The organism is Anoxybacillus sp. MB8 (assembly GCF_011006755.1).
GTDB lineage: Bacteria > Bacillota > Bacilli > Bacillales > Anoxybacillaceae > Anoxybacillus > Anoxybacillus gonensis.
The window spans coordinates 1-57,671 of sequence record NZ_RXXX01000010.1; the positions used below are offsets into that span (position 1 = coordinate 1).

The window sequence follows — 57,671 nt, forward strand, 5'->3', positions numbered from 1 at the left end:
AACCATAGCTCCTCTCATTGACACTATGGTTCTATTGTAAGTGGGGAATTTTATTCCGGCTATATTGGGGATTTTATCATCGGCTTTAACACTTGATTAGGTGCTTCATCATCACATATGCGTAAATTAGCTTCTCTGTTGTCATTTCTACAATGGTTAATATGATCAACCTCTCTATCATCATCTAAAACATTCATGATTAATCTGTGCATGTAAATATGAACACGCTGACCGTTTGGATAAATTTCTGCAACTCCATATCCATTTTTATCGTAGTACCACGTATAAGGTCTGATTTTCTCAACATTGTGTGCATCAATGATAAAACATTTATCTGGTTTATTACTCGCATAAACATAGGCTACCTGTCCAACAATCTCGATTCGATTTCCTTTTCGTTTTCTGTTCTTCATATACTCAACCCCTTTGCTTAATTTATTTTTATCTCTCTAAACTCCACCGACACCGACACTAAACACCGCTTCACATTCTCCATCACCTCCTAAATTTTTTTAATTTATTGTTGACTTATCCAAAAATTCAAGTATAATAGTAATCAAGTAAAATAAATTTTAAAATTAGCCTCACTATGCGCTTCTTTTGGATAAGTCCGTACAGTTATTATATCGGACATTATTTGCACTTTTAAAGAAAAATCGTTCGTCATAATTCGTCATAAATAGACAATAAATCCACTATCCATATAGGAATAGTGGATTTTTATTTTCTTAATATTCATCATCAATTCCTGTGATTTCGATAGAAAAATCATCAACATTTGGCTCGACTACTTCACCGTTTTCATGCTTGAGATACAATTTATATCCATCCTCTAAACGTAACTCTTTTAATGCTACATCATCGAATTTATCAACCGCTATTCTTTGCGCTTCTTCTTCACTATTAGCTTTGATTGTTGTTGAAAATATTATTTTCACATCTGCAAAAACTACATATTCTTTCATGTTCTTATCTCCTCTCGCTTTTTTCACTTCGCAAAATTCAACGCTTCAAATGCTTGCTCGTATTGCTTAAGCAAATCATCCACATTTGCACCTGCGGCTTTTTCCTTTTTCACACGTTGAATTTCTGTGAAAAGCACCGCTTTGAGTGTCGCCAATTCGTTTTCAGTTAATTTTAGTGTTTTCATCACGCTACCGCCTTTCTAACACGACATTCAAACCCTGCAAACAAGTGCCATTCGGGAGCATCAGAACAAAATGTATTGGTTGCTTGCTCATATGTGATTGTGTGATATTGTGAGCCAGCAAGCACTTGAATTTCAAACGAATCATTGAGCACAATAAGTTCCCCGATCTCTGTTTCTAAAAATGCTTGCCCTTTCTCGATGATGAGTGTGCCAATAGTGTAATTGTCGATAAAAGCATCTATCTTTCGTATAGTTTGCTTCATATGATCAATAAGAATATTCATTTTTTCACCTCTCTTTATATTGCTTTTGTATATCATTATAGTCGTCTGTAAATAACAATAATGACAATGCCCCATACATCCCGTCGCCAGAGGAATCGCATATTCTGCCGATGGTTTAGACGTATCAAATTTTAATGTGCGCCGAACACCGACAACAAGCGTTGATTTTGCATTCCGATATTGCTGAAGCTCGTTATCTCCCGGAATGCCGCGCACTTGGTTATGCGATGTCGTTTCGCGAATGTCGATATGCATACGTTTAAATTTTTCATATAACTCTTTGCCGAGCGGATAATGAAGCGCTTCGGGCTCAAAATAAACAAGCTGAGGAATAAATGGCTTCATACAATCACCTCAATGTTAGTATGGTTTATTCGTATGAGGTGATGAAATACAATTTTTGTTATTGTTCATAATAAAATAAGGAACGGGTTTTCCCGTCCCTTTTTACGTTATAAACCACATTTTAACTGGGCACCGCAACTTGTGCACGTGTTGCAGCCACCGATTTCTTCGACCGTTCCTTCACGGCATACTGGACAAATGTTTCCAACTTCCGAACCGATCGTGACGTCCGTTGCGCGTAAATCTGGAATCGTTTCAACAAGCGCAACAGCCCGTTTTTTCGGTTCTTCTGGCAGAAGCTCTAGCTGCTCTTCGACCGCATGTTCTTCCGCTTTTAATGTTAATACTTGCGCATCGCGGCTACCGTCGACATAGACTGTTCCACCTTTTGCACCGCCTCGCCATAAACGCTCGTACACTTTTTGTACTTGCTCGACCGTATAGCCGCGCGGGGCATTCACCGTTTTCGAAAGGCTTGAATCGACCCAACGTTGAATAATGCATTGTACATCCGCATGCGCTTCTGGCGATAAATCCATCGCGGTTACAAACCAATGCGGCAAGTTGTTCGGATCTGCTTCTGGATGTTTATCTAAATATTCTTGAACGATATCCGCCTTCACTTCAATAAACTTACCTAGACGGCCGCTTCGATAATAAGAGAAAGAAAAATATGGTTCAAGTCCTGTGGACACGCCGATCATGGTTCCGGTACTCACTTATGTTACTTCTATCCATACCATATTGGACAGAAGGCAGGTACGATATTGCTACCTGCTCCATATGTCGCCATATGGGTCAGACTATATCTTCAACCAAATCTCCTGTGAATGTCTTTTGCGATGACAAGGATACTCACATAAGGTAATTAAATTAGATAATTCATTCGCCTTTTCCCAATCACCATTGAAAGCCCTGAATGGTATAATGTGATGAACTGATAATTCACGTCCATATTCAGCTTCTGTTATTCCGCAATCTTGACAAGTAAAATTATCACGTTCCCTAGCCTTCCTGCGCTGAGCTCTCCAGTTTGGTCCATAATATTCTATATCTCCTCCTGCCCAAGCACCATTGTTTTCTCCAGAGAACATCCTAGTTCTTTCATAATAATCACCCATGCAATGCACAGAACAGAAATTAAGGTTTCTAACAACAGAAGGTTTTTTCTCGATTTGCTTGCCACAATTATTACATGTGACAATAATTCGCTTTTTATATTGAGCTTTTCCTCTTTCCCCGTTCGCTTTGCCCAAACATGTCTTCGAACAATATTTCGCACTGAACTCTCGATTTTTTGGGACATCAAACGTTTTCCCGCAAATTTCACAAATTTTTTCGACACGTTTTCTCAAATGCTGATTAATTTGATGGGCATTTTTTATTAGATACATTCTTCTACATTGTTTGTTGCAAAAGTTATTTTTTTGAATAATAGAAGGCTTTCGCAACATTTCCTTTCCACAAAATGAGCAGAAAACTCTCACTTTTTTACTCATCTTTTTCTAAAATAATGGAGGATTCTTTTTTTGGTACTCTGTTTTGCAAGATCGGGAACAAAATTTTTTTCTTTCAAAGTGACTAGGTTTTACATAAATTTCTTCATCGCAATTAAGACATTTTTTCTTCACAGGAACACCTCTCCTTTTCTGTCCTAATATATATAATTATTATAAAACAGAACAGATGTTCCTGTTAAGAATTTTGGTTGCTCGGCGTATAGTCGTTGAGGGGTCAGCCACGACTTCCCTGCGGATTGTCTGGTAGGATTCATCCAACACTCTTGCATTTTTACCTCTTTATGTGCTGGCAAGGCACAGGTAGCAAGAGATACGCCAGATTTCCCCGCATATAGCCGAGTTTTCACTGTATTTTTACAAATACAGGGGGCAACTACTTACCCGTCGGAGCCACGGTCAGCAAATGCGAGTTGCGAATGCCGTATTTTAAAATATCTTGGCGAATATCGTCCGGCATTTTTTTCATATAACCGGTGTGAATAAACGCTTCACGCAATTTCATCGTTTCTTCTTCTGTTTCACCAACTAAAAACGGAAAGCTTCCTTTTTCTTTCGCAAGCTCAATCGACGCACGATACGCCGTTGTCGCAATTGTTTTAAACAGCTCGTCAACTAACTGATTTCCTTCTTTCGAACCGTACTCTTTTTCGCAATAAATAAGCAAATCCGCTAGTCCCATAACGCCAAGACCGACACGGCGCTCCCCAAGCGCTTGTTTTTTATTTTCCTCAAGGAAGTACGGAGTTGCGTCAATAACGTTATCTTGCATGCGGACACCGACTTCAACCGTCCGCTTTAATTTTTCATAATCCACAACTTTCTTTTCTTTATCGACCATATTCGCCAAATTAATTGCAGCTAAATTGCACACAGAATAAGGTGCGAGTGGTTGTTCACCACACGGATTTGTTGCGACTACTTTTTGTCCGTACGCTCTTGCGTTCGTCATATCGTTGGCGTTGTCGATAAAGAAAATGCCCGGTTCGGCGGAATACGTTGCGCAAATGTTAATGAGCTTCCATAGCTCGCGCGCGCGAATTTTCCGGTAGACGCGAACGCGATAGCCCATCTTCTCCCATTCACGCACATCACCGACTTCGTGCCATTTTTCGTTGTAGATGCGCATTTCTTCTTCCGAGTACGTTTCAACATCTGGGAAGCGCAATTCGTATTCTTCATCGTTTTCTACTGCCTGCATAAACTCTTTCGTTAAGCAAACGGAAATGTTCGCCCCTGTTAAAAAGTCCGGATTGTGCACGCTATACGTTCCGCCTGTCCGCAACTTTTCTTCCGCGTCTTTAATAATTTTTTCTGAAAAGCCGCCGTATCCTGGGATGTTTTTGTAGTTAACAATTCCTTGATACATCGCGCGCTCTTGTTCAGTAAGCGGTGTAAACTTTAGTTTTTCTTTCGCTGCTTTTTGAATGCCTTCATCTTCTGTATTTTCAAGCAAATAGCGCAAAATGCGTGGATTTTGCATTTTCGAAATAATGAATTCAATAATGTCCGGGTGCCAATCGGCTAACATAATCATTTGAGCGCCCCTGCGACTTCCACCTTGTTCGACAAGATGGGTCAGTTTTGCAATGTCGTCAAGCCATGACACTGAACCGGACGATTTTCCATTTACTCCGCGCGCGAGTGTATTGCGTGGGCGAAGGGTAGAACCGTTCGTTCCGACACCGCCACCGCGGCTCATAATTTCCATCACTTGTTTGCGATGTTCAGAAATACCTTCACGCGAGTCTTTGACAAATGGCATGACGTAGCAGTTAAAGTACGTCACTTCTGTTCCAGAACCTGCTCCATATAATACGCGCCCTGCTGGAACAAAATTTAGGCTGACGAGCTGTTCATAAAACTTTTCGAACCACTCTTGCCGTTTTTCTTCCGTTTGCTCAACAGCGGCTAGCCCGGTTGCGTTACGCTTTGCAATTTGCTCATAATAAATTTCTAATGGTTTTTCAATAACATCAAGAGAACGAACGACAATGCCTGTTTTCGCCTCGTCCCCTTCTAGCACATGGCGATATTCTTCTTCCACAAGCACGTGTGCTTTTTTACTCTCCCAATCCAACTCGACAATAAACCCAAGCCCACGCGCCGGAAACTTTGGATCTTCCTTCACTGTTAAAACGACAAAATCCCCGACGCTTAGCGTCAACTTTTCCGTATCTTTAAACGAATAGCGATCAAGCATCACTAAACGCGACACACCCTTATATGTAATGTGCATCTCAGGAGTAATCGGGTGCACTTGTGGAAATAGGCGAATGTCTTCATTCAACTTGTCCACATTCACCGTCATTTTTTCAGAAAACGCAACCGTCATGTTTACCTCTCCTCTTCCAACATAATCTTACTACATTAAACTACCATATATCGACAACAATAATCAATAAAAAAATCAATATATAGTATGTTTTTTTACAAAACCCATACTACATATTGATAATTAAGTCAAGTGTTTTTTATTTGTCAAGAGGAAAATTTATCGTTTAAAATTCCATTCATCTGTTTCGTATTTATTTCTCGCTAGTTGCTGAACGTACAATCGCTCATCATCGGTTAATTCATATCGTTCCAACTGAATGTTTAAACCTTTTTCAAACCCTTTGAAAAATGCTTCTTTCGCCTCATCGATCGTCACTTTTCGATCGGTTAGCTCATTGATCGCAACCGCTTTGTTTTTAAAATTTTGTCGCAATCGCTCTTTTACTCGTTCGTTTGGATACTTAAATAAGCTAAAAAGCATTTCTTCATCTAAGTCTAATAAAATCGAGCCATGTTGTAAAATGACCCCTTTTTGTCGCGTTTGGGCGCTTCCTGCCACTTTTCTTCCTTCGACAACGAGCTCATACCAAGACGGTGCGTCAAAACAAACAGCCGAGCGCGGATTTTTTAAATCCGCTTTTTCTTCTTCTGTTTTCGGAACAGCAAAATACGCATCAAGCCCAAGGAAACGAAATCCTTCCAAAATGCCTTGTGAAATGACGCGATACGCTTCCGTCACCGTTTGCGGCATAGCTGGATGCGCTTCTGATACGATAACGCTATACGTTAATTCTTTATCATGAAGCACACCGCGCCCGCCTGTTGGACGTCTCACAAAACCAAGTCCGTATTTTTTTACTGCATCCATATCGATCTCTTTTTCGACTTTTTGAAAATAGCCGATCGAAAGCGTCGGTGGGTTCCAACCGTAAAACCGAATGGTTGGTGGAAAGTTTCCTTCACTATGCCATTCTAACAACGCTTCATCAAGCGCCATATTAAACGCTGGGGAACAATCGCCTGAGTCAATAAATCGCCATACTTCTTTTTCCATCTACTCCACCCTTTCCTCTATCATTTTATAGTGTAGCAAACATAATAAGTCAATGGAAAATGCTTTGCTTCTTTGACGAAACATTTATATAATAGACGTGGCAACGATGAAAAAGGAGGGTCAGCATGACAACAGTTCTTATTATTCTCGGAGCAATCATTGTGTACGCGGTCATTACATACTTTTACCAAAAGCGAGTCGTTAAAACGCTTACGGAAGAAGAGTTCCGCGCAGGTTATCGAAAAGCGCAACTCATCGATGTTCGCGAACCAGATGAATACGCTGCCGGTCACATTTTAGGAGCACGTAACATCCCGCTTTCACAACTGCGTTTGCGCATGAAAGAATTGCGTAAAGACCAACCGATTTATTTATATTGCCAAAGCGGACTTCGCAGCGGCCGTGCGGCACAAATGCTTTACCGAAAAGGATATCGCGACCTTTACCACTTAAAAGGTGGATTTAAAATGTGGACAGGAAAGGTGAAGAAAAAATAAGGTGCCAAGCAAAAACGCCTGGCACCTTTTTTATTTCTGATAACGCAAAATCGGTTTGCGGGCCGCCGTCGTTTCATCTAATCGTTTCACGACTGTTGTATGCGGCGCTTCTTGGACGATTTCCGGCGTTTCTTCCGCTTCTTTCGCAATTTGAATCATCGCGTCAATGAACGCATCTAGTGTTTCTTTTGATTCCGTTTCCGTCGGCTCGATCATCATACACTCTTCGACAATCAATGGGAAGTAAATCGTCGGCGGATGATAGCCGAAATCAAGCAAACGCTTCGCAATATCAAGCGTGCGCACCCCTAATTTCTTTTGTCGCTTTCCTGATAGGACAAACTCGTGCTTGCAATGACGGTTGTATGGCAAGTCGTAATATTCCGTTAAGCGACGCATCATGTAGTTCGCGTTTAATACCGCATACTCTGTCACTGCTTTTAAGCCGTCTGGCCCCATCGAACGAATATACGTATAGGCGCGAACGTTAATGCCGAAGTTGCCATAAAACGGCTTCACGCGACCGATCGCTTGCGGTCTGTCATAGTCGAAATAGTAGCCGTTTTCTCCCTTTTCCACCGTCGGTTTCGGTAAAAATGGAATAAGATCCGCCTTCACACCAACTGGACCAGAGCCAGGGCCACCGCCGCCATGCGGACCAGTAAACGTTTTATGAAGGTTTAAATGCACGACATCAAAGCCCATATCGCCAGGGCGCGCTTTGCTTAACACCGCATTTAAGTTCGCCCCGTCGTAATACAGCTTTCCGCCTGCGGCATGCACGATTTCCGCCATTTCTAAAATGTTTTCTTCAAAAAGACCGAGCGTATTTGGGTTTGTAAGCATAAGTGCGGCCGTATCTGGGCCGACGACGCGGCGTAAATCGTCTAAATCGACAAGCCCTTCTTCTGTCGATTTTACCGTCACCGTTTCAAACCCGGCAACTGTTGCTGATGCAGGATTTGTTCCGTGCGCCGTATCAGGAACGATGACTTTCGTTCGGTTGTAGTCGCCGTTTGCTTCATGGTAGGCGCGAATCATCATCAGTCCTGTCCATTCCCCATGCGCGCCAGCGGCTGGCTGCAACGTCACCGCATCCATGCCGGTAATTTCTTTTAAATGTTCTTGTAAGTCATACATTAATTCAAGCGCCCCTTGTACCGTTTCTTCCGGCTGAAGCGGATGAATGTGGGCAAACCCAGCAAAGCGAGCAACGTTTTCATTGATTTTCGGATTGTATTTCATCGTACAAGATCCAAGCGGATAAAAGCCGGAATCAACCCCATGGTTGCGCTTGGATAGCGCTGTATAATGGCGCATAATATCAAGCTCTGATACTTCAGGAAGCTCTGGTGCTTCTTGACGAATGTAGTCGGTTGGAACGACTTGTGCAATATCGACTGCTGGTACGTCTAGCGCTGGTAAGCTATACCCGATTCGTCCTGGCTTGCTTAATTCAAAAATAAGCGGTTGATCTTTATGCATGACAATCCCCCAATTCTTTCACAAGCGTGTCGATTTCTTCTTTCGTACGCAATTCTGTGACTGCAATTAACATGCAGTTTTGTAGTTCTGGATAATCGCGTCCGAGATCGTAGCCGCCGATCATGCCTTTTTCCAATAGCTTTTTATTTACTTCCGCTACCGGCTTGTTCATACGAACGACAAACTCGTTGAAAAACGGTCCTGTAAATACGACATCAAATCCATGATTGACGAACGCTTCTTTTGCATAATGCGCTTTTTGAATATTCATTGTCGCCATTTCTTTTACGCCATTTTTGCCGAGTGCGGTCATCGCTACCGATGCAGCGAGTGCGTTTAACGCTTGGTTGGAGCAAATATTCGATGTCGCTTTATCGCGGCGAATATGTTGTTCACGCGCTTGCAACGTCAAAACAAAGCCGCGCCGCCCTTCTTCGTCTGTCGTTTGTCCGACAAGTCGCCCTGGAATTTTGCGCATGAGCGCGGATTTTACAGCAAAATAGCCACAATGTGGACCGCCAAATTGCGTTGGAATCCCAAACGGTTGCGCATCACCAACGACGATGTCGGCACCGAACTGTCCTGGCGGTGTCAATACGCCTAACGCAAGCGGATTGCTTGCGACAACAAACATCCCTTTATGCGCATGAGCGATCGGCTCGAGCTCTTTTAATGGTTCAATTTGTCCGAAAAAGTTTGGATATTGCACAATGACACACGCAACATCTTCATTCATTTCCGCTTGAAGCGCATCAAGATCCGTTACACCGTTTTTATACGGGATTTCTATCACTTCTAGCCCTGGGCCTTTTGCGTACGTTTTCACAACGTCGCGATATTCTGGATGCACCGCTTTGGATAATAGCACTTTTTTCTTTTTCGTATGCGCCGCGCTTAACAACGCTGCTTCTGCTAGTGCCGTCCCACCATCATACATCGACGAGTTAGCCACATCCATGCCCGTTAGCTCACAAATCATCGTTTGAAACTCGAAAATCGCTTGCAATTCCCCTTGGGAAATTTCTGGCTGATATGGCGTATACGCCGTATAAAACTCGGAACGCGAAATGACATGGTCAACGATCGTTGGAATATAATGGTCGTACACCCCTGCTCCTAAAAATGAGGGATACGTCTTGATATCCGCATTTTTTGCGGCTAATGCCATTAATTCTTTCATTAACTCCGGCTCTGATTTTGCTGGTTTAATGTTGTATTCGCCTTGAAAACGAACGCTTTCTGGAATATCGGAAAACAGTTCATCAATCGATTGCACACCGATCGTTTCTAACATTTGTTGCTTATCTTCTTCCGTCATTGGCAAATAACGATGAAGCATAACTCTCTCTCCTCACATTATTTTGTGCGTTTATAAAACGGCGTTGCCACTACTTTCGCTTTTAGTCGTTTCCCGCGAATGTCTACTTCTACTTCTGTATCAAGGGCAGAATACGCAGTAGAAATCAATGCTAGGCCGATATTTTTTTTAAGCGTTGGTGATTGAGTTCCTGTCGTAACGATACCAACTTGCTCACCGTTTACATATACCGCATATCCGTGACGCGGAATGCCTTTGTCGATCATTTCAATGCCGACAAGTTTCCGTGAAGCCCCTTCTTCTTTTTGTTTCTTTAATACTTCTTTTCCGAAAAAGTCAACGTCTTTATTCGTTTTGACCGCAAAGCTAAGCCCGGCTTCAATTGGTGTAATATCCTTCGCTAACTCTTGCCCATAAAGCGGCAAGCATGCTTCAAAACGCAGTGTATCGCGCGCACCGAGCCCGCACGGAAGCACCCCGTCTTCTTTTCCTGTCTCTAAAATCGCTCGCCAAAGTGCTTGGGCATCTTCTGCTCGGCAATATAGCTCAAACCCGTCTTCACCTGTATATCCTGTCCGCGACACAAGCGCTTGAACCCCTGCGACATCGATGTGATCAGCAAAAGCGAAAAATTTTATGGTCGATAAATCGACAGTCGTCAATCGTTGTAACACTTTTTCCGCAAGCGGCCCTTGTAGTGCTAATTGCGCCATATCGTTTGAAATATTGACAAGTTCAACATCGCCAAATACATGCGCTTCAAGCCACGCAAAATCTTTTTCAATATTTGCGGCATTTACGACAAGAAGGTAATGATCGTCTCCTTTTTTATAAACAAGTAAATCATCAACTGTTCCACCGTCTTCATCGCACATAAGCGTATATTGGGCGCGACCATTTGTTAATTTTGCGACATCGTTTGTCATCATTTTTTGTAAAAAGGCAAGGCTATCTTTTCCTTTCACTTCAAACTCGCCCATATGCGACACATCAAACAGTCCAGCTCTCGTCCGTACCGCTTCATGTTCTTCTTTAATGCTAGAAAATTGCACGGGTAACTCCCAACCGCCAAAGTCAATCGTTTTCGCGCCATACTCTGCATACAGAGGAAATAGCGGTGTTCTTTTTAACATATGCTCCCTCCTTGTTCATAAAAAAAGACAGACGACCCCCATATTGTCATATGGTAGTCTCTGTCCTTTCACCTGAAAGTTTCCCTGTAATAGGTGTCCTCGTGGGTGGTTCACGTTCGTGAACGCTCTCCAGAGCTGCGTCAAACAAGAGTTCTTTTGCCTGAGAGATTCGTGTTGCCACTTGCTCCTTCGGCGCTACATTGCGTAGTCTCTCCCCTTGTTCTCATCCGCCCGTATACAATTGTCGCTCTTGTGCCACACTACATGTAGGCACATAATGAAACAATTTTATAAACTTTCTTACGTTTTTTATTATCTTATAACTTCTCGTTTGTCGCAACATCTTTTTATAAATAAAATACGTAAATTCTTTTTGTTTTAAACAAAAATGTTCGGAAAATGAGGGATACTTATGAACGTCACAGTACATTGGGAGAAAAGTTGGAAGGACGAATTTATGACGCGCATCGAACGTGACGGTCCGTGGTCAAACTGGGAATTGTACGAATTGGCGCTCGAAGCAGCCAAAGCGTTAACTATTCCTCAGTTTGATGGACTACAAGCGCCAAAACATTTACCACATATAACGATTTTACCTCATCAATACGATGTTGCACGTCAAGTTGTTGAACAAATGAACGGAAAAGCTATTTTAGCGGATGAAGTCGGGCTGGGAAAAACGATTGAAGCAGGATTAATTTTAAAAGAATATATGATTCGTGGACTTGTGAAAAAGGCGCTTATTCTCGTTCCTGCTTCTCTCGTCTCGCAATGGGTGCAAGAATTAAATGAAAAATTTTTTATTCCTGCCGTTGCTCAAAGGAAAAGCTACGTATGGGAACAATGTGACGTTGTCGTTTCATCAATCGATACAGCGAAAAAACAACCGCATCGGGATATCATTTATGAACAAACATACGATATTGTCATTATTGACGAAGCACATAAATTGAAAAACAATAAAACGAAAAACTATGAATTTGTTCAAGGATTAAAAAAGAAGTTTTGCTTACTGTTGACGGCGACACCGATTCAAAACCGCGTGGAAGAAATTTTTCATCTCGTTTCCCTGCTGAAACCTGGGCATTTAGGGAATGCCGAACAATTTCAAAAAAGGTATGGAAAGCTACGCACATTACATGATGATGCCCATTTAAAAGAACTCATTCGAAAAGTAATGATTCGACATCGTCGCCACGATACAGGAATTGAATGGACGAAGCGGCACGTCGAAACGATGTTTATTGATTTTTCGGAAGCAGAACGAAACGTATATGAGACGATCCGACAATCAAAGCCCCATTTTTCCGATACATCGTTATCACACATTACGTTATTGCGTGAAATATGTAGTAGTAAAGAAGCTCTTTTTTGCACGTTAAAAAGCATGATGGAGCGACATCCGAACACCGAAACGACTATTGGTGCATTGTTACAAAAAATGAATGAGATCACCGAACATACGAAAGCAAAAAAAGCGCTGGAACTTATTCAAACAATAAACGATAAAGTGATTGTATTTACAGAATACCGAGCGACCCAATTGTATTTGCAATGGTTTTTTAAACAACACGGCATTTCTTCTGTACCGTTTCGTGGCGGATTTAAACGAAGTAAAAAAGATTGGATGAAAGAGTTGTTTCAACATCGCGCCCAAGTACTTATCGCAACAGAAGCAGGAGGAGAAGGAATTAACCTGCAGTTTTGTAACCATGTGATTAACTACGATTTACCTTGGAATCCGATGCGTCTAGAACAACGAATCGGACGTGTTCATCGCCTTGGACAAACAAAAGATGTACACATTTATAATTTTGTTGTGCGCGACACGGTAGAAGAACACGTATTTGCATTACTGTATGAAAAAATTCGTTTATTTGAACGGGTCGTCGGGGAATTAGATGATATTTTAATGAAGTTACAATCTCCGACGTTTTCAAACCATTTAGAACGCATGATTGCTCAATCAAAAAGCGAAGGAGAACTGAAAATTAAAATGCAAAATTTTGTAGAAATTTTAGCGAATACGGAGGAACGGACACATGCAGCAAGATGACATCCAATCGTTTCTTGAACGCTTTTTTACCGCCACCCATTGTCCCATTGTCGAACGTAACGATGGACATATACGTGTTCAACTCACCGTTGAGATGGATAAACAATTAATGAATCGCCCATTTTACTGGCATTATGTTGAGCGCATCGGTGCTGTAGGTGAACCGTTGCAACTCTCGCTCATCACAAAACGATCCGTTCACGAACAAGGAGAACATATTCATTTCGGTTCACCCCGCCTTCATCAAATTTTTTCGATCGCTAAAATGAATGGGCGGTTCGTTCGGCTCTATGAACAAGTATTGGAACGATCTGTCGCTCTTCATCCGTGGCTTCATACAAACATATTGCTTTCATATGAATGCGACCGAAAACAAGATCGTTTATTATCGCTAGGTATTCATCTCATTAGTGGAACAATCGTCGAGTCGTTTTACGACGTGTTAAAAGAAAAACAATGGGGAGTCACTGTGCCAGATTATTGCTTTACGATTTCTCCACTTATTAAGCCGATGAGTGGACTTACACGTCTTGAAGCTTTTGTTGAACGTCTCATCGCCTCCGAAACGCATGAATGGGCAGATGAGGCGCGCGCGCGTTGGGAAGAAGACTTAGCATTACTGCAACATTTTTATGAAGGTGTCGAAGAAAAACGAGAAGAATATGAAAATGAAAAAGAAGCGTTGCGACAAAGGTATGAACCGAGAATCCACATTTCCGTTATCAACGGTGGGATATTTTATTTGCAGGCGAAATAAGGCTAGTACTAGCCTTATTTCCGCTTAAATAAAAGCATAATGGCATACGGAATGACACCAAACCAACGATATAAAAACGGCTGCTTTTGCTGTTTTTTTAGCTGTTTCTTCTCTTGTCTTTGTCTTTTCCGTTCGTCTTTTGGTTGGTCTAAATATTTCACAACTTGCTCAGTCATAAATTTAACATAATCGTTTCCTGCCATCGTTCATCACCTCGATGCTAGTATCGTCAAAAATGAGGTGATTTAAGCAAAGATACAATGTTTTCTACGATGTCATCTATCGTGCGATTTGTTGTATCGATTGTCATATGTGCTTCACGATACCACGCCAGTCTTTGTTCAAATAGCTTTTTCATTTGCTTTTGTTTATTTTCCATTAGTAGCGGTCTGGTCTCATCATCAGCTAAACGCCGAAACAATTCATGTAGCTCACAATGTAAATAAATGACGATTCCATGCTCGCGCATAAATTGACGATTTTCTGCTTGAATAACAATCCCGCCACCTGTTGTAATAATCACATGTTCCTTTGGAAGCTTCTTCAACGCTTCCCGTTCATACGCCCGAAATGTCTCTTCCCCCTCTTCCGCAAAAATCTTTGTAATCGTTTTTCCAACTTGTTGCTCAATATATGCATCCGTGTCTATCACAGGTAACTGTAATACTTCTCCTAATCGTTTTCCAATCGTCGTCTTTCCTGCCCCCATAAACCCTGTCAAGTAAATCGCCCTCATATTCTCTCCCTCTCTAGTATCGTTCTTTCCACTGCGAAATGTCGTTTGTTAATACATGAAATTGAAACTGAACATCATAGCGAAATTGATCATTCGTTACACATGATACATTGACAGACCAAACATCCGCTCCGTTTTTTGCTGCGCTATACGTTGCCTGTCCGCGAGAAAATAAAATCGTTTGGCTTAATGATGGCACGTTTTCTGGTGCATTGGCAAGCGTTTGTTTCACATCATTGAGCGTTTGTTTCATCAAATAGTCTGCTTCATACCACTTTTTTTCTTCTTCAAAAAACTGTATGTCTGTATGATACAATGCGACAGAGTGAAGAAAAAGAGCGCTCATAAACAACGCACACATGACCGTAAACGGAAAAATAACACCTTGTTCATTTTTCATATGGCCGAAAAGACGGGATAAACGCTTCATATACATCCCCCTTATCTGTTAATACTCGTATGCGAATGCCCGTTTGTTCTTTTTTATACGATATATGTTGAATAAATTGAAGCATAATTTCATGCCCAGTAGCATTTACGCGCCTGCGAATGATCGTTCCATACTTTTCGTACGTCACGCGCTCGCCCGTCCATTTATCGAATTGAATCGTTGTGCCGTATATATGAACGTCTTTTGATTCTCTCAGTTCTATTTTTGCTTGTTGGATAAAAACAACCCATTCAAAATAGTGAAAGTTTCCGCGTTTTGTTGTATAGCTCCACGATAAATGAAAGGCCTTTGTCAATAAAGATAAAATGATGAAAAAAACTGTAAGCGACATTAATATTTCTATTAACGTAAAGCCTTTTTCTTTTTGAATCATTGCAACAATGTCTCACATCTTTCTTTCGTTTTTTTCAGCCTATCTTCCCAACGAACACATCGCTCATTCGATCGCATAAATAATGAAAATGTGTATTTTCCCCGAACAACGACCGTTTCGTTTTCACGATGTTCATTCATCATTGCTTCATATAAAATTTGATTCGCGATCATTTCCATTTTTTTATTTTCCCGTTCCACAACAATCGTTGTCCAATGAACAAGGAGCATAGCGATTAAACCGCTCCATAAACTAAGCGAAACGAGCAGTTCAATAAACGTAAAACCGTTACAATTTTTGCGCATACAATCGTCCTTTCCCTAATTGAAAAACGATTTTATATTTTTTACTTCCGTATGCAACAAGAAGCGTCCCGGCTTTATTCACATTACCATTCGGATAATAATAAAGCGGCGGCGATAACGTAGCCATTTGAAATTGAAATGGGGAGGGGAAGGAGCGAGCAAATAGCTCCTTTCCAAACGTCCCTCCTTCTTTCACCTGATAACGGCATGTGTCGAAAGAAAATATAATGGCTACCGTCTTTTTCCGACTTATTGCATATTGTTGGGCATATAACATATCGTTTTGGAACTGTTCTAAAAAATATTGTAACTGCCGTTCAGCTAATACGTGTTGAAGGGGTGGAACGGTAAACGACATGATGCTTGTTACAACAAAAAGAACGATTAACATTTCGATCAACGTAAATCCTCGTTCATTCACTTTCTAAAACGTCCCCTTCACTCGTAATCACGATTTCTTTTCCGTTTGGACAACGGTTACTTTCAATATATTTTCCATCTACTAACTGTTGCACCGTCGGAATCGTTCCGTGCTCCATTTCATATGCTTTTACCTGTGATTGAACCATCTTTAAAAACGCTGAACATCCTTTGTTGTTAATCATACTGTTATGTTTTGTCACATTTGGGATCGTAATTAAAATCAAAATAGTAATGACCATTAACACAATTAACATTTCAATTAGCGTAAATCCTTTTTCATTTCTCATATACATCCCCCTCTATATATGATTTAACAGTTGAAAAATAGGCCACAACATAGCGATATACATCAAAACGACAAAAATACCGATACAACTAAGCAACAGTGGTTGCGTAATATATACAATTTTTCTTAGACGGTTTTCTAATTTTTGCAATGAAAACTGGCTATAATGAAATAATTCTTGTACTAATTCTCCGTTCGACTGCCCGTGACGGATGACAAATGATAGTTCCTTTTCGTAATACTTCCGTTGCTGAATCATTTCATCTAGCTTCTCACCTGCACATAGTTGCTGTTTCATGATTTTTGCTTCTTCTTTTAGTAATGGAAGGTGGGATTGATGCTCAAAAATTTGTAGCGCCTCATAAATGGACAGCCCTCCTTTTAACAAGTGGCTTAATTGTAACGAAAACACTTGCGTATGGAATGACACAATCCATGAACGGATGAGAGGGAGCTTCATAAACAAATCTATTTGTTTATGAATAGGCCATGAACGAACGAAAAGCAAATAAAACAATCCTAAAAAAGCAAACATGATGAACGCAACGGAAAGTATACGTGGAAGCCATATAGTGACAGTAAAAAGGAATGTAGAAAAAGATGAGCGAGCATGAAACGAAGAAAGAAGATGAGAAAACTGTGGAGCTAATACTTGCTGAAACATGAAAAACATCATGATACAAAAACTAAAAAGAAATAATGGATAACGCAACATACGCTTCACTTGCTCGATGTATATTGCCCTCATTTGTCCAATTTCCCCTGCTTCAATAAATCCGTGAGCAAGTTGTCCATGTTGCTCGGCAAAAAAGACATAGGCTAAAAGATGAGAATGAAATTGCATGCGAGAAAAAGCTTCATGAATCGGTACGCCTGCTCGCAACGCATGTACACAATCGTCAAGATCGCGTTGCTTTGCAGGAGGTTGCTGAATTTGCAAAAACTCAATCGCTTGAGCAAGCGAATACCCTTTACTAAGCAATTTACCGAGTTGGAGAAAAAACGCGCTTTGCTCCTGCAACGACCAATTACAACGCCGCTTCATCTAACAACCAACTTTCAATGGTGCTTTCATGTAAAAAACCGAGCGCAATTCCTTTTTTAATCACATCTTTTAATCGAGTGTACATATATGTCGCCTGCTCTCCTTTCGCCGCTCTCATTGCTTGCGCCAGTTCATTTCCATATAGCAGCTCATAAACAGCTGCTCGCCGGACAGGTCGATACTGTCGACAAAAAGGGGAGCACTCTCCTTCACAAAACGGACATTTTAATTGTACAAGACGTTGCGCTGTTACAGCGACTAACGTTTGTGCCATTTCTTGAAATGGCACACCGAACTCAAGAAGGCGATAAATCGCTCCAACCGCATCTTTCGTATGCATAGTTGTTAACACGAGATGTCCTGTTAACGAGGCGCGAACGGCAATTCGCGCAGTCTCCGCATCACGAATTTCCCCAACCATAATGACATCTGGGTCATGGCGGAGAATCGCTTTTAACCCTGCCGCATACGTAATACCCGCTTTTTCGTTTACTTGCACTTGCAATACATCTTCCGCCCGCTTTTCAACCGGATCTTCTAGCGTAATGACATTTCGTTGAAAATGGTGACGACATACGTTTAACAAACTGTATAGCGTTGTCGTTTTCCCAGATCCAGTCGGTCCTGTGAAAATAATAAGCCCATGAGAATAGTTTAATAAGGCGAGCAACTTTTTTACGGTTGAAGGAAAGAGCGCGAGTTGTTTAAGCGGAAGAAATGAGTGTAACGGAAGCAAGCGGATAACTAAGCTTTCATCATAGATGGTAGGCAACGTTGATAACCGAAGATGTATCGTCGTGTGGGTGAGGTTCATTTCCATCGCTCCGCTTTGCGGACGACGACGTTCTCCAATATCCATATCAGCGAGAAATTTAAAGTGGGCAAGCAAACGTTCACATGTCTGTTTCGATAACACATTTTTTGTAACGAGCATTCCCCCTAAGCGAAATTGCACAAGCGCATCTTGTTTGCGTGGAACGATATGAATGTCGGAAGCTTGAAGCATATAAGCTTCTTCAATCAGGCGATCAGCTAACCGTTCAATAGCCTGCAACGCCATCCCCCTTTCTTCATTTTTTCGCCTTCATTATTCAACATGTTTCGCCAAATTCCTTCTTCATTCGTAAAAAATTCAAAAAAATATTCACCCATATGCGGGTGAACGTCATGAAACACATGCGCGCCGATATTTTTTCGCGATATTTTTTAACGCTGACGGGTTATAGCCAACAACGAGCCGCTTGCCATCTGTAACAATTGGACGGCGAAGGAGACGAGGTTCTTTCACAAGTAGCTCGACAACTTTCGATAACGGCCACTCTTCAACATTTTCAACAAGCTGCTTAAACGATTGACTGCGTGTTGCTAAAATCTCATCGATTCCTTCCGTCGTCAGTGACAATAAATGCAATAACTCTTCATAGGTTGGTGTTTCACGAAACAAATGACGCTCACGAAATTCAATATTGTTGGCGCATAACCATTTTTTTGTTTTTCGGCACGATGTACAACTCGGATGCATATATACAGTCAGCATAACAAACACTCCTCTCTCCACTTAGTTATACATATTGTATAACATTTGTTTAACATTTGTATATAAATTTGTTTTAAAACTTTGTGAACGTTACAAAAAGATAGGGAAAAAGACCTATATATGCATTTCCATTGTGGAAATACATGTATTATAATGTAAATGAATGAACATATAGGAGTGAGACATAATGGACCAAGTATTAAAAATCACAAGCGTCCTTGCCGATCCGACTCGTTACGAAATTTATCAGTATATTGCTAGAAAACATCAAGAAGTAACCGTTCAAGAAATTGCTGATGCGTTCCATATTCATCCGAATGTCGCTCGTCTTCATTTAACAAAACTTGAAGATGTCAATATGCTTGTATCCGAAACGAAAAAGACAGGAAAAGGTGGCAGACCGAGCAGATTATATCGCCTATCTGATGATGTGATTCAGCTTCATTTTCCGTTTCGCGACTACCAGCTGTTATCAAAAATTGCGATTCATGCGATGATGAAACTCGGAGAAGCAGGGAAACAAGCGTTGTATGAAACAGGAAAGTTATTCGGTCAAGAACTTGTACAACAACACGTTCAATCGATGCAAGCGCTTGAGCAGCTAAGTGTAGAAGAAAAAATGAACATTTTACAAAAAGCAGCCGAAGCAGCAGGATTTTATCCGACATTCCATTATAGTGAAAATCAAGGGAAAATTTATTTTGAAATTTTCAACTGTCCGTTTAAAGAACTTGCATTTGCACATCCGGATTCCGTCTGTTATATGCATAATGCCTTTTTAAAAGGGATGTTAGAAGTATTGTTTACAAACGCCGAACTTGTCACAGAAGAAATTATGCCATCAGGCTGTAATTCATGTACGTATCAAGCCATTCTAAAAAAATAGAACGTTTACACAACCATTTCAAGTACATTATAATAAGTAAGGGAAACGGTCAGAAAAGGAGGGATACATATGGATCGTATGTTCCGCGTCTTGTCATTTTGGACAGGGATTTTTGCTGTCATGTTTTATCTTGGCCATATGCATACAACGTCATTATTGTTCCTCGGCCAAACAGGATTCTTTCTTTTGTTAAGCTACTTAAAATTAACAGAAAGAATGTACATTTACATTTTCGGTGCGTACTTAACGGTCTTTTTTGCCGGATTTACGTACTGGACAACGTTTATGATGGTCCCTGGCATAGGCGAGTAAAAAGCGATGAGTGCACCTCATCGCTTTTTTATGTAAAAATAGGAACATTTATTTTCTTTTGTTGAACCATCACTTGAAACGCTTTTCCGATATCGCTCATAACGAGTGAGCGAATGGCGCGATTGTGTCGACTTTGCTCAGAAAACGGATTCGGATCATGATGTTCAATGAGTTGATTTAAAATACCTGCCTGCAATAAAAACTCATCTTGACGCCATAAATGGGTAAATGTCCAGCCCGCTTGCTCCCCATAAAAACGTAACGCATCCCATTGAATATGCGTCGTGAGATCCATTTCTCCCGGATAACGAAGCGGATCATCAATAAGCTGATGACGATAATAACCACGCAAACTGCCTTGTTTTCGTGCTGGATGTTTCCACTCTTCATCTGTATACCCATAATCAACTGTAAAAATGATCGCCTCATCAATCGCTTGATCAAGCTCAAAAATAAACTTTTTCATCGCTAACGGAATTTCAAATCGCTGCCCATCAACGAGCTGAATGTTCCGCTCAACGATATATTCAACAATTTCTTCGTTTTCAAGCGGGACGGATTGTTCAACAAGCCGATCTTCCTCTACTGCAACAAAACATTCATATAGTTGGCCGTTCCGTTTTTCAATGACATGAACAGGAAAAGCATCAAATAATTCATTGCTAAATACGATGCCACAAAAAGGAGTAGAAAGCTCAGCAAAACTCGAAACAATATGTACGTGGTCGATCAATGAAGCGAGTGTTTCCGCTTGTTTTTTCCGATGATACGGACTTGTTTCAACGATCGTATATTTGCCTTTTTCAAACGTGTCTGGCGATTGGCGCTTCCACTGTTCTAAAACGGCATAAGCAAATCGACCTGTCCCTCCACCGATTTCACATATAAATGGCGGAACATGATATGTTTCTATTAAACGAATAAATACACTCGCAAATACATGCCCAATGATATGTCCGACGTTGCTCGTTGTAATAAAATCTCCTGCACGTCCGATTTTTTCTTTTTGTTGCATATAATATCCGTACTGTTCATCGTATAATGCTAACTTCATGTAATCCGCGTATGACAAACGTTGATTTCTCATTTTTTCTAACATTTTTTTATCTGCACCCTTTTTTCACTATTGACATAGTGTTAAATTTGTTATATTGTTAAGTTAGTAGCTTAACTATATCCCCTCCCATTATAGGAATAAAAACATCCCCCAAACCCCCTTCTCTGTATAGAGAAGGGATTTTTTTTGCCTAAAAACCGTTCAAAAACGGATTCGTATCCATCTCTGCCCCGATCGTTGTTTCTGGACCATGACCACATAACACAACCGTTTCTTCAGGAAGAACAAGAAGCTGGCGATGTATGCTTTGCAACAGCTGTTCGTAATTTCCTCCTGGCAAATCGGTGCGACCAATGCTTCCCAAAAATAAGACGTCTCCTGATACGATCGCTTGAGCATCTTCTACGTAGTACGATACACTACCTGGGGAATGTCCCGGTGTTTCAATCACTTGAAGGGAGAAATCACCAATCTTCAATGTTTGCTCTTCTTCAAGCAACACGTCAGCTTCGTTTACAGTGATCGTTTCTCCCATAAATAATAAAGAGCCATTTTTCATCGGATCCGTAAGCCAGTATTGTTCTTTTTTATGTACATATACAGGAATGGACCATCGGTTTCTTACATCGTCCACAGCTCCAATATGGTCAAAATGAGCATGTGTAAGCAACACAGCTAACGGTGTCCAACCGTTTGCCACAATATGTTGAATCAACTTTTCTCCTTCGCTACCTGGATCAAAAATTAAACACGTCCCATTTTCATGAACAAGCACATACGCGTTTGTTTGCAATGGACCTAAAGGAATACGTTCCCACTTCATCTCATTTTCCTCACTTTCTGTATATTCTATTCACATTGTACATGAACAACATACGTTTTGCACCTCGACAAACGTAACAAAAACGATTACAATGAAAAAGGAATAATCGGTGTACATAAGGAGGGGAAGTTATGCCAACAGGAATTATTTTAGTCGTGATTTTTACGTTAGTCACATTGCTCGCTGCTTACGGTGTCATTCGTTCGTTGCGCGAGAAAAATTTCCTCGGCGTATTGCTAGGGATCGGCACTGTTGCCGTATTCGGTTGGTTTACAATTATGACTGTTATTTATCACGGATATCCAGTTGCCCATTAAAAAGACGCCAACGTATCGGCGTCTTTTTACGTACGAGCAAGGGCGGTCATAAAAATACCGATGCTTTCATTGTAAATAGAATGAAACTGGGAAAACGGGAGCGGATTAACCCCTTCACCAAGCTCAATTGTATACCCACATCGCTTCCAATTGAAAATAAACCAATCGCGGTATCCCGCATGGCTGTCAATATACCGAACAGGTACATAACCACTCCACTTCGCAAATTCATTCACTTCTTCTTCCGCTTCGGGCGGCTCACATTGTTCATATCCCCAATAAATTTCTTTTCCTTGCGTATGAAAAGCTAATACTTTAAAAAAATCACGCTCCATTGTCAATGTTGCCATCGCTTGCACTTCTGGTTCTGTTAACGGAGAAAAACCAGGGAAATCGCGGGGAGCGGGGGTTTTGGGAGCTTTTCTTTCTTTCTCTATCTCCCATTTTGCAGGAAATTGATTGTTTAAATCTACTCCCCGAATGTTTGCTTTCCATTGTGAAAAATCTTCGTTTCCTTCGTTGATGCGCAACACTTCTTCTTCATAATGTTGAGCCGCTTTCTTTCCATGTAACACAAGATCGACTCCATCTGGATTGACCATCGGCACAATCGATAACGTCGTTTTTTTATACAATGATTGTACATCATATCCACAAAGATGTTGTTTATTCTTTAATGCTTGCACATAGTCGCGCACGAACGCCATCACAACTGCTGATGTAATCCATTCATTCGCATGAAACGACGCGTTCATGTGCACATATGTTTCTCCTTCACCAATTTGCAATTCAATGATCGGTTTGTTTAGCACACTTCGTCCGATTTCATGTATGCGAACAACTGGATCATGTTGCAATTGATCAATCTCACTCATCAATGTCGAAAAATCGTACATCGCTCTCTCCCCCTTGTTGCATTGTATGAACGATACATTTGTCCGTATGTATAGCTAGCTAAAAGAAAAAAGCTAGCCCTATATTAAGAGCTAGCTTATTGTTTATTTTCTTGTTGTTTATTGTAGAAGCGCAACAAGTCGCCATATACAATTTTGTCAGAGTAATCAAGCTCTTGCCGCGCCTTCTCCATATACGGCTCGCAATAAGATGCATCGACTTCTGTTCCGGTTTTTTTATCGTAACATGCATTTTTCGTATATACATAATCTTTTGTCACAAAACTACCGTCACGAAGAACGACGAAATCAAGTTTATCTTTTGAGAATAAATCTTCACCAAAATGAATTTGATTGCGTGTATCAATACCTAGCAAATGAAGCAATGTCGGCTTCACGTCAATTTGTCCAGACACTTTTGAAATTACTTTCGGTTGTTTATCTGTCACACCTGGAATATGGATGATCAACGGAACACGTTGTAATTGAACGTGATCAAATGGCGTAATCTCATCCTTCCCTAAATATTGAGCCATCGCTTTATTATGGTTTTCCGAAATGCCGTAATGGTCTCCGTAAAGAATAATGATGGAATTTTCATACAATCCTTCTTTTTTCAACTTCTCAATAAATACTTTTAACGCCTCATCCATATATCGAACCGTTGGGAAATAACGGTTTAACGTTCGGCTATTTGATGTGTACTCCGGAACCATTTTATCTTCTTCCCCTAATTCAAACGGGAAGTGGTTCGTTAATGTAATAAACTTTGTGTAAAATGGTTGTGGCAACGTTTTTAAATGCTCCACAGATTGTTCAAAAAACGGAATATCTTTTAAACCCCAACCAACTGAATTTTCTTCCGTAATGTGATAGTCCGTCATCGAGAAGAAACGATCATACTTCATTGATTGATACATCACATCACGATTCCAGAAACTTTTATTATTCGCATGAAATACGGCTGAATAGTAACCGTAGTTTTTCAATATTTCTGGCGTTGCGTTATACTCATTTGTCGCATGTGTGAAAAAGACAGCGCCACGACCAAGTGGGTATAACGAGTTCTCGATGAGAAACTCAGCATCAGATGTTTTTCCTTGTCCTGTTTGATGATAGAAATTATCAAAGTAATAACTTTGTTTAATAAAGTCATTTAAAAACGGCGTAATTTCTTGTCCATTTACAGTATTGTTAATCACGAAACTTTGTAACGACTCCATCGAAACGATGATGACGTTGCGACCTTTTGCAATGCCAAACAATTGTTTATTCGGCGCTTTTTCGTTCGCATTAATATAGTTTTGAATATCTGCTAATTCACTACTATCCGCTAATGCACGTTGCGCTTTTGAACGCGACTGCAAAATAATATCATACACATGGTAGTTGTATATACCTAAGTTTTTAATTAACATTTCGCGGTCAAACGTACGCGTTAATAACTCTGGACGCTCTGTTTCCGCTAACCCTAAATTAAATAAAGCAAGGGCTGCTGTTGCAATAAAATATGTGCGACGGAATCGTTTTGTCGCTGGCACATACTGTGCAATCGATACTTTTTTATACGCCATCCAAGCAAGCAACACAACGTCGAGGAAAAAGAACATGTCAGAAACGTTCATCAATTCAAATACACTATTTCCTAAGTCGCCCATGTTGTTCGTTTGGAACAGCACAGGAATGGTAATAAAGTCACTAAAGAAGCGATAAAACATGACGTTCGCATACAAAACGAATGAAACAATGAAACTTGTTATTACAATATAGCGATTTCGTCGTTTTTCGCTCATAAATAAAGCAAGCCCAAAAATAAATAACAGGAAGCTTAATGGACTAATAAATAAAATGAACTCCTGCTTCCATGACTCAATTTTTATATCAAAACTATTTTTATAGACTAAATACGTCTTCAACCATAAAAGCAATACCGTTAAAAGAACGAAACGGTAATTTTTCATATGCTCTCCCTCCTTTAATCCACTCACATCTGATGCTTATTCTATGCTGTATGAGGTATATCCGTTTTTTTACATTTTTTTATCTCAACCAAAGACAATATTAATACTTTCTTAACAAAAAAGCAACTGTTATCTTAAACGATAAACGATATAATAGACAAGTCGCGCATCCACATATGACTGTTTTACACTTTTTCTTATGAAAATGCAAGACGTTTTTTACCGACAAATTTTCGACAAAAAAAACAGACGATTTTCTCGTCTGTTTTTATACTATATTTGTTTTTACTAGCCATGCCCCACCAATCACGCCCGCATCGTTTCCAAGCGTAGCAATGACGATGTCGGCAGCCTCAGCGACACGCGGAAACGCAAAACGTTTAAAATGGCGAGCAACCGTTTGCGCCAATAAATCTCCCGCTTTGGAAACACCGCCTCCAATGACAATTTTCTCTGGATTTAAACCGTTTGCTAAGTTAGCAAGTGCTAAGCCGAGATGAAATGTCACTTCATCAACGATTTGTAGCGCGAATGCATCGTTTTCTTTCGCTGCATCAAACACATCTTTTGCTGTAATGGCTCCTGCTTCCTGCCATATGTCGCGTAAACGGCTTTGTCCGTCCGTTTGTTTCAATCGTTCTGTCGCGATGCGGACGATGCCTGTGGCTGAAGCGATCGTCTCTAAACATCCTGTTTTTCCGCAATTACAAGGTGCTCCCCCTTCAGGAATGGAAGTGATATGACCGATTTCCCCACCAGCACCGTTTGTGCCGTGAACAATTTGACCGTTTACGATCACACCGCCTCCAACACCTGTGCCAAGCGTAACGAGAATTAAATTTTTCGCACCCTCGCCCGCTCCTTTCCACATTTCTCCGATTGCTGCAATGTTGGCATCGTTATCAACGACGACAGGAAGTCCTGTTTCCATTTCTAATCGATCTTTGAGAGGGAAGTTTTTCCAACCTAAATTTACTGCTTCATAAATGTCTCCTGTCGCCATGTTGACTGGCCCCGGTGCACCGATGCCAATACCGACAAGACGTTCTTTTGATTCATCTAATTCGCGCAACTTTTCATCAATCGCTTTTGCAATATGTGTTGTAATATGTTTTCCTTGTTCCGATTTATCTGTAGGAATTTCCCACTTACAAATGATTTCCCCATACATATTGACGAACGCTAATTTTACCGTCGTTCCACCTAAATCTACACCGACTAACCATTGTTCCATTGTTCCTTCATCCCTTTTTCTCTTTTTTCTCGTTCAATTTGCGCTTCATGGCGCAAAATAAGGAGCGCCATTTGATAATCTTTCACGTCGATGAGCTGCGCTTGAAATAATTCTTTCACTTCTTCTTCCATCAACTCTAAATCAGCAAGGCGATCACCGACGTAAATGATCGTTCCATATTTTTTTAACAACTGTTGCACATCATATACAGATTTCATTTTCTTCACCTATACGTATAAGCGTTTTCAATCCACATATTCTAAATGTATAAGGAAAACAAAAGGTCGTCAAGAACTGAACAATGACTTTGCGATATTTTTCACATTTTTACCGGTCTGGATCTTTCGGATGTAAGACAGTTGGACGACGATTTTTTAACGGAATTGGTGAGCGAATAAGTACATCGCGCATTCCGCGATACGAAAATGGAATAAACGGCCATAAATACGGAACACCGAACGATTGCATGCGCGCAAGCATCATTAACCATACAGTAATTCCAACGACATAGCCAATGACGCCAAACAGTGCTGTTACAATGAGCAACGCAAGGCGAACGAGCCGGTTCGCTAGTCCAAGCTCATAACTCGGTGTTGCAAACGTCCCGATCGTGGCCATCGCAAAATATAAAATGACTTCGTTAGAAAACAGGCCAACTTCCACTGCAATTCCACCAATCATTAACGCAGCAACGAGTCCAAGCGCCGTGGCTAAGGCAGATGGAGTGTGAATAGCTGCCATCCGCAACATATCTAGTCCAAATTCGATGAGCAATATTTGTCCAAACAACGGAATGTTTCCTTCACTTGATTTTGCAACGAACGATAAAGCGTTTGGAACGAGTTGTGGCGTTTTCATCCACATATACCAAAGCGGTAATAAAAAAATGGAGAGCCATACCGCAAGAAAACGGACGAAGCGCAAATACGCGCCAACAATCGGCTTATTTCTGTATTCTTCTGCATGTTGTAAATGATGCCAAAACGTTGCTGGTGTAATTAATACACTCGGAGATCCATCCACAAAAATAAGCACGTGCCCTTCATATAAATGAGCAGCAGCCGTATCTGGCCTTTCTGTATATCGAACGACAGGATACGGATTGAAGTGCCTTCCCGAAATAAATTCCTCCACCGTTTTTTCTCCCATCGGCAAACCGTCTGTATCAATTTTCGCTAATGATTGTTTTACTTCTTCAACAATCGTCGAATTTGCAATATCTTCAATATAACAAACACATACATCTGTTTTTGAACGGCGGCCAATTTGCATATATTCCATCCGTAATGAACGGTCGCGTACTCGTCGTCTCGTTAATGCTGTGTTAAATACAATAGTTTCCACGTACCCATCACGTGCCCCCCGAACGACACGTTCCATATCTGGTTCTTGCGGTCCGCGTACTGGATATGTGCGTGCATCAATTAAAATTGCCTTTGCCATCCCATCTACGAACAAAGCTGTCGGTCCTGCAAGCACGCCATCGATGACTCGCTCGAAATTATCTGTTTCATCCAATTCAACATATGGAAGATGCGTTCTTAATAACTTATTTAACGGTTGCTCATCTAACGCCCCATCCGGTAATTCAGATAACAATTTCATTAAGTAATGGAGAATATCATCTTTGACAAATCCGTCAATCATAAATAATGCCATATCTTTTCCAGCATAATGCACATCTAAATAAATGACGTCAAAACTTTTCCCTATCCCAAGCTTTTCTTTCATATATGAAACGTTTTCTGAAAGACGTGAAGATACTTGATTCACTTCCATCACCTACCTTACATTTACTACCATCCATCTTTGACATATCGCCATTCATTCATACATATTTCCTTTTATGCACACATACATTTTTTATAAATGTAAGCTTGACCGGAGGAATGAGATGAAACGTCTATTATCACTTTTTATATTGCTGTTCGTGTTTGTCGTTATTATCCAAACGCTTGAGCGACCAGCTCGTGAGACGATTATGTTTTTTCCGATCGATCCAACTGTTCGCTTTACACAGGCTCAAACGAAATTATCGTTGCACCCAAAAAAGAAAGAAACACGCTACATCATCGATTGGATCGTCACTTCATCGCTCGATCGAACCGCTTACTTACGACAAGATATTTCTTTGTTATTTGCTAATGGGCGGCTTATTGCTCTCCAATCGAAATGGAAAGAAAACGGAAAAAAACTTATTCAACAAAAACAGCTCGAACAAAAAGGAAGTCGATTATTTCAAGCTATTTCATACCATCAAGGAGAGTTGCATAACGGCAATGATATTCGAAGTAGTCAAAAAATGAGCGGAGATGCATTATATGTGATAGACTCATCCTTTGCCCCGCTTCAATCGTTTCGCAAGCCAGCGACAAACGAACAAAAAAAATGGGCTAGCACATTAAATAAACAAACACAAGCCATTGTCAACAAAGCTGCTAACCAAATGGCAACCATCTTATCAAAGAACGATTATTACCATTTGTACTTAACTGAGCTTGTTCAATATAATGAACAGCCGTTTATGGATTTAACGACAAATGAAACAGAGACGATGATCGGAAACTTATGGGAAGGACTATACAAAAATTATTTTTTAGGCATAAAAAAACAGAACGGTTCGATGGAATCCCCAATCGGTAGCACCGTTCCGCTTATTTTAATTAAAAAAGATTACAGCCAGCTGTTTGTCGTGACAGAAACAGCAGATGGAGAACTGATCATATTAAAGCAATTGCTCGATTTCAAACAATAATTGTTTATATTGTTCATCGTCTGGATGAATGTGCAATGCACGTTCTACTGCTTGTTTTGCTTTTTCGTAATTTTTTTCTTCTGCATACAATAACGCTAAATAATAAAATGCTTCATGAAAACGGTCGTTTTTTTCAATGGCAGCATATAAATACTGTTTCGCAGCATCGTAATCTTTTTGTTGAATACGAATATACGCACGTAAAAAATCTGCTTTGTATGCTTGCTCATCTCGTTCATTGATGATTGTCAACATTTGTTCGGCTTGACCGTATTCCCGTTCATCAATATACTGTTTGGACAATGCAAGAATGAGTTGCGCTTGATCTGCTGGCGGTCGTTGAAAGCCAATATATAAACAAATTGCCGTAACGACCGCTGTGAACAAAGTAGCCAACCATTGTCCAAGACGGGCACGCTCTTTCGGGAGATGGACAATGCTTGCAGCTAAAAATCCACCGATTAAGCCGCCAATATGGCCAGCATTATCAATATTTGGAACAACGAGACCAAACGCTAAATTAATCCCAATGACCGTCAACACATTCATGCCGATTGTTCGAAAAAACAAATGTGGATGCGCCTTTCCGAAATATAGCAAAGCTCCAAAACAGCCGAAAATCGCCCCAGACGCTCCCGCAGATACGGACGGTGAAAATAAAAAGCTAGCGAGTGAACCTGAAAAACCAGCAAAAAGATAAATGAATAAAAAACGGAGCGAACCGTACAGTTTTTCAACGAGCGGACCTAAATAGTACAATGCAAACGTATTCATAAACAAGTGTACAAAACCGATATGCAAAACGATCGGCGTAAAAAAGCGCCACCATTCCCCTTGCAAAATGAGCGGGTTAAATTTTGCACCGTATTCAATAAGTGTCAACGTATTTGTACTTCCACCGTTCCATTCTAAAATAAAAAACATGACGATTTGTAAAGCAATAAATACGTATGTCCATCTCGCTTTTCCGCGCTCAAATATGCTCCGTTCCTTTTCATACATTCGCTCAGCAAACGATAATACGTGTTGTTTAAACGTTTGTAATTCATGTTGTAACATCGGAGAATCATCAGGTACATATACTTTCAATGATTGATGAAACAACATGTTTAGTTCATGTAGCACGGCATACATATTGTTTATATGCATCACAAATGTTTTCATATGTACTCGTTCAGTCGTTAACGGCCGATGAACGTATAGTTCCCAATCGTCAACAGGAGGGTACATCATAGCATATATGTTAACGACTTGAAGCTGCCGACGAAATTGTCGCCTCCGCCATTCATCAACGGCAGTCATGGCGCGTTGCATATCATTTTTTAACGATACGCTCCAATCCATGTCCGTACGAACGAGACGAACGAGTGGTGCCTTTCGCTCACGTGTAGATTGCAACCAAACTTCGCGTTCATCAGGCGATAAATACACGATTTCATAGTTCGCTTGCAAAAATTGAAACATCATTTGCCAATATACAAAGTCAAAGCGAATGCTCAACCTTTCCTCTCCCTTCGCTATCATACCCTTCTTTTACCACACTCTGTTACAAAGCGCAACTATTTGTACTTTTGCAAAAACAATGTTGGCACAAGACGATGGCGAATAAACGGAATGGACATTCCCCATTGGATGACCCGCTTTTGAACCGCTTCTCGCTTCAATATTTCATTCAATACTCGATAGCGAAATCGATAAAGAACAAGCCCAGCGACTAAAGTGACAATCAATGTTTTTCCATTCAATATGATCACCCTCCTCACGTTTACCGTTCCCTTTTCCCATCAAAATTATAAAAAGGTTGCCTCATCATGAGACAACCTATTGTAACCCAACGCGTTTCATTACATCTTTTAACACATTGGCAGAGTGAGTAAATTTTTCTTTTTCTTCTTCGTTCAATTGCAATTCGACGACTTCACGAATCCCGTTACGATTTACGATCGCTGGTACGCCAATGTACATATCGTTTTGGCCATATTGTCCTTCTAAGTAAGCCGAAACAGTAAGGACGCTATTTTCGTTTTGTAAAATCGCTTTCGTTAAACGAACAAGTCCCATCGCAATGCCGTAGTACGTCGCACCTTTTCGTTCAATAATTTGATACGCAGCATCGCGTACGTTCACAAAAATGTTATCTAAATCTTCTTGTTTATATTGTGGTTTTTCTTTCATCATATCAGCAATTGGGCGGCAGCCGATAAATGCATGGCTCCAAACAGGCAATTCTGTATCGCCATGTTCCCCAATAATATAAGCATGTACGTTACGTGTATCGACATCGAAATATTCCCCTAGCAAATAACGGAAACGAGCTGTATCTAAAATTGTTCCTGAACCGATGACGCGCTCTTTCGGTAAGCCAGAAAACTTCCATGTTGCATATGTTAAAATGTCAACTGGATTGGTTGCGACAAGAAAAATGCCATTAAATCCGCTCGCCATAACTTGATCAATAATGTTTTTGAAAATTTTCGTATTTTTCTCCACTAAATCTAATCGTGTTTCCCCTGGCTTTTGATTTGCCCCTGCTGTTAGCACAACAATGTCTGCATCTTTGCAGTCTTCATAATTACCAAACCAAATTTTTGTTGGCGATGGAGCGAACGGCATACCATGATTTAAGTCCATCGCATCCCCTTCAGATTTCTCTTTATTAATATCAATAAGAACAAGCTCTTCTGTCACCCCTTGGTTTAAAAGGGCAAACGCATAACTTGAACCGACAAAACCGGTCCCAACTAAAACAACACGATTTACTTTATTTGACATATTCCTTCCACCTTTCATTATATATCATTTTACAATATGTGCATTGTTTATCTGTTTCACAATTACATTGTACACTGTTTCACAAAGTTTATGAGGCATGAATTATTAACATTTTGTTAATTTTTTCTCCTGTATAATATGAAAGCGCTTATGCTGTTTTATAATTCGCTTTCACAAACGATTATTCCTTTATTCGTAATCATCTTTTGAACAGGAATATCATGTTGTTCAATCGGCAACGTAGAAACAATTTGACAATCGTACGCAATAGAAAGGGTGTCGTTCGGAAAATCGACTAAATAACGATCGTAATATCCTCCACCGTAGCCAAGACGATACCCTTGCCGAACGAAAGCAAGACCTGGAACGAATAGCAAATCGATGTCATGTTTTTGTACTTCTCTCGTTTCTTCTACAATCGGTTCATATAAATCAAAAAAAGTGCGTTCTATTTGTTGAAAACAATCAATTTCTCGAAACGTCATTTGTTTTGTTGCTACATCGCATTTCGGAATCGCAACCTTTTTTCCTTCTCGCCACGCTCGTTCAATAATATGTATCGTATCTACTTCGATTTGTCGTGAAATCGTGATACCGATCATCTGTGCCTTTTGCCAACCATGTTGCTGAAATAATATATCGTAAATGACGTTCTCTTTTTTCTTCCGCTCTTCTTTTGTCATATGTAAGAGACGTTGTTTCATTTGTTGTCGTAATTGTTTCTTATTCATTATCCTTCCCCCTATTTGATAAAAAAATAAGCAGCAGGAAAAAAATCCTACTGCTTACTTCGTTTCACGATGAACTGTTGCTTTTTTGTCTCGTGGGCAATATTTTTTCAATTCAAGACGCTCTGGGTTATTGCGCTTATTTTTTGTTGAAATATAGTTGCGTTCGCCGCATTCTGTGCATGCTAACGTAATATTTACACGCATCGTTCTTTCCCTCCAAACAAAAGTATTGTAATCACACCTTTCCATCATATCATTTTTCTTAAACAATTTCCATATGAATTTTACACGTTTTGATATTGCCGAATTTTCTTTATATAGTATTTTGTATATTCTTTTGCTTTTTGAGCGTTTGTTGCTTGTGAATAAATCGTTAACGTTGGTTCATCTACCTTTGGCAAAATAAGCGTCCATGCCCCATCTTCATGGTGCACTTTTACACCATCTGTGAAATCAACATGTTTGTCATACGATTCTTCTAACAATTTACGCATCACTGCTGCACGTTCATTCCACGGGCAATACACATCGCGACATGATAAATGAAGCGTTGGAATAGACGAAATAACCGTGCGGAGAGAACAACGTTCAATAGCTAACAAATGAAACAGCTGCACACACGCATACAATCCATCAAAATAAAAATGAAACGGTTCATGGTGATGAGCAAACAAAAAATCTCTCCTCGCATCTTTCACATACACGATGTCGCCATGTAAACGTTCCGCTAACGTATGCAACATCGATGGCGCCCAAGAAGGAACAGCTACTTTTTTCGTTTCATGAAACAAAAGCGATACTAATACGTGTAATGAAATGACTTCTTCGTTCGTCAATGGCGTTCCTTGTCCGTCAAAAATTCGAAAACGTTCGCCTGAACGATCAAATGCGATCCCAAAATGAGCGTGCTCCCGTTTAATTTGCTTGCGAATATGTTCGTCATCTCGATGTTCTGTCCAAACGACTTGAATGGCAAACGACTGAAGTGTATGTTCAATCATTTCCCGCAGTAAAGGGGAGCTACAAACGACGACTTTCCATTGTTCCGATGACGAAAAAGGAATCCATTGTCGTAAGGCGCGAACGTACAATTCGTCTTTTTCCTTTTGTTTCATCGCTTCACCGATTTGTGTCACTGACACGTGACAAGCATGTTCATGTTTCATTTGTTGTTCAATGGCTCGCTCCATCGCTCGATCGATCGGGTAACCATATTCATCATAGATGTCAACGATCAATTCATCATGTTCATTCATCGTAATAAATACACCGCCATCATACTGTTTATGGGGCACAATATAACGAAAAGCTGGCAAATATCCACCTTCATATATATTTGTATGGATGCCATACATGTGTAAACATTCGGCAAATAACATGCCCATCGCCCTCGAAAATGGATGGCCGTCAAAGCCAATTAATATGCGGCTTTCCTTTTCACATAAGCTACTGTACGCGGAAGCAAGCCTCGTCATAAACAGCGGATGGGCATCAATATATGCCCGCACTTTCATTCCTTGTTCACTAAACGACGTTTTCGTATGTTGTTCCCCCCATACGATCGAATGTTTCACTTTCGTTTTTTCGGCAATTGTTTTATTCGGCCAAATTTTCGCTTCATGCTGCACTTTCACTTTATTTTCTAGTTTGCATTTTGTTCCGATGACCGCATAATCAAATATTTCATTTTTTTTGCCAATGTACACATCATTAGCAACGATCGCCCCGCGCAATTCACTATGTTGATCAATATATACGTCGGACCAAACAATCGATCGTTTTAACGATGCATGTTTACTAATGACTGAACGTGGTCCAATGACCGTGTAAGGCCCAACTGTGGCAAAATCATCGATACGAACATCATCCCCAATGATGATTGGCCCTTCTAATTTTACCTCCCGTGCAATCTTAACCCCTCTTCCCACCCATACATTCGGGGCCATTTCTTTATAGTGAGAAGGAACGAAACGTTGATTTAGTAAATCGATATGTGTTTGATGATATTGCTCAATGACTCCAATATCGGACCAATATCCATCTGCTTGCCATCCGTATATCGGATATTCGTGTTGAATGAGATATGGAAAAAGATGTTGACTAAAATCGTAAGGTGGATGTTGTGGCATATGATCAAAAATATTTGGATGACAAATGTAAATCCCTGTATTCACTAAATCGGTACACACTTCATTCCATTTTGGTTTTTCTACAAAATGAATAATTTTCCCGTGTCGATCTGTTACAATTCCACCGTATGAAAGAGGAGTCGCTTCGTGGTGCATCAGAACGGTAACTAATGCTTGTTTGGAGAAATGGAAATTGATCGCTTGCTGTAAATCAATCGTCGTCAACGTGTCTGCGCTGATGACGACAAATGTATCGTCTAAAAACGACTGAGCATGTTTTACACTTCCCGCCGTTCCAAGCGGCGTCATCTCTTCGAAATAATGAAGATGTACACCAAATCGGCGCCCATCCCCGAAATATTCAATAATTTCGTCGCTTAAATATTGAACGGTTACAGCGATATTTATAATTCCATGTTTTTTTAGCCATTCAATACTATACTCCATCACAGGTTTATTCATAATCGGTACGATCGGCTTCGGAACATGGCAAGTTAACGGACGTAGCCGCGTTCCTCTTCCCCCTGCCATAATAACCGCTTTCACAACAAATCCCCCCCAAGTGAAAGCACACTTTTTTCCATCATATCATGACAACTACTTGCGGACAATAGATGAAAATTGTCGATTTCACACGAAAATGATGCATGATCGCTACATTCCTATGTATAATAAAGTGGGGTGAAAAACATGATCGAATATACATTTATCGGACTCGTTTCTTTTGCTATCATACTATTGCTTATTTCTTTTTTCCAAAGAGATCGGATGAAAGAAGTAGAAGAACAAGTCGAACAGTTAACGTTATCGACGATGCAGCAATTATACGAAGTAAAAAAGCGCGTAAAGGCACTTGAAGAAGAATTGCTGATTGGAATCGAGTCGTTTTCAAATGAAGAGCAAATTGTTCACTTATATAAACAAGGCTGGACAAAAGAGCAAATTGCTCGCAAGCTCAACATGCCGATAGATGAGGTGAATATAATGATTGCGAGGAATGAACGATGAAAAGGACAACGCGTGCCTTTGCAGCTGGGATATTGTTTGCTACAACGATATTCGCTATCGTTTATTATACGAATCATAAACAACTACAACACAATAAAATAAGCGAAAAACAATATGAACAGCTCGTTGCTGAACGAAATGAACTAGCGAATGCACTAGAAAAATTAAAAAAAGAAACGAAAAAAACAACACCGTCGCAAAAACAAACATACATTTATACGTTAACAATCGCTAAAGGGGAAGCAAGTCGCGACATTGCAAAGCGTCTACAACAAGCGCATATTATTGATGACGCTCAATCATTTTTAACATATTTAGATGCACATCAATTAACGCGCGCAGTACGCCCCGGAACATACGTCATAACAAGCGACATGTCATATGAACAAATTGCACGAAAAATAACAAAATAAGGATGTCCAACATTGGACATCCTTTTTGCTTTAATCGTTTAAGTCGTAATGTTTTCCCTTCACTAAGTAAAATACGTTTTCCGCAATGTTTGTTGCATGGTCTGCAATGCGCTCAATGTAACGTGCTGTAAACGAGAGTTGAGTAATTTGTGACATCGCATCTGGATGTGCTTTTGTGCGCTCAAGCAACTCCCGAATCGTTTCACCGTACAGACGATCGACTTCATCATCCATATCTGCTACTTTTTTCGCCGCGACGACATCCTCCTCATAATATGCTTTTAACGTTAACGAAAGCATATTTACCGCAATGTCGTGCATTTTTTCTAACTTATTTAGCGAAATGACAAACGGCTGTTCACCGATGCGAATAGCTGATTTTGCAATATTGACTGCAAAGTCTGCCATGCGCTCAACATCTGTGGCAATTTTAATGGCGACAATAATGCGGCGCAAATCAATGGCAACTGGCTGCTGTTTTGCAATTAATAAAATGGCAAAATCGTTAATTTCCTCATCAAGCAAATCAATTTTTGTGTCGTTTTCAAGCACTTGTAATGCTAAATCGTTATTTTTTGTTTTTAACGCTTCAAACGATTGAGTTAATGCAATTTCTGCCAGACTTCCGAGCTGTAATAGTTGATCACGCAACGTTTGTAAATCGTCATCAAATTTTTCACGTACAGCCATGTTGACTCCCCCTTTTATTTTGAAAAAATCGTGCGAGCACGCCCGCACGATTTTTTTATCCAAATCGACCTGTAATGTAATCTTCTGTTCGTTTATCGTCTGGATTCGAGAATAGTTTATCTGTGTCGCTATACTCAATCACTTCACCGTTTAAGAAGAAGGCCGTTTTATCAGAAATACGAGCAGCTTGTTGCATGTTATGTGTGACGATAATAATACTATAGTTTTTCTTTAATTCTTGCACAAGCTCTTCTACTTTTAATGTTGAAATAGGGTCAAGCGCAGATGTTGGTTCATCCATTAAAATAACATCTGGCTCAATCGCTAAACAACGCGCGATACATAAACGTTGTTGTTGACCGCCTGATAATCCATATGCATTCGTATGCAAGCGATCTTTTACTTCATCCCAAATGGCTGCACCACGTAAACTTTTCTCAACGATTTCATCTAAAATTTTCTTATCACGAATACCGTGAATGCGCGGACCGTATGCGACATTATCGTAAATCGATTTCGGGAACGGGTTCGGCTTTTGGAATACCATTCCAACTTGCGTACGCAATTCTTCTACACGATACGACTTATCGAAAATGTTGCGACCACGATACGTAATTTCTCCAGATGTACGTACGCCCGGCACAAGTTCAATCATTCGGTTTAACGTTTTAATATACGTTGATTTTCCGCATCCTGACGGACCGATAATCGCTGTTACTTCATTTTCGTAAATATCTAAATCAATATTTTTTAACGCATGATGTTCGCCGTACCATAAATTTAAGTTTTTCGTCCGGTACACAACATTTTTTTCACTTCGTTCTTCAGCTTGTTTATTTTTACGTTCTTTCACAACTGTTAATTCCATTAATAAGTTCCCCTTTCAACGCGCAATTAATAACGTTTTTGAAACTTGTTGCGAATGAAAATGGCAATCGAGTTCATAAAGATTAACACAACGAGCAAGACAACGATTCCAGCTGCTGCAACGTTTTGGAAGTCAGCTTGTGGACGCGATGTCCAGTTATAAATTTGCATCGGCATAACTGTAAATGTATCAAAAATACCGCGTGGCAAATACGCTAAAAATGTCGGGATACCTAAAACGACAAGCGGTGCTGTTTCACCGATCGCACGGGATAAAGCTAAAATACTACCTGTTAAAATACCTGGGATCGCTGCTGGGAGAACGATGCCATAAATCGTTTGCCATTTCGTTGCTCCCATACCATATGATGCTTCGCGCAATTGATTCGGCACGGCACGAATTGCTTCTTGTGCCGCAACAACGATGACAGGAAGAACAAGCAAACTCATCGTCAAACCCGCAGCAAGAACGCTACGACCTAAATTCAGTTCACGAACGAAAAGTGTTAAACCAAGTAAGCCGAATACGATTGATGGAACACCTGCTAAGTTCGAAATATTCGTTTGAATAAAATCTGTAAAACGATTTTTTTTCGCATATTCCTCTAAGTAAATCGCTGTTCCAACTCCAAGAATGAGCGAAACAGGGGCAACGATCACCATTAGCCATAACGAACCGACTAACCCCGCTTTAATCCCCGCGTTTTCAGGACGGCGAGACGGAAAGTTATTTAAAAAGTCGATATTTAGCCAGCCAATTGCTTGAGTGAATATCCGATATAGAAGGACGACGAGAACAATAAGTCCAAACAACGTCGCTAAGAAAAATAAAAATTTTAACACGTTATTTCTCAATAGGCGACCGTTCATATGCTGAACGACACGTTGTTTATCAATTAACTTCTCCATGATTAATACTCCTCCCTAAAGCGACGAGAAATGTATTGTGCGAGTAAGTTCATAGCTAACGTAAATACAAACAGCGTCATACCGACTGCATAAATGCTGTAATAAACCGTTGTACCGTATCCGGCATCTCCTGTTGTGACTTGAACAATGTATGCTGTTAACGTTTGGATCGATTTCGTGACATCAAATGTAAAGACCGGAGAGGAACCACCCGCTACCGCTACAATCATCGTCTCACCGACAGCACGAGAGATCGCAAGCATAAACGATGCTGCAATACCTGATGTCGCTGCGGGGAGGACAACTTTTAAAGCAACTTCTAACTTCGTTGAACCGAGACCAAGCGCTCCTTCACGAATGGAGTTTGGCACAGAACTCATCGCATCTTCAGATAAAGAAGCAACCATTGGAATAATCATAATACCCATGACAATCCCTGGGCTTAATGCGTTAAAAATCCCTAAGTTCGGAATGACCTTTTGTAAAAGAGGTGTAACGAACGTTAATGCGAAAAATCCGTACACAATCGTTGGAATTCCCGCCAACACTTCTAATATCGGTTTTAATACTTTCCTTGCTTTTTCAGACGCATACTCACTCAAGTAAATCGCTGAAGCTAAACCGATTGGAATCGCAACGACCATGGCAATCGCTGTCGTTAAAAGAGTACCCGTCACAAGCGGAGCGACACCAAACGAACCTGTTTTTTCATCCCATGGAAGCCATTCTTTGCTCGTTAAAAATTCAACGATCGACACTCGTTCAAAGAAAATAAACGTTTCAAATAGCAATGTAAATAAAATACCGATTGTCGTCAAAATGGAAATGATCGCTGTCAATAATAGAAACTTTGGCATCAACCATTCAACAAATTGTTGTCCGTTTTGTTTTTTCTTATTTTCTTTAATCATATCACGGACGGAATATGAACGATTCCCATCTGTCATCGCCATAATATGAAAACCCCTTTCCAAATTCATGGCAAGATGAGAAGCGATCGTGGAGTCGCTTCTCATCTTTACGTGTCGTTATTTTAATCCTTCAATCTTTTTCAATTGCTCCTCATATTTTTCTTGTGGAAGTGCGACATAACCTACTTCTTCAGCAAACTCTGCACCATTTTCTAACAAGAATTTCGCGAAATCATACACTTGCGCTTTTTCTTTTAACGCCTTTGTGTTCACATACGTAAATAACGGACGAGAAAGTGGTGCATATTCACCGCTTTGAATTGTTTCGTGTGTTGGTTCAACAGGACCGTTTCCGTTATCAATTGGCACAGCACGTAATTTATCTTTATTTTCAACGTAGTATGCGAATCCAAAGTAACCGAGAGCATTTTTATCCCCTGCAATACCTTGAACAAGCACGTTGTCATCCTCAGATAATTGAGCTGTTTTGTTTAACGGTTGTCCATCTAAAATAACTTCATCAAAGTAGTCAAACGTACCAGAGTCATGTCCTGGTGAGAACAATTTAATTTCTTCGTTTGGCCATTCTGGACGAATGTCTGACCATTTCACTTTGTCATCGCCGTTTACTGCACCTGATGTGAAGATTTTCTTTAACTCATCGACTGTTAAATAATCAACCCAGTCGTTATCTTTATTCACTAAAACGGAAAGACCATCGAACGCAATTTGAAGCTCTTCAAATTCAATACCGTTTTGCTCAGCAGCTTGTTTTTCTTCATCTTTAATCGGACGAGAAGCGTTTGAAAAATCCGTTTCGCCTTTTGTAAACTTTTCAAATCCGCCACCTGTTCCAGATAAACCAACAGATACTTTCACATCTGGTTGTTCACCCGCATACGCTTCAGCGGCTGCTTCAACGATTGGGTACACTGTTGATGAGCCATCAACAACTACGTTTCCGCTCAATTTTTCTGCGTTACCTTCCGCATTTTCGCCGCCTTGCTCAGCGCCACCACCACATGCTGTTGTGAATGCTAGTACAGCGCTTGTTACACCTGCGAGTGCAAACCATTTGTTTTTCTTCATCTTTTGATTTCCCCCTACTTTTTCAATTTGTTTTTTGTTTTGTGCCACGAGTTATAGAATAATGGAAAGGTATTAAATTCGTTTTAAACGAATGTTAAGCTTTTGTAAATTCGCTTTCTTTTATCTTTCCATTGTTTGTTCCTCATTATTCAACGGTTCAGTAGGAGATGGTTGACCAGATTGACGTTGCTTTTTCAACTCAAAATACGCATCTAAAATTTTTCTTCCGATATAGTTATTAATCGGATAATGGTTTCTCGCATTTTGATATACCCATGGCACAACGACAGCAAACGCCACTTCTGGATTATTGTAAGGTGCAAAGCCAACTAACGTTAAATTGTATGTTGGCGTCATTCGTCTTGATTTAATCGGTCCATCATAAAACGCCTGTGCCGTTCCTGTTTTTCCTGCTGGATCATACGGAGCATTTGCGAAAAAGGCACGAGCCGTTCCGTTTGAACCGTGCATGACGCGATAAAAGCCTTCACGCACACGCTCAATATATTCTGTTTTCATATCAATTCGGTTTAACACTTTCGGCTCGAACGAGTAGATGATGTTACCTATTTGATCTTTTTCGCTAATTGGTTCACGAATTTCTTTGACAACATGCGGTTGAATGCGATATCCACCATTCGCAATCGTTGAGACGTATTGCGCCATTTGAATCGGTGTATATACGTCAAACTGTCCAATGGCTAAATCGAGCAAGTGTCCTGGAAGCGTACTTTGTCCCGGCCATCCGATAATTTCCCCAGGCAAATCGATGCCTGTTTTCACCCCTAAACCGAACTGATTAAAGTAGCGTCGCATAATGGAAAACGCTTCTTTTTTTATCGGTAGCGCTTGATGTGGGCGATACGTAGAACCGGCAATAGCAATCGCTGTTTTAAACATATAAACGTTTGACGACATTTCAAGCGCTTTTAAATCGTTCATCGGTCCTGGACGAATACCGCTATGCGATTTTTTCGTCGGCGTCCCTTTAATATATAACGGTTCGTCAATCAGCACCGTGCCAGGTTGAATGACACCGGTTTGAAACCCTGTCAATACGGTCGCACCCTTTACCGCCGAACCCATCGCATAAGCAGATGTAATCGTCCCAAGGGCATAATCTTTTAATACAACTTTTCCGTTTTCATCGCGTGTATACCGCTTCCCAGCTAACGATAAAATTTCTCCTGTATTTGGATCCATCATGACGACGAAAGCACGATCAAGCAATTCTGTTCCACTGCGTCGCTTCATTGTCATTAATTCTTCCTCAATAATTTGCTCGACGCGTTTTTGTAATTCCATATCAATCGTTAAAACGATATCTTTTCCACGTTGTCCTTGCGATATTTCAATCGTTTCAATAATGTTTCCTGCTTTATCAGTCACATTTTTTATTTTCGCCTTTTGCCCACGCAATACATCTTCATATTGTGCTTCAATATAACTTTTTCCTACTCGGTCATTTCGGTTATAATCGCGCGCTAAGTAATAGTCAAGCTTTTCGCGCGGCAACCCTTCTTCTGACGATGTTATATTTCCAAGCACTGTACGAAACGTATCACCATGTGCATATTGACGGTTCCAATCTGTCGTCACATCTACACCTGGTAGCTCCTCTAAATGCTCACTAACAACAGCATATTCTTCGTCCGTTACTCCTTCATTTTTAATCATTTGCGGGGTTAAAGCGTATCCTCTATTCATTTCCCGAAAAATAGCAACAACCTCAAGCTCACGTTCTTTAATCGTTTTTACATCTTCTTCTGTAATGCGCTCGAGTTGCAATTGATAAATGTCTTTATCTTTTAATTTTTTTTCTCGAAACAACTTCCATTCTTTTTCAGTAATTTTTTCTTTTGCTTTCTCTTCGTTTGTCAAAATCCAATAATCTTTTATATCTCGCTCTGTGACGCGTTCGGTCGACTTTTCAATATATGTGGCTAACTTTTTAGCTACTTCAATCATTTCCGATGGCTTCGTTGTTTGTGTGCGTGTATACGTAATCGCATGAAGCGGCTCGTTATCGACGACGACTTGATAGTTACGGTCATAAATTTTTCCGCGCGGTGCTGGTGTATGAACTGTGACATTTTCTGTGCGCTCGACTTCTTTTCGATATTGTTCACCATAAACAATTTGAATGACACCTAACCGTAAAATAAGCGCAGAAAAAAGTAAAAACACAACAAAAAATAGCACGTTTAACCGAAATGGCAACTGCATTCGTTTTTTCTTTTTCTTCGCTTTGTGAGCATGTTGTATTTGTTTCAAAACGCGCGAGCACCTCCTTTACTTGCTCCTTCCTCATTGTAAAAGAAACGCTCGCAAATTTCTACATCGAAAGTCGAATACGTCGCACAAAAAAATAAATAATGAAATGACCAGCTCCAACAATTAACATTAATGCTGGAATGGCCTCCTTTGCATCAAACAACGTAATGGCTAATAAAAACAATAAAACAGACGTCGCACGTCCCCCGTTTAAAAATAGTTCACGCATAACAATATATTCAATTCGCCATTCTTTCGCATGATTGCTTTGACCAATAACGTCAAATGTAAGCGACAAATATGGAACGAGTAAAATAGGATATCCGATGGCGATTAATGCGCCATAGATGATTAACTTTACATATGATAAATCAAAAATAATTAAAAAGACGGAAGCATACAACAGTACACCACCGAATAAAATGGCACGCAACCGCCATTGTCGCTTCATCCACTTCGACGCAAAAGAATACGTCATAAACGAAACAACTGCATTGACGAATCCAAATACACCGAGAGATTTTTCAGTTCCTGTCGCCATAAATAAAAAAATGGAAACAATAAACACAAACGTTCCTTCACGAAATCCTTGAAAAAAATGAGCGTTTGTAATCATTCGCCAATTTTTATTTTTCTTTCGCTCGTCATATACAGAACGAAGTGCAAATTGTCCTGCTGAACGCCGTCGCTGTAAAAAAAAAGCTACAAATGACAGCCGCAATAAATAAGCATAAAGAAGCTAAAAAAATGACCATATACCCGGTGAACTTCTCGCTTGAAGCAATAACCCACCCTGAAAGCGGTGGACCGATCATTCCTGCGACAGATGTCATCGCACCAAGCAATCCATTAAATAAATCACGCGTATTTGGTTCAGTGATTTCAAACGTTAATACGTTAAATGCGAGCCAATAAAAGCCGTAACCAATACCAAGCAAACCGCCGAGTAAAAATAAATGGTTCATCGCTCGATCACCGCTAAATAATACGACTAAAAAAAAGAATGCTAAAAACGTCACACCCATTCGTAACACAATGACACGATCGATCTTTTTTGCGATTTGACCGGCTACGATAAATGCAAGCGGCTGCCATGTGACAATGGCTAAATTATACACACCTAGAGCTTGAAAACTGTTCACTTTTTTCCAAACGTATACGTTTACAAACGTATTCGACAAGGCGATACTAAGGGAATATAATCCGCCAATTGCTAACAAAAGAAACAATTGTCGATGTGTGCGAACGTGCGCCACCATTCGTTTCCATTTATTCATAGGCAAACTTCCTTTCTTGACAAGTAGTTTGCCTACTCTTTTACAACGATATACAAAAAGAGCTCGACAAATTGTCGAGCCCTTCTTCATTATTTCGCTGCTGCGTAACGCTTGGCCACTTCGTCCCAGTTAACAACATTCCAAAATGCTGAAATATAATCTGGACGACGGTTTTGATATTTTAAGTAATACGCATGCTCCCATACGTCTAATCCTAAAATTGGTGTTTTTCCTTCCATCAACGGTGTATCTTGGTTTGGTGTGCTTGTCACTTCAAGTTGACCATTATGGACGACAAGCCAAGCCCAACCAGAACCGAAACGTGTTGCTGCCGCTTTCGAAAATTCTTCTTTAAATTTTTCGAAGCTTCCAAACGTACGATTGATTGCTTCAGCTAGTTCACCTGTTGGTTCACCGCCGCCATTTGGCGAAAGAATAGTCCAAAAGAGCGAGTGGTTCGCATGTCCACCTCCGTTGTTACGAACAGCTGTACGAATATTTTCAGGTACCGCATCTAAATTGGCCATTAACTCTTCAATTGTTTTGTTTTGCAATTCTGGATGACCTTCGAGCGCTGCGTTTAAATTTGTCACATACGCGTTATGATGTTTTGTGTGATGAATGTTCATCGTTTCTTTGTCAATATGTGGTTCTAACGCGTCGTAAGCATAAGGCAATTGTGGTAATTCAAATGCCATGTTTCATTCCTCCTCATTCATTATGTAATTGTTCACAAATGAAACCGATTAACTGGATTAAGAAACAGAAAAGTTTCATAAGTGAACCTACCTTAAGAGTACCAAAATACATCGAATGTTTCAAATTATTTGCAAAAAAACCTCGCTAATTTACTTAGCGAGGTAAATGGACCCTGCAGGACTCGAACCTGCGACCAGACGGTTATGAGCCGTCCGCTCTAACCAGCTGAGCTAAGGGTCCGCCATATCCGATGGTAATTTTAGCAAAAAAGGCGGAAAGCGTCAATACGTGCAACACACGAAACAAAAAGGTTGTGTACTAAATAGAAAAAGAAGTAGAATGAGAAATGATGACGCATAAAGGATGTGAATGATTATGTGGAAACGGTTGTTACAAAGTCTTTATTCTCCTGTACATATTGCACGCTTTCGTTTTCATCCAATCGGAAAGGCGATTAGCTACGTGTTTTTTTTGTCGCTTATTGCAACGTTACCGATTGCCATTTACTTTACAATGAGCATAAACAAAATGATCGGCTCAACGCATCAACTATTAAAAGAAGAGCTTCCTCCATTTGAAGTCGTCGATGGAGTATTGACATCAAACATACAAGAACCGATTGAACTTACGCATCCAAACGTGACCATTTTATTTGATAGCACAGGTACACTCACAACAGATGATGCAGAACGTTACACAAACGCGGTGGCATTTTTAAAGGAAGAGTTTGCACTTGTTGCTAATGGGCACGTTCAGTCATATCCGTATGCTTTCATGCAAGCGGAACGTTTCACAAACGAAGATGTATATGAATTTGCCCGCACGCTTCAATCGTTGCTTCCTATTGTGATTTCATTATCGTTTCTCGTGTTATACTTTTTCACATGCACAAGCAAATTTCTTTATGTTACCGTTCTTGCATTCATCGGGCTTATTTTTCGCGGCACGTTAAATAAGCGTGGAACGTACCGCCATATGTGGAGTATCTCTGCTTATTCAATTACATTATCAACCATCTTTTTTACAATAATGGAAACTCTACAAATTGTCGTGCCTTATGCTGTCGCTTTAGATTGGTTCGTTTCTGTCACGATTTTGTTCGCTTCCATCAAAGAACTTCCTTCTATGAAAGAAGCAGACCATTAGCCTGCTTCTTATAGTTTAAATGCTGCAGTCAGTGCGGATAATGATTGCGATAATTCATTTAATCGTTCACCAACACGATGCATATCATTCATCTGCTTCGTTTGATCGTACGAAACAGACATCATTTCTTCTGCGCTTGCTAGCGTTTGTTGAGCAACAGAAGCAAATGCCACCGTCACCGTCTCAATCATCGGCAATAATTGCTGAAACTGCTCCAATTCACCTTCCATTTGCGCCACGTTGCGATTGACGCGCTGAATTTCTTTTAACAAATGGTCAAACGAACGCTTTGCCTCATTTGCGGACGTGAGTTGATGTTGTAAATGTGTGACCATCCCTTCAAACTGGTTTGTCGCATGAATTGATACTTCTTCCATCGCAAAAATGGACGATGTAATTTCTTCCGTTGCCTTTGAAGCATGTTCCGCCAGCTTTCTCACTTCTGTGGCGACGACCGCAAATCCTTTTCCAGCTTCTCCAGCGCGCGCCGCTTCAATTGTTGCGTTGAGCGCCAATAACTTCGTTTGCTCGGCAATTTGTCGAATGACATCCACAACTTTTGTAATCGACGTCGAATGATGTTTTACACTTTGAATCGTATCGTTTACTTTTTTAAATTGCTCAGCAAATGAATGAATATCAGCAATTAAATGCGTCAGCCGCTTTTCCCCACCCTTTGAAGATTCGTTCATATCAGTCGCACTGGCTGAAATGTTTTTCACACTTACTAATACGTGTTGCATCCGTTTTTTCATCTCATCGACGCGATGAATGCTTTCGTCTGAAGCATTGGCCGTTTCTTCTGCCCCTTGTTTCACAGTAGAAATCGCTGCCAAGAGCTGATCGTTTGATTCAATGGCATGTTCAGACACATGCTCTAAGTCGCCTCCTGTGATAGCTAGCTGCTTTGTTGTTTCGTCCATTTCACGAATGACATTTTTCATGCTCGTCAACATCCGTTGGAAGCTACGCGCAAGCGAATCAATTTCTGGCGTTGTCGAATAAATATGTTCGTCAACCGTTAAATCTCCACGTGACAATCGGCTCATCGCATGACGAAGTTGGGCAATCGGCTTCGTTAATCCACTTACTAACCATTTAATCATGATCGTTGAAATAATGACGCTTATCATAATCGCTACGACGGTTAAATATGCAAGCTGTTGGATCGGCTTCATAAACTGTTCATCCGGCACAGCAACGACATATGTTCCTTTCAATTCTTGAATAGTTTTATAGGCAAATGTATATGTACGCCCGTTCCATTCCAAATGCGACACACCATTTTTTTGTTTCGTAATTGTTTGTTGGACGGATGTTGGTACATTGAGCTGTTCATTTCGCTCAAACGTTTTTACTTGTCTATCTCCAATTAAAAAAATGTCTACGCTTAATCCATCTTGCATCAGTTCCGCCTTTTGTTGCTTTACTGCAGACCGTAAACTTTTTTCAAGCAGTTGCTCATTTCCAGCATGAATGTACATAAGATTACGTGACACTTCAAACATCATCGTCGCCTCTCGCTCAAGGCGATTTTCGATCGCTTTTACCGTCGTTTGTTTCGCTTGATGATAAGCAATCATCCCAACGGCACTTAACGAAATAATTAACACACCCAAAAATAAAATAAATAAACGGTTTTGTAAACTAATTTTTAATAACCATTGCTTTATTTTCGGTGATGGTTGAAATACAGGCACTCGGACAAGCTTTTTTATATGTTTTAATCGCTGTCTCAACATATATCCCCCCTTCGACAAATACAGACAAAGAATACCAAAAACATGTCAACGTGATGTGAAGAACATGTAAAGCAATGTAAAGAGAATGTAATTTTTACGCATATATCGTTTGGACAAGCCATATGGATAAAACAGAAGAATGAAGCGGGGGAATGCCATGAAAAAAGTTTTCATCTTTCTTGTATGCATTGCGATATGTGCGATTGCTTATCATGATATAACAGAAGGGACAATTCATACAATTCGTGCAGAAAAAACATTCAAACCAACAAAGGAGCTTCCATATCGTGAAGTCATGATCCAACGAGGCGATACGCTCCTTTCGATCGTCGAGCGTGAGATGAATGGGAAATTACCCGTATCCATCGATCAGCTCATTGCTGATTTTCAAACGTTGAATCCACATGTTAACGCCCATTCGCTTCAAATCGGAAAAACGTACCGCATTCCGTACTATAAGCAGAAATAGCAAAAACGTTGTCAACAAACAAGAAACATTGCTACAATAAAAAATGATTCGATTAATACGTTAAAGGAGCGATTGACTCGTGAGCGAAATCATTCATCGTTCAAAAACCCGCCCCGTTCGCGTTGGGAACATTACAATTGGGGGGAATAACGAAGTCGTCATTCAAAGTATGACGACGACAAAAACGCATGATGTAGAAGAAACCGTTGCTCAAATACATCGACTCGAAGAAGCTGGATGCCAAATCGTTCGCGTCGCTTGCCCAGACGAAAGAGCAGCTGATGCGATTGCTGAAATAAAAAAACGCATCAATATTCCGCTCGTTGTCGATATTCATTTCGACTACCGCCTTGCTTTAAAAGCGATTGAAAACGGAGCAGATAAAATTCGGATTAACCCCGGAAACATCGGAAAGCGGGAAAAAGTAGAAGCGGTTGTGAAAGCAGCAAAAGAACGTGGAGTTCCGATTCGCATCGGGGTAAACGCTGGTTCACTTGAAAAACGCATTTTAGAAAAATACGGCTATCCAACTGCGGATGGTATGGTCGAAAGCGCATTACATCATATTCGCATTTTAGAAGACCTTGATTTTTATGACATTATCGTTTCGCTGAAAGCTTCCGATGTTCGTTTAGCGATTGAAGCATATGAAAAAGCTGCGCGCACATTCGACTATCCGCTCCATCTTGGCATTACGGAATCGGGTACGCTATTTGCCGGAACAGTAAAAAGTGCTGCGGGGCTTGGTGCCATTTTAAGTAAAGGAATTGGCAATACGGTACGTGTATCCCTTAGCGCTGACCCTGTCGAAGAAGTAAAAGTAGCGCGTGAATTGTTGAAAACATTCGGTCTTGCGGCAAACGCTGCGACATTAATTTCTTGTCCGACATGCGGAAGAATTGAAATTGACTTAATTCGTATTGCAAATGAAATTGAAGAATATATCGCCCAAATTAAAGCGCCAATTAAAGTAGCGGTCCTCGGTTGTGCGGTCAACGGGCCAGGAGAGGCGCGCGAAGCTGACATCGGCATTGCAGGGGCACGCGGCGAAGGATTATTGTTCCGCCACGGAAAGATTGTCCGGAAAGTGCCTGAAGAAACAATGGTTGAAGAATTGAAAAAAGAAATTGACAAATTAGCGGAAGAATATGCATTGAAAGGAAAGCAAAAATAAGAGGGGAATATTCCCCTCTTATTTACCAAAATCGGACGAAAAAGCTTAAAATAATGGAAACAGCCCCAATTCCAATCGCCCAAGCCCCTAACGTTTCTGCTCCTCGACGTCGGGCAATGAATCCGAAAATAATACCGGCTGCCCCCATAATGACTGGCATTAAGAAAAGAGAAACAACCGATAACGCAAGTGCAAGCCAGCCAATGCCACGACCGTTTTGTTCACGATCGACTTCTTTTTCAGAAAATCGAATCGGCTCAGCAATTTCACCTGCTGTTTCTTCCATAAAATCTCGTTCAACATTTGGAACAGTATCCACTCGATTCACAACAGTATCTATTCGTTCGTTGTCATATGATCGACGCTGATGTTCATTGTCCATGACCATTCCCTCGCTTTCGTAAAATGAGGAGCACTATTATTATGCAATAAGCGATACGTCATTATAGATGTTACTTTATGTCAATGATATAATGGGCAAGAAAAGCACATCATAGGAAGGATGAACAAACATGATCAAACGGCGATTTGGTATCGATATTGATGGAACAGTAACATGTCCAAGTACGTTTATTCCATATTTAAACAAGTCGTTTCAAAAAAACTTAACGCTTGATGATATTACCGATTACGATTTAGTTCCTTTTTTGGATACAACGGAAGAAAAATTAAATGAATGGATGGAACAATACGAACCGATCATTTACAGCGAAGCACCGCTTGCGAACGGAGCATTAGAGGTCATTAATAGTTGGAAAGATGAATATGAGCTATATTATATTAGCGCTCGAGGCCGTCACTTATATGAAATAACAGAAAAATGGTTTCAACAACAAGGTGTTCATTACCATCATATCGAACTGATCGGTTCACACGATAAAATTGAAGCAGTAAAGAAATATAAAATCGACATGTTTTTCGAAGATAAATACGATAATGCTTGCGATATTGCTGAACAATGCCTTATTCCTGTCATTTTATTTGATACTCCTTACAATCGCGGTCCGCTCCCAAAAGGCGTTATTCGCGTGTACAATTGGTATGAAGCGAAAAAACAAGTAGAACAATTACTCACAACAACAAGCTGACATTACACGTCAGCTTGTTGTTGGCACATCGGGCATGTTCCGTACACTTCAAACTTATGCCCTGAAATCGTATATCCGTGCAAATCTTCCACTAATTCATTCATCGGACACGTTACAAGTTCTTTCGTTTTTCCGCACGACATGCAAATAAAATGGTGATGGTGATGATGCACATTACATGTAAACCGAAAGCGCTTCTCTCCAGACAGCTCAGTCATTTCTAAAATGCCGAGCTCAACAAATAACGCTAAGTTGCGATAAACTGTATCGAAACTAAGTCCCGGATACCGATCTTTCATGACATCAAGCACATCTTTTGCCGTTAAATATTTATCTGTTTTTGCAAACAGCTCAAGCATTTCTTCGCGCTTTCCTGTATACTTAAACCCCTTTTCTTTCATTAACCGTAGCGCTTCAGAAACGTTCACGCTTCGTCATCCTCTCTTCCATTTTCTCCACACGATCGCACCAATTAATATACAGACAGCTAACAACACAATCGTCCCGCCGGGAGCTAAATTTAAATAATAAGAAAGAAATAAGCCAACAATGACAGCAAGCTCACCAAATAGAACGGACAACCATAACGCTTGTTTAAATCCTTTTGCGATTCGAATGCTCGCGGCAACAGGAAGCGTCATGAGTGATGAGACGAGCAAAATGCCGACAATTCGCATCGATGCGGCAATGACGAGAGCAACGAGCACGATGAAAACAAAATGAAGCACCCTTACCTTTACTCCCGATGCTTGTGCATATTCTTCGTCAAATGATAAAATAAACCACTCTTTATAGAGCAGAAAAATAACAGCAAACACGATGAAAAAAATGATGCTAATTGTCCATACATCCGTTCGGCTTACCGCGCTAACGCTTCCGAACAAATATGAAAACAAATCGGTATTGAAGCCATCCGCAAGTGAAATAAAAATGACGCTTAAGCCGATGCCTCCTGATAAAATGATCGGAATAGCTAATTCTTGATAATGCTTATATACGGTACGCAACTTTTCAATAAATAACGAACCAGCAACCGAAAACGCCATGCCCAAATAAATCGGGTTGAATGTCGCTCCCATGACAAACGTTTTTTGTACAAGTAAACTGGCCGCAATTCCTGCAAGCGTGACATGACTCAACGCATCCGCAATAAGCGATAATCTCCGTACGACAATAAACACACCTAAAAGAGGAGCGATGAGCCCAATGAATATGCCAACAATAAACGCATTTTGTAAAAATTCATATTGAAATAACGCCTCTAGCATAATCTCCCCCCTTTCTATGCATGGTCATGGGCAAGTAGGTGAAGATGATGCCCGTAAAATGATGCTAAATCTTCTGTTTTCAGCTGCGCAAACTGTTGCACGCTTCCATGAAAATGCAAATGTTTGTTTAAACAAGCGACATGCGTGACTTTTTCCGTAATTGTTCCGATATCGTGCGTCACAAGAAGCAACGTCATATGATGTTGTTTATTCAATCGTTCAAGCATGTCGTAAAAGCTTTGTACATGATGCACATCGACCCCGACAGTTGGCTCATCTAAAATTAAAAATTCAGGTTGCGACACGATCGCACGTGCAATAAATACGCGTTGTTGTTGACCTCCTGAAAGTTCGCCAATGTTTCGATGAATAAAAGGGCTCATGCCGACCGCATCAATCGCTTCATATACTGCTTTTTCGTCGCTTTTCTTTAATCGGCGAAATAAACCGAGCTTTCCAGCTAAACCGCTCGCTACGACTTCATATACTGTCGCAGGAAACCCGGTATTAAAACTGTTTGCCTTTTGGGAGACAAAGCCAATTTTATGCCAATCTTTAAACTGCTCAATCGGCGTGCCGAATAAAAAAATGCGCCCTGTTTGCGGTTTTAACAACCGCAAAATGCATTTTAACAACGTTGATTTCCCTGACCCGTTCGGACCAACTAAACCAACGAAAGCGCCTTTCGGAACGCGAAAATGAATATGTTGCAGTACATCTTCATCATCATATCGAAACGATACGTCTTCTATCCGTAAAATATCGTCCATCGTTTGACCACCTTAATTCAAAATGATTCCGATTCATAGTATAACGCATTTGTTTTCATTAATGAATAGCAGACTTAAATTTCGCTCCACGCACTTCTTGTGTATTCATAATCGTAATAAAGGCATTTGGGTCAATTTCATATACAATTGATTTCAGCTTCGTCACTTCCAGACGAGTAACAACAGCATAAATCACTTCTTTTTGTTCGTCCGTATATCCGCCTTTTCCCATCAACTTCGTCGTTCCACGGCCAAGTCGATTTAAAATAGCATCTGACACTTCTTCATAACGATCTGATACGATGAACACCGCTTTTGTTTCATCTAATCCTTGAATGACCGTATCAATCGTTTTAAAAGCGATATAATAAGTTAAAACGGAGTACATCGCTTGCTTCGGTCCGAATACAAACGCAGCCCAAGTAAAAATAAAAACGTTTGTAAACATGACAAATTCTCCAACAGAAAACGGCAACTTTTTCGTCATTAAAATACCTAAAATTTCTGTGCCATCTAATGAACCACCGTGGCGAATAACGAGCCCTACACCTGCGCCAAGAATGGCTCCGCCAAACACCGTTGCTAAAATGGAATCTGTTGTAAAAGGGGATACATGATGAAACAACCGCTCCATCACAGCTAACACAACGATTGAATAGAGGGAAGAGAGCATAAACGTTTTTCCGATTTGTTTATAACCGAAATACATAAACGGCGCATTGAGTAAAATGACAAGCGTGGCAAAGTTCAACCATGCGTAGTTTGGAAGAATGCGATCAAGAATAAGCGATATACCGATGACCCCACCATCAATAATTTCATTAGGCACTAAAAACAATTCGATCGATAACGCAGCAAGCGTCGCACCGATCGTCATCATTACAACACGATACATTAAATGGCCAATTGTCTCTTTTTTATGTTGTCTTTTCAAACAAATCTCCCCCTTCATCTATTTCATTATACCATTGCACCCTTCCTTCTTTCCTCTCATATGGTAAATAAGGAGGGATGTTACGTGAATGTGTATCATAAAATCGTCCAGCATAAAATGAAATCCATCACCACAAATGAATTAATGATGTATGCCAAGGAATATAACGTTTCGCTTTCCCAAAAAGACGCAGAAACGATCATTCAAATGATGCGCGAAAAAACGATCGATATGTTTAATGAACAAGCGAGGAAAAATTGGATTCGCGAACTCGCCCAGCGCACATCACCGCAACTTGCTAAACAAGCTAATGACTTCATTCGACAATTTATACAGTAAGGAGGCTGCCTACAGACAGCCTTCTACTCGATAATTTTTTCTCGAACGTTTCGGTCAAACTGTTGCGCACGCAACATCGCGATTTCAAATTGATATGGCGGTTTCGCATCTTTTTTCTCCCCAACATATGGCGTTTCTAAAATTTTTGGCACGTGCATAAGCTGTGGATGATGAACAATATAATTTAGCGCATCAAAACCGATATAACCAAAACCGATATTTTCATGACGGTCTTTCCGACTTCCACACGGATTTTTACTATCATTAATATGCAATACTTTTAGACGATCAAGCCCGATAATGCGATCAAATTGTTCTAATACGCCATCAAAATCGTTCACAATATCGTATCCCGCATCGTGTGTATGACATGTATCAAAACAAACAGAAAGCTTATCGTTATGCGTGACACCGTCGATGATTTTTGCTAACTCTTCAAAGCGGCTGCCACATTCAGACCCTTTTCCTGCCATCGTTTCTAAAGCAATTTGCACTTGCTGGTCATTTGTTATCACTTCGTTTAACCCTTCAATAATTTTTGCAATGCCTGCTTCCGCGCCTGCACCGACGTGCGCACCAGGATGGAGGACGAGCTGCTTCGCACCAATCGCTTCTGTTCGTTCGATTTCCGAACGTAAAAAAGAAACGCCAAGCGAAAACGTGTCTGCATTGATTGTATTGCCGATATTAATAATGTAAGGGGCGTGCACAACAATTTCTTCAATCCCATGTTGTTTCATATGGGCAAGCCCTTGATCAATGTTTAGTTCTTCGATTGGTTTACGTCTCGTATTTTGTGGCGCACCGGTATAAATCATAAACGTATTTGCTCCATATGATACTGCTTCTTTACTTGCGGCTAACAACATTTCTTTTCCGCTCATCGATACGTGTGAACCGATTTTTAACACGTCTTTCTCTCCCTTATTTCTTTTTCGCTCTTTGTTTTTTCAACTGTTCTCGCAATTTTTTCTTATATCCCGGTTTGACTTTCTTTTGTTTTTTCGCTATTTTTTCAACAAGTTGCTCAACTTCATCTTTTTTCTCTTTTTTCCGCCCGTTCCATGCATCGAGCTCAATCCATTCGCCATGACGGAAATCGCGATGAAGGAAATGAATTCCCTTTTTCTCTAACTTCACTAGCGCATGTTGATCAGATGGTTCGTAAATCGTTGTTGCCGTACCAGCATAACCTGCACGGCCCGTTCGGCCCGTACGATGTACGTAAAAATCTAAATCCGTTGGCAGTTCATAGTTGATGACGTGGCTGACGCCTTCAATATCAATTCCACGCGCCGCCAAATCTGTTGCGACAATGTATTGAAATTGTAAATCACGAATCGCTTTCATCATCTTTTTCCGCTCGCGTGGAGTTAAATCTCCATGTAACACGCCTACTTTTAATCCTTTTTCAATTAAACCGTTCGCTACTTCATCGGCCGTTTTACGCGTGTTTACAAAAACAATCGCTAAATATGGGTTGTAACTAACTAATATATCGTGTAAAAGCTGCAAACGATCACGATGGCGAAGCGGGATTAAAATATGTTCAATGGCTGGTGCCGCCACTTGTTTCGGAGCAATATGAATATGTGTTGGGTGCTCCATATATTTTTTCAAAAACGGCTTTAACTTTTCTGGAATCGTCGCTGAAAAGACGAGCATTTGTAAATCTTCTGGCATTCGTCCCGCCACTTGGTCGACATCTGTAATAAATCCCATATCAAGCATGACATCTGCCTCATCAATAACAAGCATCCGAGCCGTATGAACAAATAGCGCTTGTTCGCGAACGAGATCATACACGCGCCCCGGCGTGCCAATGACGATATGAGGTTGTGTTTTCAACTTTTCAATCGATCGTAATTTATCCGTTCCACCGACAAAACAACGCGCTGTAATGCGATGATCATTTGGACAAAATTTCGTTATTTTTAACACTTCATGATAAATTTGTGTAGCTAACTCACGCGTCGGCGCTGTAATAACCGCCTGTACTTCCTCAACGTGTGGATCAATGCGCTCGATGATTGGCAATAAATATGCATGCGTCTTTCCTGTTCCCGTTTGTGATTGTCCGATCACGCTCTCTCCACGCAAGACAGCGGGAATGACACGCTCTTGAATCGGTGTTGGTTTATGAAACTTTAAATGATGAAGCGCCTCTATAATAAACGGATGAAACGAAAAACGTTCAAACATAGTTTCTCATCCCCTTTCTTCTTCAGTAAAAAAATAGACCAGTTACATATTATATACGAACATAAACGGTTCATTCAACTATATGAGCTTTTCTGCATATCGTAGTATAGATAAGAAAAGCGCAAACCTTCACTTTATACAGAAAGGAGGAACTTCATTGCGACATCCATTTATGTTTCCACCTTCCCGTTCGCCTATGCCGCCTATGTGGCAGCAACCGATGATGCGCCAAGCACAAGGGGGCATGTTTTCCCGATTGTTTGGCAGCCAATTTCCTGCTCAAACGTTTGGTGCTGGCGGTGCATTGCCAAGTATCGATTCAATGTTAACGAATGTACAAAAAATGTTAAACATGGTCCAAACGATTACACCAATGGTGCAACAATACGGTCCACTCATTAAAAGCGTTCCGTCGATGATGCGCCTTTTTCGCGAATTTAAACAATCAGACACAACAAACGAAACAACTAAAACAGCAAGCGAAACAAACGAAACAGCACGCGCAACGAGCGCGGCAACGACAGAGCAACAACCCCTAAAAAAACAAAAACGCGAACGAAAACAAGAAAAAACGAATGAAAAAGGGAAATCTGTGCCAAAACTATATATTTAACTTTTGTATGTTCGCTCCTTCTTTTATATAATGAATACGACAAACACGCCAAGAAGGAGCGATCCATATGGAAGTCATTAAAATTACGCCACGCGGATATTGTTACGGAGTCGTTGATGCGATGGTCATCGCCCGCAACGCCGCTCTCGATCCGACGCTGCCAAGACCGATCTACATTTTAGGCATGATCGTTCATAATAAACATGTGACAGATGCGTTTGCAGAAGAAGGAATTATTACACTTGACGGTCCGAATCGACTTGAAATTTTAGAAAACATCGATCGCGGCACAGTCATTTTTACTGCTCACGGCGTTTCACCTGAAGTAAAACAGCGAGCAAGAGAAAAAGGGCTTGTCACTATTGACGCTACATGCCCAGATGTGACAAAAACACACGAGCTTATTCGCGAAAAAGTAGCGAACGGATACGAAGTCATTTACATCGGAAAAAAAGGGCACCCTGAACCAGAAGGGGCTGTCGGCGTTGCGCCACACGCCGTTCATTTAATTGAAAAACCTGAAGATGTAGAACAACTAAATATTCAAGCAAAACATATTATTGTGACGAACCAAACGACAATGAGCCAATGGGACGTTGCACATATTATGGAAAAAGTAAAAGAAAAATATCCACATGTTGAAATGCATCGTGAGATTTGTTTAGCGACACAAGTGCGGCAAGAAGCAGTCGCTGAACAAGCAAAAGAAGCAGATGTCACGATCGTTGTCGGTGATCCGAGAAGCAATAATTCAAACCGACTTGCTCAAGTATCTGAAGAAATTGCTGGAACGAAGGCATATCGTGTAGCGGATGTGACTGAAATCGACATCGAATGGATTAAAGACGCCAAAAAAGTAGCAGTTACTGCCGGCGCATCTACACCGACAC

62 protein-coding genes, 1 tRNA gene, 4 pseudogenes and 1 riboswitch (1 of these 68 running past the window's edge) are annotated in these 57,671 nt (G+C 40.5%); of the genes and pseudogenes, 16 read left to right on the forward strand and 51 right to left on the reverse strand.

All coding sequences use genetic code 11. The features are described 5' to 3' along the window. Positions 1-59: 59 nt before the first annotated feature. From EKC99_RS05405 to EKC99_RS05440, 8 genes and pseudogenes are all read right to left on the reverse strand, one after another. Positions 60-413: a hypothetical protein gene (locus tag EKC99_RS05405; protein ID WP_163150879.1), complete on the reverse strand. Its 354-nt coding sequence runs from the start codon at positions 411-413 to the stop codon at positions 60-62. A gap of 315 nt (positions 414-728) precedes the next feature. Beyond that, on the reverse strand, positions 729-965 hold the full coding sequence (locus tag EKC99_RS05410; protein ID WP_163150881.1) for a hypothetical protein: 237 nt from the start codon (positions 963-965) through the stop codon (positions 729-731). A 23-nt stretch (positions 966-988) separates the two neighbouring features. Then, a complete protein-coding gene (locus tag EKC99_RS05415) occupies positions 989-1,150 on the reverse strand; it encodes a hypothetical protein (protein WP_163150877.1) in 162 nt (53 codons plus the stop codon). Positions 1,151-1,470: 320 nt separating this feature from the next. Then, positions 1,471-1,779: pseudogene (locus EKC99_RS05420) on the reverse strand (spore photoproduct lyase family protein); the annotation flags it as partial. 107 nt (positions 1,780-1,886) lie between these two features. Then, a pseudogene (locus EKC99_RS05425) lies at positions 1,887-2,495 on the reverse strand (vitamin B12-dependent ribonucleotide reductase); the annotation flags it as partial. 87 nt (positions 2,496-2,582) lie between these two features. After that, the gene (locus EKC99_RS15885; RefSeq protein ID WP_240468808.1) at positions 2,583-3,233 is read right to left on the reverse strand and encodes an HNH endonuclease; all 651 of its coding nucleotides are present in this window, start codon (positions 3,231-3,233) and stop codon (positions 2,583-2,585) included. 445 nt (positions 3,234-3,678) lie between these two features. Next, positions 3,679-5,631 (reverse strand): annotated as a pseudogene (locus EKC99_RS05435) (vitamin B12-dependent ribonucleotide reductase); the annotation flags it as partial. A 159-nt stretch (positions 5,632-5,790) separates the two neighbouring features. Continuing rightward, entirely contained in the window at positions 5,791-6,627 is an 837-nt protein-coding gene (locus EKC99_RS05440; RefSeq protein WP_009373924.1) for a lipoate--protein ligase family protein, read from the reverse strand. A gap of 125 nt (positions 6,628-6,752) precedes the next feature. Between EKC99_RS05440 and EKC99_RS05445 the strand changes: the two genes are divergently transcribed. Then, on the forward strand, positions 6,753-7,124 hold the full coding sequence (locus EKC99_RS05445; RefSeq protein ID WP_009373925.1) for a rhodanese-like domain-containing protein: 372 nt from the start codon (positions 6,753-6,755) through the stop codon (positions 7,122-7,124). A gap of 30 nt (positions 7,125-7,154) precedes the next feature. Here the strand turns inward: EKC99_RS05445 and gcvPB are convergent, their stop codons facing one another. Genes gcvPB through gcvT form a run of 3 tightly spaced genes read right to left on the reverse strand, consistent with a single transcriptional unit; the run spans position 7,155 to position 11,060 of the window. Further along, on the reverse strand, positions 7,155-8,609 hold the full coding sequence (gene gcvPB / locus EKC99_RS05450) for an aminomethyl-transferring glycine dehydrogenase subunit GcvPB (RefSeq protein ID WP_163150883.1): 1,455 nt from the start codon (positions 8,607-8,609) through the stop codon (positions 7,155-7,157). Beyond that, entirely contained in the window at positions 8,602-9,948 is a 1,347-nt protein-coding gene (gene gcvPA, locus EKC99_RS05455; RefSeq protein ID WP_163150885.1) for an aminomethyl-transferring glycine dehydrogenase subunit GcvPA, read from the reverse strand. Before gcvPA ends, gcvPB begins: the two co-directional genes overlap by 8 nt. A gap of 17 nt (positions 9,949-9,965) precedes the next feature. Further along, positions 9,966-11,060: a glycine cleavage system aminomethyltransferase GcvT gene (gene gcvT / locus EKC99_RS05460; RefSeq protein ID WP_163150887.1), complete on the reverse strand. Its 1,095-nt coding sequence runs from the start codon at positions 11,058-11,060 to the stop codon at positions 9,966-9,968. 138 nt (positions 11,061-11,198) lie between these two features. After that, a riboswitch (glycine riboswitch) is annotated at positions 11,199-11,287 on the reverse strand. Positions 11,288-11,472: 185 nt separating this feature from the next. On the opposite strand from gcvT, the gene EKC99_RS05465 reads away from it, so the two are divergent. Beyond that, a complete protein-coding gene (locus EKC99_RS05465) occupies positions 11,473-13,116 on the forward strand; it encodes a DEAD/DEAH box helicase (protein WP_163150889.1) in 1,644 nt (547 codons plus the stop codon). Next, positions 13,103-13,873: a YqhG family protein gene (locus EKC99_RS05470; RefSeq protein ID WP_163150891.1), complete on the forward strand. Its 771-nt coding sequence runs from the start codon at positions 13,103-13,105 to the stop codon at positions 13,871-13,873. Before EKC99_RS05465 ends, EKC99_RS05470 begins: the two co-directional genes overlap by 14 nt. A gap of 14 nt (positions 13,874-13,887) precedes the next feature. Here EKC99_RS05470 and EKC99_RS05475 read toward each other — a convergent pair whose 3' ends face one another. The 10 genes from EKC99_RS05475 to EKC99_RS05520 form a co-directional block, all read right to left on the reverse strand. Further along, entirely contained in the window at positions 13,888-14,076 is a 189-nt protein-coding gene (locus tag EKC99_RS05475; protein WP_019416934.1) for a YqzE family protein, read from the reverse strand. A gap of 26 nt (positions 14,077-14,102) precedes the next feature. Further along, positions 14,103-14,609, reverse strand: a complete 507-nt coding sequence (locus EKC99_RS05480; RefSeq protein ID WP_163150893.1) for a shikimate kinase — start codon at positions 14,607-14,609, stop codon at positions 14,103-14,105. A 13-nt stretch (positions 14,610-14,622) separates the two neighbouring features. Beyond that, a complete protein-coding gene (gene comGG, locus EKC99_RS05485; protein WP_163150895.1) occupies positions 14,623-15,039 on the reverse strand; it encodes a competence type IV pilus minor pilin ComGG in 417 nt (138 codons plus the stop codon). Beyond that, on the reverse strand, positions 14,999-15,433 hold the full coding sequence (gene comGF, locus EKC99_RS05490) for a competence type IV pilus minor pilin ComGF (protein WP_163150897.1): 435 nt from the start codon (positions 15,431-15,433) through the stop codon (positions 14,999-15,001). Before comGF ends, comGG begins: the two co-directional genes overlap by 41 nt. Next, on the reverse strand, positions 15,430-15,738 hold the full coding sequence (comGE, locus tag EKC99_RS05495; RefSeq protein ID WP_163150899.1) for a competence type IV pilus minor pilin ComGE: 309 nt from the start codon (positions 15,736-15,738) through the stop codon (positions 15,430-15,432). The genes comGF and comGE overlap by 4 nt, the downstream gene beginning before the upstream one ends. Continuing rightward, positions 15,722-16,159 carry a competence type IV pilus minor pilin ComGD gene (gene comGD, locus EKC99_RS05500; RefSeq protein WP_009373943.1) on the reverse strand — a complete coding sequence of 146 codons (438 nt, stop codon included), beginning with the start codon at positions 16,157-16,159 and terminating at the stop codon, positions 15,722-15,724. Before comGD ends, comGE begins: the two co-directional genes overlap by 17 nt. Continuing rightward, positions 16,152-16,454, reverse strand: a complete 303-nt coding sequence (comGC, locus tag EKC99_RS05505; protein ID WP_019416931.1) for a competence type IV pilus major pilin ComGC — start codon at positions 16,452-16,454, stop codon at positions 16,152-16,154. Before comGC ends, comGD begins: the two co-directional genes overlap by 8 nt. Before the next feature lie 6 nt (positions 16,455-16,460). Further along, a complete protein-coding gene (gene comGB / locus EKC99_RS05510) occupies positions 16,461-17,492 on the reverse strand; it encodes a competence type IV pilus assembly protein ComGB (protein WP_163150901.1) in 1,032 nt (343 codons plus the stop codon). Next, a complete protein-coding gene (gene comGA, locus EKC99_RS05515; protein ID WP_026011547.1) occupies positions 17,476-18,546 on the reverse strand; it encodes a competence type IV pilus ATPase ComGA in 1,071 nt (356 codons plus the stop codon). The genes comGB and comGA overlap by 17 nt, the downstream gene beginning before the upstream one ends. A gap of 111 nt (positions 18,547-18,657) precedes the next feature. Beyond that, positions 18,658-19,029, reverse strand: a complete 372-nt coding sequence (locus tag EKC99_RS05520; RefSeq protein ID WP_009373947.1) for a Spx/MgsR family RNA polymerase-binding regulatory protein — start codon at positions 19,027-19,029, stop codon at positions 18,658-18,660. A gap of 187 nt (positions 19,030-19,216) precedes the next feature. Between EKC99_RS05520 and EKC99_RS05525 the strand changes: the two genes are divergently transcribed. Then, entirely contained in the window at positions 19,217-19,915 is a 699-nt protein-coding gene (locus EKC99_RS05525) for a helix-turn-helix transcriptional regulator (protein WP_035066758.1), read from the forward strand. A gap of 69 nt (positions 19,916-19,984) precedes the next feature. Continuing rightward, positions 19,985-20,227: a DUF2626 domain-containing protein gene (locus EKC99_RS05530; RefSeq protein WP_009373952.1), complete on the forward strand. Its 243-nt coding sequence runs from the start codon at positions 19,985-19,987 to the stop codon at positions 20,225-20,227. Between the two features lie 28 nt (positions 20,228-20,255). Here EKC99_RS05530 and EKC99_RS05535 read toward each other — a convergent pair whose 3' ends face one another. Together EKC99_RS05535 and EKC99_RS05540 are read right to left on the reverse strand one after the other, a co-directional pair. After that, positions 20,256-21,326, reverse strand: coding sequence for a class I SAM-dependent methyltransferase (locus tag EKC99_RS05535; RefSeq protein ID WP_035066755.1), 1,071 nt, complete (start codon positions 21,324-21,326; stop codon positions 20,256-20,258). Between the two features lie 148 nt (positions 21,327-21,474). Further along, complete coding sequence (locus tag EKC99_RS05540) at positions 21,475-22,107, reverse strand: MBL fold metallo-hydrolase (protein ID WP_163150903.1); 633 nt, start codon at positions 22,105-22,107, stop codon at positions 21,475-21,477. Positions 22,108-22,238: 131 nt separating this feature from the next. Here EKC99_RS05540 and EKC99_RS05545 point away from each other — a divergent pair, with 131 nt between their 5' ends. Then, the gene (locus EKC99_RS05545) at positions 22,239-22,424 is read left to right on the forward strand and encodes a DUF2759 domain-containing protein (RefSeq protein ID WP_021095212.1); all 186 of its coding nucleotides are present in this window, start codon (positions 22,239-22,241) and stop codon (positions 22,422-22,424) included. 26 nt (positions 22,425-22,450) lie between these two features. Here the strand turns inward: EKC99_RS05545 and EKC99_RS05550 are convergent, their stop codons facing one another. The 5 genes from EKC99_RS05550 to EKC99_RS05570 all read right to left on the reverse strand — a co-directional run bounded on the left by EKC99_RS05550 (position 22,451) and on the right by EKC99_RS05570 (position 28,243). Next, entirely contained in the window at positions 22,451-23,320 is an 870-nt protein-coding gene (locus EKC99_RS05550) for a M14 family metallopeptidase (RefSeq protein ID WP_163150905.1), read from the reverse strand. A gap of 95 nt (positions 23,321-23,415) precedes the next feature. Beyond that, complete coding sequence (locus EKC99_RS05555; protein ID WP_009373957.1) at positions 23,416-25,278, reverse strand: LTA synthase family protein; 1,863 nt, start codon at positions 25,276-25,278, stop codon at positions 23,416-23,418. A 268-nt stretch (positions 25,279-25,546) separates the two neighbouring features. Then, on the reverse strand, positions 25,547-26,512 hold the full coding sequence (locus EKC99_RS05560) for an ROK family glucokinase (RefSeq protein ID WP_163150907.1): 966 nt from the start codon (positions 26,510-26,512) through the stop codon (positions 25,547-25,549). Beyond that, the gene (locus EKC99_RS05565; RefSeq protein WP_009373964.1) at positions 26,497-26,730 is read right to left on the reverse strand and encodes a YqgQ family protein; all 234 of its coding nucleotides are present in this window, start codon (positions 26,728-26,730) and stop codon (positions 26,497-26,499) included. The genes EKC99_RS05560 and EKC99_RS05565 overlap by 16 nt, the downstream gene beginning before the upstream one ends. A 109-nt stretch (positions 26,731-26,839) precedes the next feature. After that, complete coding sequence (locus EKC99_RS05570; RefSeq protein ID WP_483296094.1) at positions 26,840-28,243, reverse strand: spore germination protein; 1,404 nt, start codon at positions 28,241-28,243, stop codon at positions 26,840-26,842. Between the two features lie 163 nt (positions 28,244-28,406). Here EKC99_RS05570 and EKC99_RS05575 point away from each other — a divergent pair, with 163 nt between their 5' ends. Continuing rightward, entirely contained in the window at positions 28,407-29,267 is an 861-nt protein-coding gene (locus tag EKC99_RS05575; RefSeq protein ID WP_021095207.1) for a hypothetical protein, read from the forward strand. On the opposite strand, the gene EKC99_RS05580 is transcribed toward EKC99_RS05575, so the two are convergent. The 6 genes from EKC99_RS05580 to EKC99_RS05605 form a co-directional block, all read right to left on the reverse strand. Continuing rightward, complete coding sequence (locus tag EKC99_RS05580) at positions 29,238-30,791, reverse strand: rhomboid family intramembrane serine protease (RefSeq protein ID WP_163150909.1); 1,554 nt, start codon at positions 30,789-30,791, stop codon at positions 29,238-29,240. The genes EKC99_RS05575 and EKC99_RS05580 overlap by 30 nt on opposite strands. A gap of 35 nt (positions 30,792-30,826) precedes the next feature. Then, entirely contained in the window at positions 30,827-31,012 is a 186-nt protein-coding gene (locus EKC99_RS05585) for a hypothetical protein (RefSeq protein WP_163150911.1), read from the reverse strand. Positions 31,013-31,088: 76 nt separating this feature from the next. Continuing rightward, positions 31,089-32,039 carry an L-lactate dehydrogenase gene (locus tag EKC99_RS05590; protein ID WP_021095204.1) on the reverse strand — a complete coding sequence of 317 codons (951 nt, stop codon included), beginning with the start codon at positions 32,037-32,039 and terminating at the stop codon, positions 31,089-31,091. Between the two features lie 158 nt (positions 32,040-32,197). After that, positions 32,198-32,770: a 5-formyltetrahydrofolate cyclo-ligase gene (locus EKC99_RS05595; RefSeq protein ID WP_163150913.1), complete on the reverse strand. Its 573-nt coding sequence runs from the start codon at positions 32,768-32,770 to the stop codon at positions 32,198-32,200. 54 nt (positions 32,771-32,824) lie between these two features. Next, positions 32,825-32,974: a 50S ribosomal protein L33 gene (gene rpmG / locus EKC99_RS05600; RefSeq protein WP_004889517.1), complete on the reverse strand. Its 150-nt coding sequence runs from the start codon at positions 32,972-32,974 to the stop codon at positions 32,825-32,827. Between the two features lie 80 nt (positions 32,975-33,054). Beyond that, a complete protein-coding gene (locus EKC99_RS05605) occupies positions 33,055-35,445 on the reverse strand; it encodes a sugar phosphate nucleotidyltransferase (RefSeq protein WP_163150915.1) in 2,391 nt (796 codons plus the stop codon). Positions 35,446-35,589: 144 nt separating this feature from the next. Between EKC99_RS05605 and EKC99_RS05610 the strand changes: the two genes are divergently transcribed. Together EKC99_RS05610 and EKC99_RS05615 are read left to right on the forward strand one after the other, a co-directional pair. Continuing rightward, positions 35,590-35,907 (forward strand): competence protein CoiA family protein, encoded by a 318-nt coding sequence (locus EKC99_RS05610; protein WP_240468811.1) that lies wholly within the window; start codon positions 35,590-35,592, stop codon positions 35,905-35,907. After that, positions 35,904-36,320, forward strand: coding sequence for an endolytic transglycosylase MltG (locus EKC99_RS05615; protein WP_163150919.1), 417 nt, complete (start codon positions 35,904-35,906; stop codon positions 36,318-36,320). The genes EKC99_RS05610 and EKC99_RS05615 overlap by 4 nt, the downstream gene beginning before the upstream one ends. Positions 36,321-36,350: 30 nt before the next feature. On the opposite strand, the gene phoU is transcribed toward EKC99_RS05615, so the two are convergent. The 9 genes and pseudogenes from phoU to EKC99_RS05660 all read right to left on the reverse strand — a co-directional run bounded on the left by phoU (position 36,351) and on the right by EKC99_RS05660 (position 45,276). Beyond that, entirely contained in the window at positions 36,351-37,010 is a 660-nt protein-coding gene (gene phoU, locus EKC99_RS05620) for a phosphate signaling complex protein PhoU (RefSeq protein WP_021095198.1), read from the reverse strand. A gap of 55 nt (positions 37,011-37,065) precedes the next feature. Beyond that, positions 37,066-37,878, reverse strand: coding sequence for a phosphate ABC transporter ATP-binding protein PstB (gene pstB, locus EKC99_RS05625; RefSeq protein ID WP_021095197.1), 813 nt, complete (start codon positions 37,876-37,878; stop codon positions 37,066-37,068). Positions 37,879-37,904: 26 nt separating this feature from the next. Next, positions 37,905-38,786 (reverse strand): phosphate ABC transporter permease PstA, encoded by an 882-nt coding sequence (pstA, locus tag EKC99_RS05630; protein WP_021095196.1) that lies wholly within the window; start codon positions 38,784-38,786, stop codon positions 37,905-37,907. Between the two features lie 2 nt (positions 38,787-38,788). Then, positions 38,789-39,739 carry a phosphate ABC transporter permease subunit PstC gene (gene pstC / locus EKC99_RS05635; RefSeq protein ID WP_021095195.1) on the reverse strand — a complete coding sequence of 317 codons (951 nt, stop codon included), beginning with the start codon at positions 39,737-39,739 and terminating at the stop codon, positions 38,789-38,791. A gap of 75 nt (positions 39,740-39,814) precedes the next feature. Further along, on the reverse strand, positions 39,815-40,786 hold the full coding sequence (locus EKC99_RS05640) for a PstS family phosphate ABC transporter substrate-binding protein (RefSeq protein ID WP_021095194.1): 972 nt from the start codon (positions 40,784-40,786) through the stop codon (positions 39,815-39,817). A gap of 120 nt (positions 40,787-40,906) precedes the next feature. Continuing rightward, positions 40,907-43,060: a peptidoglycan D,D-transpeptidase FtsI family protein gene (locus EKC99_RS05645; protein ID WP_021095193.1), complete on the reverse strand. Its 2,154-nt coding sequence runs from the start codon at positions 43,058-43,060 to the stop codon at positions 40,907-40,909. Between the two features lie 61 nt (positions 43,061-43,121). Beyond that, a pseudogene (locus EKC99_RS05650) lies at positions 43,122-44,337 on the reverse strand (MFS transporter). Between the two features lie 89 nt (positions 44,338-44,426). Then, on the reverse strand, positions 44,427-45,035 hold the full coding sequence (gene sodA / locus EKC99_RS05655; RefSeq protein ID WP_009373988.1) for a superoxide dismutase SodA: 609 nt from the start codon (positions 45,033-45,035) through the stop codon (positions 44,427-44,429). A gap of 167 nt (positions 45,036-45,202) precedes the next feature. Next, a tRNA-Ile gene (locus tag EKC99_RS05660) sits at positions 45,203-45,276 on the reverse strand. Between the two features lie 129 nt (positions 45,277-45,405). Here EKC99_RS05660 and EKC99_RS05665 point away from each other — a divergent pair. Beyond that, the gene (locus EKC99_RS05665) at positions 45,406-46,182 is read left to right on the forward strand and encodes a DUF1189 domain-containing protein (RefSeq protein WP_163150921.1); all 777 of its coding nucleotides are present in this window, start codon (positions 45,406-45,408) and stop codon (positions 46,180-46,182) included. Between the two features lie 8 nt (positions 46,183-46,190). Here the strand turns inward: EKC99_RS05665 and EKC99_RS05670 are convergent, their stop codons facing one another. Then, complete coding sequence (locus tag EKC99_RS05670) at positions 46,191-47,924, reverse strand: methyl-accepting chemotaxis protein (protein WP_021095189.1); 1,734 nt, start codon at positions 47,922-47,924, stop codon at positions 46,191-46,193. A gap of 157 nt (positions 47,925-48,081) precedes the next feature. Between EKC99_RS05670 and EKC99_RS05675 the strand changes: the two genes are divergently transcribed. Next, positions 48,082-48,393, forward strand: a complete 312-nt coding sequence (locus tag EKC99_RS05675) for a type IV pilus assembly protein FimV (protein WP_021095188.1) — start codon at positions 48,082-48,084, stop codon at positions 48,391-48,393. Between the two features lie 79 nt (positions 48,394-48,472). Continuing rightward, positions 48,473-49,567, forward strand: a complete 1,095-nt coding sequence (gene ispG / locus EKC99_RS05680; RefSeq protein WP_021095187.1) for a flavodoxin-dependent (E)-4-hydroxy-3-methylbut-2-enyl-diphosphate synthase — start codon at positions 48,473-48,475, stop codon at positions 49,565-49,567. A gap of 22 nt (positions 49,568-49,589) precedes the next feature. On the opposite strand, the gene EKC99_RS05685 is transcribed toward ispG, so the two are convergent. Further along, positions 49,590-49,949 carry an MFS transporter gene (locus EKC99_RS05685; RefSeq protein ID WP_021095186.1) on the reverse strand — a complete coding sequence of 120 codons (360 nt, stop codon included), beginning with the start codon at positions 49,947-49,949 and terminating at the stop codon, positions 49,590-49,592. A 130-nt stretch (positions 49,950-50,079) separates the two neighbouring features. Between EKC99_RS05685 and EKC99_RS05690 the strand changes: the two genes are divergently transcribed. Then, positions 50,080-50,655, forward strand: a complete 576-nt coding sequence (locus EKC99_RS05690; protein WP_021095185.1) for a haloacid dehalogenase — start codon at positions 50,080-50,082, stop codon at positions 50,653-50,655. A 2-nt stretch (positions 50,656-50,657) separates the two neighbouring features. Here EKC99_RS05690 and EKC99_RS05695 read toward each other — a convergent pair whose 3' ends face one another. The 4 genes from EKC99_RS05695 to EKC99_RS05710 are packed head-to-tail and all read right to left on the reverse strand — an operon-like array spanning position 50,658 to position 53,645. Then, a complete protein-coding gene (locus EKC99_RS05695) occupies positions 50,658-51,083 on the reverse strand; it encodes a Fur family transcriptional regulator (RefSeq protein WP_009373996.1) in 426 nt (141 codons plus the stop codon). A 6-nt stretch (positions 51,084-51,089) separates the two neighbouring features. Then, a complete protein-coding gene (locus tag EKC99_RS05700; protein WP_021095184.1) occupies positions 51,090-51,923 on the reverse strand; it encodes a metal ABC transporter permease in 834 nt (277 codons plus the stop codon). Positions 51,924-51,937: 14 nt separating this feature from the next. After that, on the reverse strand, positions 51,938-52,693 hold the full coding sequence (locus tag EKC99_RS05705) for a metal ABC transporter ATP-binding protein (protein ID WP_021095183.1): 756 nt from the start codon (positions 52,691-52,693) through the stop codon (positions 51,938-51,940). 58 nt (positions 52,694-52,751) lie between these two features. Continuing rightward, the gene (locus tag EKC99_RS05710) at positions 52,752-53,645 is read right to left on the reverse strand and encodes a YitT family protein (protein ID WP_035063293.1); all 894 of its coding nucleotides are present in this window, start codon (positions 53,643-53,645) and stop codon (positions 52,752-52,754) included. Positions 53,646-53,711: 66 nt separating this feature from the next. Between EKC99_RS05710 and EKC99_RS05715 the strand changes: the two genes are divergently transcribed. Then, a complete protein-coding gene (locus EKC99_RS05715) occupies positions 53,712-53,966 on the forward strand; it encodes a DUF2624 domain-containing protein (protein WP_163150923.1) in 255 nt (84 codons plus the stop codon). A gap of 23 nt (positions 53,967-53,989) precedes the next feature. Here the strand turns inward: EKC99_RS05715 and EKC99_RS05720 are convergent, their stop codons facing one another. Then, complete coding sequence (locus EKC99_RS05720) at positions 53,990-54,877, reverse strand: deoxyribonuclease IV (protein WP_021095180.1); 888 nt, start codon at positions 54,875-54,877, stop codon at positions 53,990-53,992. A gap of 13 nt (positions 54,878-54,890) precedes the next feature. Beyond that, complete coding sequence (locus EKC99_RS05725; protein WP_042534264.1) at positions 54,891-56,168, reverse strand: DEAD/DEAH box helicase; 1,278 nt, start codon at positions 56,166-56,168, stop codon at positions 54,891-54,893. Positions 56,169-56,325: 157 nt separating this feature from the next. On the opposite strand from EKC99_RS05725, the gene vrrA reads away from it, so the two are divergent. Together vrrA and EKC99_RS05735 are read left to right on the forward strand one after the other, a co-directional pair. Further along, entirely contained in the window at positions 56,326-56,781 is a 456-nt protein-coding gene (gene vrrA, locus EKC99_RS05730; protein WP_021095178.1) for a VrrA/YqfQ family protein, read from the forward strand. A 67-nt stretch (positions 56,782-56,848) separates the two neighbouring features. Further along, positions 56,849-57,671, forward strand: the 5' portion of a protein-coding gene (locus tag EKC99_RS05735) for a 4-hydroxy-3-methylbut-2-enyl diphosphate reductase (protein WP_009374006.1). Its footprint extends 125 nt past the window's final position; 823 of the gene's 948 nt are visible here — the first part of the coding sequence; it begins with the start codon at positions 56,849-56,851; the stop codon falls past the right edge of the window.

Bases quoted from the DNA above. Each gene is read 5' to 3' on its own strand.
- EKC99_RS05405 (WP_163150879.1), bottom strand. From the start codon at position 413: ATGAAGAACAGAAAACGAAAAGGAAATCGAATCGAGATTGTTGGACAG.
- EKC99_RS05410 (WP_163150881.1), bottom strand. From the start codon at position 965: ATGAAAGAATATGTAGTTTTTGCAGATGTGAAAATAATATTTTCAACA.
- EKC99_RS05415 (WP_163150877.1), bottom strand. From the start codon at position 1,150: ATGAAAACACTAAAATTAACTGAAAACGAATTGGCGACACTCAAAGCG.
- EKC99_RS15885 (WP_240468808.1), bottom strand. From the start codon at position 3,233: ATGTTGCGAAAGCCTTCTATTATTCAAAAAAATAACTTTTGCAACAAA.
- EKC99_RS05440 (WP_009373924.1), bottom strand. From the start codon at position 6,627: ATGGAAAAAGAAGTATGGCGATTTATTGACTCAGGCGATTGTTCCCCA.
- EKC99_RS05445 (WP_009373925.1), top strand. From the start codon at position 6,753: ATGACAACAGTTCTTATTATTCTCGGAGCAATCATTGTGTACGCGGTC.
- gcvPB (WP_163150883.1), bottom strand. From the start codon at position 8,609: ATGCATAAAGATCAACCGCTTATTTTTGAATTAAGCAAGCCAGGACGA.
- gcvPA (WP_163150885.1), bottom strand. From the start codon at position 9,948: ATGCTTCATCGTTATTTGCCAATGACGGAAGAAGATAAGCAACAAATG.
- gcvT (WP_163150887.1), bottom strand. From the start codon at position 11,060: ATGTTAAAAAGAACACCGCTATTTCCTCTGTATGCAGAGTATGGCGCG.
- EKC99_RS05465 (WP_163150889.1), top strand. From the start codon at position 11,473: ATGAACGTCACAGTACATTGGGAGAAAAGTTGGAAGGACGAATTTATG.
- EKC99_RS05470 (WP_163150891.1), top strand. From the start codon at position 13,103: ATGCAGCAAGATGACATCCAATCGTTTCTTGAACGCTTTTTTACCGCC.
- EKC99_RS05475 (WP_019416934.1), bottom strand. From the start codon at position 14,076: ATGGCAGGAAACGATTATGTTAAATTTATGACTGAGCAAGTTGTGAAA.
- EKC99_RS05480 (WP_163150893.1), bottom strand. From the start codon at position 14,609: ATGAGGGCGATTTACTTGACAGGGTTTATGGGGGCAGGAAAGACGACG.
- comGG (WP_163150895.1), bottom strand. From the start codon at position 15,039: ATGAAGCGTTTATCCCGTCTTTTCGGCCATATGAAAAATGAACAAGGT.
- comGF (WP_163150897.1), bottom strand. From the start codon at position 15,433: ATGATTCAAAAAGAAAAAGGCTTTACGTTAATAGAAATATTAATGTCG.
- comGE (WP_163150899.1), bottom strand. From the start codon at position 15,738: ATGCGCAAAAATTGTAACGGTTTTACGTTTATTGAACTGCTCGTTTCG.
- comGC (WP_019416931.1), bottom strand. From the start codon at position 16,454: ATGTATATGAGAAATGAAAAAGGATTTACGCTAATTGAAATGTTAATT.
- comGB (WP_163150901.1), bottom strand. From the start codon at position 17,492: ATGAAGCGGCGTTGTAATTGGTCGTTGCAGGAGCAAAGCGCGTTTTTT.
- EKC99_RS05520 (WP_009373947.1), bottom strand. From the start codon at position 19,029: ATGCTGACTGTATATATGCATCCGAGTTGTACATCGTGCCGAAAAACA.
- EKC99_RS05525 (WP_035066758.1), top strand. From the start codon at position 19,217: ATGGACCAAGTATTAAAAATCACAAGCGTCCTTGCCGATCCGACTCGT.
- EKC99_RS05530 (WP_009373952.1), top strand. From the start codon at position 19,985: ATGGATCGTATGTTCCGCGTCTTGTCATTTTGGACAGGGATTTTTGCT.
- EKC99_RS05535 (WP_035066755.1), bottom strand. From the start codon at position 21,326: ATGTTAGAAAAAATGAGAAATCAACGTTTGTCATACGCGGATTACATG.
- EKC99_RS05540 (WP_163150903.1), bottom strand. From the start codon at position 22,107: ATGAAGTGGGAACGTATTCCTTTAGGTCCATTGCAAACAAACGCGTAT.
- EKC99_RS05545 (WP_021095212.1), top strand. From the start codon at position 22,239: ATGCCAACAGGAATTATTTTAGTCGTGATTTTTACGTTAGTCACATTG.
- EKC99_RS05550 (WP_163150905.1), bottom strand. From the start codon at position 23,320: ATGTACGATTTTTCGACATTGATGAGTGAGATTGATCAATTGCAACAT.
- EKC99_RS05555 (WP_009373957.1), bottom strand. From the start codon at position 25,278: ATGAAAAATTACCGTTTCGTTCTTTTAACGGTATTGCTTTTATGGTTG.
- EKC99_RS05560 (WP_163150907.1), bottom strand. From the start codon at position 26,512: ATGGAACAATGGTTAGTCGGTGTAGATTTAGGTGGAACGACGGTAAAA.
- EKC99_RS05565 (WP_009373964.1), bottom strand. From the start codon at position 26,730: ATGAAATCTGTATATGATGTGCAACAGTTGTTAAAAAAATATGGAACG.
- EKC99_RS05570 (WP_483296094.1), bottom strand. From the start codon at position 28,243: ATGAAAGAAAAGCTTGGGATAGGGAAAAGTTTTGACGTCATTTATTTA.
- EKC99_RS05575 (WP_021095207.1), top strand. From the start codon at position 28,407: ATGAAACGTCTATTATCACTTTTTATATTGCTGTTCGTGTTTGTCGTT.
- EKC99_RS05580 (WP_163150909.1), bottom strand. From the start codon at position 30,791: ATGATAGCGAAGGGAGAGGAAAGGTTGAGCATTCGCTTTGACTTTGTA.
- EKC99_RS05590 (WP_021095204.1), bottom strand. From the start codon at position 32,039: ATGTCAAATAAAGTAAATCGTGTTGTTTTAGTTGGGACCGGTTTTGTC.
- EKC99_RS05595 (WP_163150913.1), bottom strand. From the start codon at position 32,770: ATGAATAAGAAACAATTACGACAACAAATGAAACAACGTCTCTTACAT.
- rpmG (WP_004889517.1), bottom strand. From the start codon at position 32,974: ATGCGTGTAAATATTACGTTAGCATGCACAGAATGCGGCGAACGCAAC.
- EKC99_RS05610 (WP_240468811.1), top strand. From the start codon at position 35,590: ATGATCGAATATACATTTATCGGACTCGTTTCTTTTGCTATCATACTA.
- EKC99_RS05615 (WP_163150919.1), top strand. From the start codon at position 35,904: ATGAAAAGGACAACGCGTGCCTTTGCAGCTGGGATATTGTTTGCTACA.
- phoU (WP_021095198.1), bottom strand. From the start codon at position 37,010: ATGGCTGTACGTGAAAAATTTGATGACGATTTACAAACGTTGCGTGAT.
- pstB (WP_021095197.1), bottom strand. From the start codon at position 37,878: ATGGAATTAACAGTTGTGAAAGAACGTAAAAATAAACAAGCTGAAGAA.
- pstA (WP_021095196.1), bottom strand. From the start codon at position 38,786: ATGGAGAAGTTAATTGATAAACAACGTGTCGTTCAGCATATGAACGGT.
- pstC (WP_021095195.1), bottom strand. From the start codon at position 39,739: ATGGCGATGACAGATGGGAATCGTTCATATTCCGTCCGTGATATGATT.
- EKC99_RS05640 (WP_021095194.1), bottom strand. From the start codon at position 40,786: ATGAAGAAAAACAAATGGTTTGCACTCGCAGGTGTAACAAGCGCTGTA.
- sodA (WP_009373988.1), bottom strand. From the start codon at position 45,035: ATGGCATTTGAATTACCACAATTGCCTTATGCTTACGACGCGTTAGAA.
- EKC99_RS05665 (WP_163150921.1), top strand. From the start codon at position 45,406: ATGATTATGTGGAAACGGTTGTTACAAAGTCTTTATTCTCCTGTACAT.
- EKC99_RS05670 (WP_021095189.1), bottom strand. From the start codon at position 47,924: ATGTTGAGACAGCGATTAAAACATATAAAAAAGCTTGTCCGAGTGCCT.
- EKC99_RS05675 (WP_021095188.1), top strand. From the start codon at position 48,082: ATGAAAAAAGTTTTCATCTTTCTTGTATGCATTGCGATATGTGCGATT.
- EKC99_RS05685 (WP_021095186.1), bottom strand. From the start codon at position 49,949: ATGGACAATGAACATCAGCGTCGATCATATGACAACGAACGAATAGAT.
- EKC99_RS05690 (WP_021095185.1), top strand. From the start codon at position 50,080: ATGATCAAACGGCGATTTGGTATCGATATTGATGGAACAGTAACATGT.
- EKC99_RS05700 (WP_021095184.1), bottom strand. From the start codon at position 51,923: ATGCTAGAGGCGTTATTTCAATATGAATTTTTACAAAATGCGTTTATT.
- EKC99_RS05705 (WP_021095183.1), bottom strand. From the start codon at position 52,693: ATGGACGATATTTTACGGATAGAAGACGTATCGTTTCGATATGATGAT.
- EKC99_RS05710 (WP_035063293.1), bottom strand. From the start codon at position 53,645: ATGAAGGGGGAGATTTGTTTGAAAAGACAACATAAAAAAGAGACAATT.
- EKC99_RS05725 (WP_042534264.1), bottom strand. From the start codon at position 56,168: ATGTTTGAACGTTTTTCGTTTCATCCGTTTATTATAGAGGCGCTTCAT.